General features: G+C 69.5%; 42 protein-coding genes and 1 pseudogene. 28 read left to right on the top strand and 15 right to left on the bottom strand.

What is annotated here, in order from left to right:
- Positions 1-144: 144 nt before the first annotated feature.
- A pseudogene (locus ACIQMR_RS36210) lies at positions 145-1,071 on the top strand (hypothetical protein); the annotation flags it as partial.
- On the opposite strand, the gene ACIQMR_RS36205 reads toward ACIQMR_RS36210, so the two are convergent.
- Complete coding sequence (locus ACIQMR_RS36205) at positions 1,049-1,582, bottom strand: NUDIX hydrolase (RefSeq protein WP_401396847.1); 534 nt, start codon at positions 1,580-1,582, stop codon at positions 1,049-1,051. The pseudogene ACIQMR_RS36210 and the gene ACIQMR_RS36205 sit on opposite strands and share 23 nt — an antisense overlap.
- 400 nt (positions 1,583-1,982) lie before the next feature.
- Here ACIQMR_RS36205 and ACIQMR_RS36200 point away from each other — a divergent pair, with 400 nt between their 5' ends.
- The 4 genes from ACIQMR_RS36200 (at position 1,983) to ACIQMR_RS36185 (ending at position 5,146) form a co-directional block, all read left to right on the top strand.
- Entirely contained in the window at positions 1,983-2,498 is a 516-nt protein-coding gene (locus ACIQMR_RS36200) for a hypothetical protein (RefSeq protein ID WP_401396844.1), read from the top strand.
- A 47-nt stretch (positions 2,499-2,545) separates the two neighbouring features.
- Complete coding sequence (locus ACIQMR_RS36195; RefSeq protein WP_401396841.1) at positions 2,546-2,887, top strand: hypothetical protein; 342 nt, start codon at positions 2,546-2,548, stop codon at positions 2,885-2,887.
- 123 nt (positions 2,888-3,010) lie between these two features.
- On the top strand, positions 3,011-3,718 hold the full coding sequence (locus tag ACIQMR_RS36190; protein WP_401396838.1) for a hypothetical protein: 708 nt from the start codon (positions 3,011-3,013) through the stop codon (positions 3,716-3,718).
- 513 nt (positions 3,719-4,231) lie between these two features.
- Positions 4,232-5,146, top strand: a complete 915-nt coding sequence (locus ACIQMR_RS36185) for a replication-relaxation family protein (protein ID WP_401396835.1) — start codon at positions 4,232-4,234, stop codon at positions 5,144-5,146.
- A 120-nt stretch (positions 5,147-5,266) separates the two neighbouring features.
- Here the strand turns inward: ACIQMR_RS36185 and ACIQMR_RS36180 are convergent, their stop codons facing one another.
- The 3 genes from ACIQMR_RS36180 to ACIQMR_RS36170 form a co-directional block, all read right to left on the bottom strand.
- Complete coding sequence (locus ACIQMR_RS36180; protein WP_401396832.1) at positions 5,267-5,824, bottom strand: hypothetical protein; 558 nt, start codon at positions 5,822-5,824, stop codon at positions 5,267-5,269.
- Positions 5,821-6,573, bottom strand: a complete 753-nt coding sequence (locus ACIQMR_RS36175; RefSeq protein ID WP_401396829.1) for a hypothetical protein — start codon at positions 6,571-6,573, stop codon at positions 5,821-5,823. Before ACIQMR_RS36175 ends, ACIQMR_RS36180 begins: the two co-directional genes overlap by 4 nt.
- Positions 6,574-6,725: 152 nt before the next feature.
- Positions 6,726-8,159: a hypothetical protein gene (locus ACIQMR_RS36170; RefSeq protein ID WP_401396850.1), complete on the bottom strand. Its 1,434-nt coding sequence runs from the start codon at positions 8,157-8,159 to the stop codon at positions 6,726-6,728.
- Positions 8,160-8,825: 666 nt separating this feature from the next.
- Here ACIQMR_RS36170 and ACIQMR_RS36165 point away from each other — a divergent pair.
- Genes ACIQMR_RS36165 through ACIQMR_RS36135 form a run of 7 tightly spaced genes read left to right on the top strand, consistent with a single transcriptional unit; the run spans position 8,826 to position 17,656 of the window.
- Complete coding sequence (locus ACIQMR_RS36165) at positions 8,826-9,758, top strand: conjugal transfer protein (RefSeq protein WP_401396826.1); 933 nt, start codon at positions 8,826-8,828, stop codon at positions 9,756-9,758.
- Positions 9,755-10,096, top strand: coding sequence for a hypothetical protein (locus ACIQMR_RS36160; RefSeq protein ID WP_401396823.1), 342 nt, complete (start codon positions 9,755-9,757; stop codon positions 10,094-10,096). Before ACIQMR_RS36165 ends, ACIQMR_RS36160 begins: the two co-directional genes overlap by 4 nt.
- Positions 10,093-10,671: a hypothetical protein gene (locus tag ACIQMR_RS36155; protein ID WP_401396820.1), complete on the top strand. Its 579-nt coding sequence runs from the start codon at positions 10,093-10,095 to the stop codon at positions 10,669-10,671. The genes ACIQMR_RS36160 and ACIQMR_RS36155 overlap by 4 nt, the downstream gene beginning before the upstream one ends.
- Positions 10,668-13,358 (top strand): ATP-binding protein, encoded by a 2,691-nt coding sequence (locus ACIQMR_RS36150; RefSeq protein ID WP_401396817.1) that lies wholly within the window; start codon positions 10,668-10,670, stop codon positions 13,356-13,358. Before ACIQMR_RS36155 ends, ACIQMR_RS36150 begins: the two co-directional genes overlap by 4 nt.
- On the top strand, positions 13,358-13,714 hold the full coding sequence (locus tag ACIQMR_RS36145; RefSeq protein WP_401396814.1) for a hypothetical protein: 357 nt from the start codon (positions 13,358-13,360) through the stop codon (positions 13,712-13,714). Before ACIQMR_RS36150 ends, ACIQMR_RS36145 begins: the two co-directional genes overlap by 1 nt.
- 1 nt (position 13,715) lies before the next feature.
- A complete protein-coding gene (locus ACIQMR_RS36140; protein ID WP_401396811.1) occupies positions 13,716-16,508 on the top strand; it encodes a hypothetical protein in 2,793 nt (930 codons plus the stop codon).
- A 35-nt stretch (positions 16,509-16,543) separates the two neighbouring features.
- Entirely contained in the window at positions 16,544-17,656 is a 1,113-nt protein-coding gene (locus ACIQMR_RS36135) for an NlpC/P60 family protein (protein WP_401396808.1), read from the top strand.
- 96 nt (positions 17,657-17,752) lie between these two features.
- Here ACIQMR_RS36135 and ACIQMR_RS36130 read toward each other — a convergent pair whose 3' ends face one another.
- Positions 17,753-18,112 carry a hypothetical protein gene (locus ACIQMR_RS36130; protein ID WP_401396805.1) on the bottom strand — a complete coding sequence of 120 codons (360 nt, stop codon included), beginning with the start codon at positions 18,110-18,112 and terminating at the stop codon, positions 17,753-17,755.
- Between the two features lie 502 nt (positions 18,113-18,614).
- Here ACIQMR_RS36130 and ACIQMR_RS36125 point away from each other — a divergent pair.
- The 14 genes from ACIQMR_RS36125 to ACIQMR_RS36060 all read left to right on the top strand — a co-directional run bounded on the left by ACIQMR_RS36125 (position 18,615) and on the right by ACIQMR_RS36060 (position 33,080).
- On the top strand, positions 18,615-19,034 hold the full coding sequence (locus tag ACIQMR_RS36125) for a hypothetical protein (protein WP_401396802.1): 420 nt from the start codon (positions 18,615-18,617) through the stop codon (positions 19,032-19,034).
- Positions 19,010-21,637 carry an ATP/GTP-binding protein gene (locus ACIQMR_RS36120; protein ID WP_401396799.1) on the top strand — a complete coding sequence of 876 codons (2,628 nt, stop codon included), beginning with the start codon at positions 19,010-19,012 and terminating at the stop codon, positions 21,635-21,637. The genes ACIQMR_RS36125 and ACIQMR_RS36120 overlap by 25 nt, the downstream gene beginning before the upstream one ends.
- Positions 21,638-21,804: 167 nt before the next feature.
- Positions 21,805-22,413, top strand: a complete 609-nt coding sequence (locus tag ACIQMR_RS36115) for a hypothetical protein (protein WP_401396796.1) — start codon at positions 21,805-21,807, stop codon at positions 22,411-22,413.
- Complete coding sequence (locus ACIQMR_RS36110; protein WP_401396793.1) at positions 22,407-23,261, top strand: ATP/GTP-binding protein; 855 nt, start codon at positions 22,407-22,409, stop codon at positions 23,259-23,261. Before ACIQMR_RS36115 ends, ACIQMR_RS36110 begins: the two co-directional genes overlap by 7 nt.
- A gap of 217 nt (positions 23,262-23,478) precedes the next feature.
- Entirely contained in the window at positions 23,479-23,979 is a 501-nt protein-coding gene (locus ACIQMR_RS36105; protein WP_401396791.1) for an SAF domain-containing protein, read from the top strand.
- A complete protein-coding gene (locus ACIQMR_RS36100) occupies positions 23,979-24,812 on the top strand; it encodes a MinD/ParA family protein (RefSeq protein ID WP_401396788.1) in 834 nt (277 codons plus the stop codon). The genes ACIQMR_RS36105 and ACIQMR_RS36100 overlap by 1 nt, the downstream gene beginning before the upstream one ends.
- 106 nt (positions 24,813-24,918) lie before the next feature.
- Complete coding sequence (locus ACIQMR_RS36095; protein ID WP_401396785.1) at positions 24,919-26,310, top strand: CpaF family protein; 1,392 nt, start codon at positions 24,919-24,921, stop codon at positions 26,308-26,310.
- Positions 26,307-27,251: a type II secretion system F family protein gene (locus ACIQMR_RS36090; protein ID WP_401396782.1), complete on the top strand. Its 945-nt coding sequence runs from the start codon at positions 26,307-26,309 to the stop codon at positions 27,249-27,251. Before ACIQMR_RS36095 ends, ACIQMR_RS36090 begins: the two co-directional genes overlap by 4 nt.
- The gene (locus ACIQMR_RS36085) at positions 27,248-28,138 is read left to right on the top strand and encodes a type II secretion system F family protein (protein WP_401396779.1); all 891 of its coding nucleotides are present in this window, start codon (positions 27,248-27,250) and stop codon (positions 28,136-28,138) included. Before ACIQMR_RS36090 ends, ACIQMR_RS36085 begins: the two co-directional genes overlap by 4 nt.
- A 25-nt stretch (positions 28,139-28,163) precedes the next feature.
- On the top strand, positions 28,164-28,379 hold the full coding sequence (locus ACIQMR_RS36080) for a hypothetical protein (protein ID WP_401396776.1): 216 nt from the start codon (positions 28,164-28,166) through the stop codon (positions 28,377-28,379).
- Positions 28,379-28,807, top strand: coding sequence for a TadE family protein (locus ACIQMR_RS36075; protein WP_401396773.1), 429 nt, complete (start codon positions 28,379-28,381; stop codon positions 28,805-28,807). Before ACIQMR_RS36080 ends, ACIQMR_RS36075 begins: the two co-directional genes overlap by 1 nt.
- A gap of 15 nt (positions 28,808-28,822) precedes the next feature.
- The gene (locus ACIQMR_RS36070) at positions 28,823-29,257 is read left to right on the top strand and encodes a TadE/TadG family type IV pilus assembly protein (RefSeq protein ID WP_401396770.1); all 435 of its coding nucleotides are present in this window, start codon (positions 28,823-28,825) and stop codon (positions 29,255-29,257) included.
- Positions 29,257-29,709: a pilus assembly protein TadG-related protein gene (locus ACIQMR_RS36065; RefSeq protein ID WP_401396767.1), complete on the top strand. Its 453-nt coding sequence runs from the start codon at positions 29,257-29,259 to the stop codon at positions 29,707-29,709. The genes ACIQMR_RS36070 and ACIQMR_RS36065 overlap by 1 nt, the downstream gene beginning before the upstream one ends.
- Positions 29,709-33,080, top strand: a complete 3,372-nt coding sequence (locus tag ACIQMR_RS36060) for a hypothetical protein (RefSeq protein WP_401396764.1) — start codon at positions 29,709-29,711, stop codon at positions 33,078-33,080. The genes ACIQMR_RS36065 and ACIQMR_RS36060 overlap by 1 nt, the downstream gene beginning before the upstream one ends.
- Before the next feature lie 458 nt (positions 33,081-33,538).
- Here the strand turns inward: ACIQMR_RS36060 and ACIQMR_RS36055 are convergent, their stop codons facing one another.
- The 6 genes from ACIQMR_RS36055 to ACIQMR_RS36030 form a co-directional block, all read right to left on the bottom strand.
- Positions 33,539-34,624 carry a methyltransferase domain-containing protein gene (locus ACIQMR_RS36055; protein WP_401396761.1) on the bottom strand — a complete coding sequence of 362 codons (1,086 nt, stop codon included), beginning with the start codon at positions 34,622-34,624 and terminating at the stop codon, positions 33,539-33,541.
- On the bottom strand, positions 34,621-35,601 hold the full coding sequence (gene tgmB / locus ACIQMR_RS36050; protein WP_401396758.1) for an ATP-grasp ribosomal peptide maturase: 981 nt from the start codon (positions 35,599-35,601) through the stop codon (positions 34,621-34,623). The genes ACIQMR_RS36055 and tgmB overlap by 4 nt, the downstream gene beginning before the upstream one ends.
- A complete protein-coding gene (locus tag ACIQMR_RS36045) occupies positions 35,598-35,822 on the bottom strand; it encodes a hypothetical protein (RefSeq protein ID WP_401396756.1) in 225 nt (74 codons plus the stop codon). Before ACIQMR_RS36045 ends, tgmB begins: the two co-directional genes overlap by 4 nt.
- 91 nt (positions 35,823-35,913) lie before the next feature.
- On the bottom strand, positions 35,914-36,318 hold the full coding sequence (locus tag ACIQMR_RS36040; RefSeq protein ID WP_401396753.1) for a hypothetical protein: 405 nt from the start codon (positions 36,316-36,318) through the stop codon (positions 35,914-35,916).
- Positions 36,319-36,606: 288 nt separating this feature from the next.
- A complete protein-coding gene (locus ACIQMR_RS36035; RefSeq protein ID WP_401396750.1) occupies positions 36,607-37,041 on the bottom strand; it encodes a DUF6415 family natural product biosynthesis protein in 435 nt (144 codons plus the stop codon).
- Entirely contained in the window at positions 37,038-37,523 is a 486-nt protein-coding gene (locus ACIQMR_RS36030; protein WP_401396747.1) for an ATP-binding protein, read from the bottom strand. The genes ACIQMR_RS36035 and ACIQMR_RS36030 overlap by 4 nt, the downstream gene beginning before the upstream one ends.
- Before the next feature lie 145 nt (positions 37,524-37,668).
- Between ACIQMR_RS36030 and ACIQMR_RS36025 the strand changes: the two genes are divergently transcribed.
- Entirely contained in the window at positions 37,669-39,018 is a 1,350-nt protein-coding gene (locus tag ACIQMR_RS36025; protein ID WP_401396744.1) for a hypothetical protein, read from the top strand.
- 236 nt (positions 39,019-39,254) lie between these two features.
- Here ACIQMR_RS36025 and ACIQMR_RS36020 read toward each other — a convergent pair whose 3' ends face one another.
- The 4 genes from ACIQMR_RS36020 to ACIQMR_RS36005 form a co-directional block, all read right to left on the bottom strand.
- Complete coding sequence (locus tag ACIQMR_RS36020) at positions 39,255-39,578, bottom strand: hypothetical protein (protein WP_401396741.1); 324 nt, start codon at positions 39,576-39,578, stop codon at positions 39,255-39,257.
- The gene (locus tag ACIQMR_RS36015; RefSeq protein WP_401396738.1) at positions 39,575-39,943 is read right to left on the bottom strand and encodes a DUF6247 family protein; all 369 of its coding nucleotides are present in this window, start codon (positions 39,941-39,943) and stop codon (positions 39,575-39,577) included. Before ACIQMR_RS36015 ends, ACIQMR_RS36020 begins: the two co-directional genes overlap by 4 nt.
- Positions 39,944-40,115: 172 nt before the next feature.
- Complete coding sequence (locus ACIQMR_RS36010) at positions 40,116-40,697, bottom strand: Uma2 family endonuclease (protein ID WP_401396735.1); 582 nt, start codon at positions 40,695-40,697, stop codon at positions 40,116-40,118.
- A 36-nt stretch (positions 40,698-40,733) separates the two neighbouring features.
- A complete protein-coding gene (locus tag ACIQMR_RS36005) occupies positions 40,734-41,009 on the bottom strand; it encodes a hypothetical protein (protein ID WP_401396732.1) in 276 nt (91 codons plus the stop codon).
- On the opposite strand from ACIQMR_RS36005, the gene ACIQMR_RS36000 reads away from it, so the two are divergent.
- Positions 40,992-41,522 (top strand): bacterial transcriptional activator domain-containing protein, encoded by a 531-nt coding sequence (locus ACIQMR_RS36000; RefSeq protein WP_401396729.1) that lies wholly within the window; start codon positions 40,992-40,994, stop codon positions 41,520-41,522. The two genes, ACIQMR_RS36005 and ACIQMR_RS36000, sit on opposite strands and share 18 nt — an antisense overlap.
- Positions 41,523-41,595: the final 73 nt, after the last annotated feature.

Raw genomic sequence — 41,595 nt, 5'->3', positions numbered from 1 at the left:
CCGCTTCGCTCTGCCTCCGGCAGCCGAATACTCGCTTCGCTCGTTTCGCGCGTCCCCGCGCGAATTGCCCGCCTCCGGCGGGGAGTTATGAAATGCGGCCTCCGGCCTTTTTCATAACTTGCGTGCCTCCGGCACGAAAAGTGCCTAAGTGCGGCGACACTTGAAGCTTTCCGCTCTTCCATCGAGGACTACTGGCGACGGGACGACCAGCACGGCGGTGAGGCGCTGAGGCCGGCCATCGTCGGCCAGCTCCGGTATGTCGTTGGACTCCTGAAGGAGAACCGGCCACCGTCCATCCAGACCGGCTTGTACAGCATCGCAGCCGAGCTGGCACGCCTCACCGGCTGGACCTACTTCGACGCCCGCCAGTACAACCAGGCCCGCGCGTACTTCACCGAGGCCCTGCAATTGGCCAAGGGAATCGACGACCGCCAGTTCATGGCCAACGTCCTTGCGTGCATGAGCTTGCAAGCCACCTACCAGGACAAGCCCGCAGACTCTCTCGCACTCGTGACAGCCGCCCAAGACCAGGCCCGCTCGGCCCTCGGCAGCACTCCACGTGTCCTGTCGATGCTGTCCATGCGTGAAGCCTTCGCCCATGCCACCCTCGGCAACCGGGACGCCACTCACCGGGCGATCGGAGAAGCGAACCGCCATTTCGAGCAGATCCAGGCGGGTGACCCGGACCCGTCATGGGTGGCCTACTTCGACGAGCCGAAGCTCATCGTGGACACGGGCATTGCGCACGGCCGACTGGGCGAAGCAGCGACTGCCGAGCCCTTGATCGCGGATGCTCTGCGGCGGGAGGACCGCACCAACCAGCGAGGCCGCGCATTTCACTCATTCTGGTTGGCTCGTACGCAGCTGGACCAGGGCAAGCTTGATCAGGCGTGCCACACCGCCACGCAAGCCCTGGAGCCCGCGTCAGCGGTGGCGTCCGAGCGCGTGTCAGGCCATCTCAGGGAGTTCTACGATCAGTTGGCCCCGCACAGGCAGGAACCCGTAGCCCTGGCCTTCGAGGCACGGCTACGGGAACTCCTCCCACCGGTCAGCGGACCGCTTCATCCATGAGCAAATACAGCAGCCCGACGAGAGATCCACTGCTCACGATCTCCCGGCGGTCAATCATTCCCCGCACCTCCGAGATGGGCACCCACTCGATACGGTCGGACTCGTTCTTCTCCGTGGGCGGTCCGGCGTACGTGGCACCATCGATGCGGAAGACATGGTGCTGCGAGTCGGTGATCCCGTTGGCCGGCTCGGCGTAGATCAGCGCCTTGATGGGGCCAGGGCTCCAGCCCGTCTCTTCCAGGACCTCGCGGGCCGCAGCCTCCTCCGGGGTCTCACCCTCTTCGACCAGGCCCATGGGCAACTCCCAAGCCCACGAGTCCGTGATGAAGCGATGCCGCCACATCATCAGGACCTCCTGGCGATCATTGACCACGACGGCCACGGCCAAGTGCCGGAGGCGAACGACGTGATACTCCCACCTGCGCCCGTCAGGCTGCTGGACATCGACCAGACACAGATTCACCCAGGGGTTCGTGTAGATCTGACGCTCACCGTGGGTCTTCCACTCCATACCTGCGGCCCCTCTCGATCGGCCTCCAGGGTCTCAGACCGACACAGGCTGTCGCGCGGTTTCGACACCATTCACGTCAGAGTGACGAAATTCCAGTGACACCAAGGGTGGTGAAGAACCAGTGGTCATCCGGGGCGCACGTCGGATGGCGGGCGGCCGGCGCCCGCCCCGTCTGGCCGATGCAGAGCTACCGGCTCGTTCCCCGCCAGGACGCGCCCAGCGACCCTGCCGGCATCGATCTGAAGGTGCCCACCCTGCGCAAGCGCGCACTGCGTGAGGCCGTTCTGCCCCGCAGAACACACGGCCCTCCTAGACCTGCTGCGCACCGCCTTGGACCTGGAGCCCTGACCAGCCCCGTCCGGGCACACACCGCTTCGCCCCTTCCTGATGAGGAGCTGCCATGCCCACCAAGAAGCATGCGGCCTTCCGTACGGTGCAGGCGAACACTGCGCGAGTCGTGGACGAGTGGCTGCCGGTCAAGGACTGGTCGACCGACGCGGTCAAGGAGTGGCACGCCGGCGCGCCGGTGCCGTACTGCTGGACGTACGACTCCGTGCCTGGGGTCGGCGACTGGGCCGGGACCTCCCGCTGCTCGTGTTCGCTGTGCGTCTTCGCCTCCCGCGCGGACGTGCTGCTCTCCCTGGGTCGACGGCCGCGGCTGGCTGCCTTGTACGCCGAAGTCGAGCAGGTGAGGGGCGACAGCTTCCGAGCCGACTGGCGCATCACCGACCTGATCCGGCACGCCGAGGACTGCGGGGCTCCCGATCCGGGCGTCGTCTGTCCGGACGACGGGCCGGAGTTCACCGCCCTCCAGCACCAGGTGCGGGCAGCCCTGAAGAAGGAGCCCCGCAAAAGGCCCGACCTGGCTCGCCGCAACCGGCGCGCGCTGTGCGACGGCTATGCCGTTCCCCGCTGACGTTCTGGGCGGGCCTTCTATTCCTCTTGAAAGGCATACTTGTCATGATGACGACGACCACCCAGCGCATCCTCGGCCTCGCTGCGGCCGCGCCGGCCAGCCACGATGAGGACCTTGTGGTGCTCCTGCGTGAAGCGAACGAGCTGTACCAGCAGGGCCTTGAAGGCCTGCGCCACACTGTGGCGACCCGTTTCGCCGGGTTGTCGCATGGGGATCTGGTGGCAGCCGCGACCGCGGCAGGCATGCCGTGCGACGCATGCCAGGACCGCGGCGAGCTGGTGCTGCTGCTCGCCCTGGTCGAATGGGAGATGACCCCAGCGGCCCTGGCCTACTCGGAGATGGCCGAAGATGCAGCCCGCCGCGGCGTGTGTCTGATCCCAGAGGAGTGAAGCTTCCAGTGCCGCCCGGAAGAGTCCGGGCGGCGGGCTGGACCTCCAACCCACACTCCTGCCATTATGTGAGTTGCGACCGGGCAGGCCGGCTCGCGTTCTGACCGGACGGACCCTTCTGCCATGACCTCGCACCGTAAGCCTCGCCTGGCCGACGCTGCCGAGATCGCGGCTGAGCAGGGCCTGACACCCGCGCGGATCAGCGGTCTCTACAACGAGCGGGCCGCGAACGCGGCTGGTGTGCCGTTCCCTGAGATCGCCGACATGCGGGGCCGTGCCCGCCTGTGGGACCACGCTGCGGTCACCGAGTGGTTCGCCCACCGGCCGCCGGCGAGGCTTCGCGGTCACACACCGCCCGCCCGCGCCCCGCAGGACCTGCTGAACGCCGCAGAGGCCTCGAGGTTCCTGGGCTACAAGAACCCCAACCAGGTCACCACCTACGTCCGCGACCACCCTGGCTACTTCCCCGACCCCGACGAGGTCGAAGAACTGGGCAGTGCGGAACACCCCTACCGCCGGCAGATGTGGCGCGTTCAGACCCTGCTGGACTGGATGGGCACCCGGCCCGGCCGCGGGAAGCATGCCGGGACGAAGCGCACCGCCCCCGCACTGCCCGACGTCCCCGTCGACGGCGACCCGGACGAGCTCCTGGGAGCGTCACAGGCGGCCGCGTTGTTGGGGTTCAAGAGCGTCAACTCCTTCTCCAGCAGCCTGTCCCAGGGCAACCTGCCCCTGCTGGAAACCACCGACGCACTCACGGAAGGCGGGCGCCGACGATGGACGCGCCGGCGGCTCCTCGAGCAGGCTGCTGAGCGCAGCTCCAGAAAGTAGCGAACCGGCGGAGAGCGCATCCACTCACCGCCCCACATACGCGGCATCCGGTTACGGGTCGTTGGTCCCTTGCGGGCCGGGTGTCGCACGATGGCCGGCACGGCGCGGTTCGCCACCGCGCCCCGCAGCAGCCACGGCTGCTGCGGACCGGCCATCGCCGACCTTCCCGTGGCACAGCCCTCCACGCACTGCGCCAGCAGCCCTGCCGAGGCTGGTCACAATCTGCACAGCGAACTGCCCTTTCATGTCGGCGCAGCCTCGTGGTCGGGGCCACGGATGCCGACCACGGTCCGGCCGCGAGGCTGTTTCGAGTTCGTGACCGCGGTCGGGGCTTCGTGGTCGGGGGTTCGGTCAGGTCCCACGGGTTTCCTCATCAGCAGCCGAAGGTTCTGACGGAGACCGTCGCGGCGCCTCGGCATCGCGTGACCCTGCGCGTCGAGGACCCCGCTCTCGTGTGCGCAGCCGCCCAGTGCTCAGCGCCCAGGCCGCCGGCGCGCGTCGAAAGGACTCTGCATGACCAGCCCCGCGTTGAGCACTCCGGCCCCCGACGTGGCCCCCAGCCCCGCTGAACCCCTGCGTCACCAGGTGCTTGCCGCGCTCGCCCAGCACCGCATCGCCACCACCAGCCAGCTCCGCCGGATGCTGCGGCCGGAAGGCACACGGCAGCTACTGTCCCGCGTTCTCAACAAACTGCGCTCCCACGGCTACGTCGACTGCACAACCCTGCCGGATGACAACCTCGACCGTACCCACGCGTGGTACCTCACGCAGGACGGTACGCGTCTCATCCGTGACCTGCCTGTGCTGCGTGGGCGGCAGCCCTACCCCATCACCTCGACGACGGCGGCGTCACTGAAGACTCCGCACACGCTCGCCGTCGTGCGTGCCCATCTGGCCTTTGCCGCAGACGCCCGTCGGCTCGGGCACGAGCACGGCCCCTGGGACTGGACCCCTGAGGTATCTCACTCCATCGGCGAGGGCGAGCGGGTTGTTGCCGACGCTGTCATGTACTACACCGTCGTCGACGGCGAGCAACGGCGAAAGCTGCGCGCGTTCGTGGAAGTCGATCGCAGCACCATGAGCAGCGAGCGGCTGGCCGTGAAGTTGATCGAGTACGCCCGTCTGTTCCAGTACGAGGCCCAGCCGGTCGGCCGCCGCAGGACGGCTGCCGCAGGTCCTGCCTGGCTCCGCTGGTATCCGGTCTTTCCCCGCCTGCTGTTCGTGCTCACCGGCGCCTCCCCATTCAGGCTGGGAAACCGGATGGCCGATCTGCAGGCCATGGTTGCTCAGCACCCGCTCGTGGCGGGCCTCGCTCGTGAAGTCCGGCTCGGTGCCGCGGTGCTGGAAGACATCGAGGAGCACGGCCCCGCTGCAGCCGTGTGGGTGCCTCTGGCCGGCGGCCAGCCTCGCCCATGGACGGAACTGTGAGTGCCGTGTGCGAGCGTTAGGCGGAGACCGCTGCGGCGCCAGGATCAGAATCCTGGCGCCGCAGCGGTCTCCGTATCCGTACCGCCATGGGTGGCGGCGCGGACTGCTCCCGGCGGTCGGCTACGTCGCCGGCCGCGCTGATGCAGCGGGCGGCAGAAGCCCCTCGCCCGGCCACAAGGGCTGCTGCGTCGCGATGCTGGTGAGGAGCCGGTTCACCTCGTCCAGGACACGGGCACGATCATCCGGCCCGTAGATGATGGGCTCCCCCAGCGCGGCGTGGAACGTCCGCACCTGGTTGTGCGGGCCAGTGCAGATCAGGGCCCGGGCGATCTTGGGGAGTCCGAGGCTGAGGGCATCACACATCTGGGTTTGCACGAGCTGCACCAGGTCGGTGGTGACGCGTTCCCAGTCGCCGACCGTGGGCCAGTCGGCGCCACCGTTCAGTTCATGGGTGAGGGTGGCCAGCGGGATGATCTCGCCTGGCCGCCGCCCCTGGGTGAGCAGCTCGTGGATCCGTATGCCGTCGGGCTGTTCCACGTGCGGGTGGAGCAGGGTATCTGCGGCCACCACGGTGGTGTTGATCTCCCCGGTTCCGGTGCCGGGGTAGTACGGCTCGTGCGCGAAGAGCAGGTACACGTCCGGGGTACGGGCCGCGGGGCAGGGCTCGGGATGGCTCATGAGCGCAGTTCCTTTCGCTGGTGCCGTTGGGGGCGGATGGTGAGGGGTTGACCGTGTCGCCGGCCGGGTGCCAGGCGGGTTAGGGCCGAGCGCTTGGTCGTGGCGGCGAGGCTGGTTCGCGGCGATCGGCGCGGTACGCGCTGGAGGGCCCGGGCGACCTGATCAGCGAGCTCGACCAACATGCGCTCGCGGGCGACGAGCTGGGCCGAGGCTGAGAGGGTGTCCTGGGTCTGGAGCAGACCGGCGGTGTCCCACAGCAGGATCTGTCCGATCTCGGCGGCGCGGCACAGCTCATCGCGGTCGCTGTCGCTGTCGCAGTCGGCGGCCTGGCCGAGGTAGGTGTGCAGGGCGGCGAGACGCTGCAGGTAGCGGCAGGCGTTGCCGTCTTCGACGCTGCGGACGTGTTCGCGGGCCCGGGTGTCCAGCCGATCCGGCAGGTGTTCAGCAAGCAGCGGTGCGAGCGCCATCGCCGGGAGCGCGACGTCGGCAGGTACTCCTTGGGCCAGGGCGAACAGGCTGGCCAGCAGGCTGAAGAGTGCCGCTGCAGCGGTGCAGAGTCGCAGGGATCCAGGGATCCTGGCGGCCAGGGCGATGCGCTGGGCGGGGCGCCTGGTCAGCCAGCGAAGGGCCAGGCGCTGCATGCGGGTCGCGTCGGGGGTGAGTACCCCGACCTGCTGGGGGATCTCCGGCAGCGTGCCGTCGCCGGGAACGGGCCAGGCGAGCCAGCCCCATCGGGTGCGTTCGTACACGATGACGGGCTCGCACGCGGCCGGGCAGGAGGCGCCGCAGGTGTGGCCCGTCCGCAGAGCGCGGGATCGCGCTCTCTCCCACCGGCTCGGATCGTGGGTGAAAGGGCGCAGGTGCTGCCGGGGCGCTGGTGGTGGTGTCTTGAGCCTTTCGGTCATGAGCTGCTTCCTCCGCGTTGGTCGGTGAAGGCGGTGGTGCAGGCCGCGCAGCGGCCATCGCCATCGGGATGGGCGCGCCGGGGAACCGGCCCCGTGCAGGAGCGGCATGGCGGCCACCCGAGGCAGGCCGGGCAGAGGTCTTCGCCGGGGGCGGTTCCGGGCAGGCCGCAGTCGGCGCATTCGACGAAGGCCCGGTAGGTCAGGGCTTCGCTCACCGTGCGGGCGGCGGTCGCTGTCGAGGATCGTTCGGCCGTCGCCGGCGCGATGGCATTGCCCTGCCCGGGCACGTGGTGGTCTGCGGCGGTGGCGGGCGGTGGGTGGGCCTGGGCGGCCCGCAGGCGGGCGGCGATGATCGCGCCGACCGTGGTGCGCACCGGGTGCGGCAGGGGCCGGTCGGTGATGACGTGGCGCAGCTGCGCGGGGCTCCAGCCGGCGTCCATCATCACGGTGGCGATGCGGCCCTGATCGGTCAGGGGCTTCCCGGTCAGAAGGAGTTCGGGATGGGTTGCGCCGATGTCGAGCAGCAACCGGATACCCGCATGCATCTCATCGGCCGGATGCGCCTCAAGGCGGTCTGTCCGTCCGGACGTCCGCGGTGCTGTGCAGCCAGGCCGGGGAGGGAGGGGTCTGGTGTTCTGCTTGTTGGTCTTCTTTCTGTTGGTGTTCTTAGTGCTGGGATCAGCCAACGTTGGATCAGCCAGTCCTGGATATCCCGACTCTGGCTGTGACCTGGTGCTTTGGAGGCTTGGCAGGTCGGTGATGCAGTAGAGGGCCTGGCCGAGCGTGCCGTCGGGGTTGCGGTCGCGGTCTCGACGCAGGAATCCGTGCTTCTCCAGTTCCTCCAGCCCGGTGGTCACTGCGTGGACGCTCTCGCGGCCGTGGTGGGCCAGGTTGGCGATGGTGATCTGCCAGCCTTCCCGGTGCGTGCTGATGTGGCCGAAGAGCCCTTTGGCCTTGAAGGAGAGCCGGCTGTCGCGGAACAGAGCGTTGGCGATCTGCGTGAACTGATCGCCCGCCATCTCGCCGCGGCGGATCCCGGCCCCGTACGCAGCCGCGTGCTTGCGGTCGGCGTGCGGGAGCGGTGCAGGGGCTGAGTTGCGTGGCGCGACGTCCAGGGCGGCGGGGCGGTCGGTGATGGAGTAGACGATCTTTCCGAGCGTGCCGTTCGGGCGGCGCAGCCGATCGCGGTTCAGATAGCCCTGCTTCTCCAGTTCACTCAGTCCGGCGCGCACCGCGTCTCGTCCGTCGGGGCCCAGAGCGGTCAGGGCGGCGATGTTCACCAGCCATCCGTCCCGGTGGGTGCTGATGTAGCCGAAGAGTCCCTTCGCCCGGTACGAGATCCGGCGGTCACGGAACAGAGCGTTGGCGATCTGCGTGAACTGATCCGCGGCCATGGCTCCGCGGCGGATCCCGGCCCCGAAGCCGCTCATCGCGACCGGGCCGAGCAAGACAGCGCGTAGCAGCCGTGGGAGCTCGTCGACCCCAGGGCGGGGTGGGCGAGCGGCTCGGGTGCCGGGGCGTGCTGGTGTGCCATGCCCTCAGCTGATCCGCCGGGCCCGACCATGCTGACGGCCACCAGCCCCGACCAACGGACACGATCCGGCAACATGCCCGTCTGACTTGCGTGGACGGGTGCGCATCGGCACTTCGCGACCCTCGTTGCGCAGTTCAGTCCGCCAACCGTCGAGCGTGGACGCGTTGCGGACAGGGCGGGGCTCGTGCGCAGTCGGCGCGGGGCGCAGCCCTGCGCAACCGGGGTGTGGCTTCGCCTTGGCCAGTTGCGCAGCCCTGGCGCCGCGTTGCAGACCGCATGCGCCCCAGTTGCTGCGCGTCTGCGCAGCGGGCCGGAAGCAGCCGCCGCCTGGCCACCCCGCGCGGTCCGTCACCGGCTGGGGCTCTGGCCCGGTCATTGGGCGAGAGGCGTGGTTGGTGCTGGCGAGCTGTGGTCGGGGTCGTGGTCGGGCCGACCATGGCCCCGACCACGGGTCTTGTGTCGCCATCGTGACCGTGGTCGGGGTCTCGTGGTCGGTGCTCGGGTGGGGGTCGGCGGGTTTCCTCAAGGTCAGCAACAGTCGTTCTGACCTGGGAGTTTGAACATGCCTCCTGGCAAGCAGGCCTCGCAGAGCGAGGCCACCGCGGCGCTGGCTGCGGGCGTCACGCTGGAAGCGATGCGGCGCCGCGTGCGCCTTTCGCGTCTGGCGGCTTGGCTGGCCATCGGGGCCGGCCCGGTCGCCCTGGGTGTCGCCATCACCTCTACCGCCCCCGTCGTCGAGGCGGCCGCCCCGGTCAAGCCGACCGTCGTGCGCACCGCGGCGGCTACCGCCGACCCGGCGGGCTATGCGCAGCTGTTCGTCAGTGCGTGGTTGCGCAGCAGCGCGGATGACGTGACGAGTGCGCATGCTCGTCTTGCGCGGTCGATGGCGCCGGACGTCGCTCTGCCTGATCCGGCTGCTGGTGCGCAGCCGGTGCCGGCGTCCGTGATGGCGGTGCGCAGTGCGCACCGCGAGGGTGGCGCGTGGTTGGTGACGGTGGCTGCGCAGTACGCCGACGGCCGGGTGCGCAACTTCGCCGTCCCGGTCCTCGCCGAGGGCGCGGGCGGCTCGTTCACGGTGACCGGCGCGCCTGGTGTGGTGAGCGGACTGGTACCGGCTCAGGCGCCGAAGTCGCCGTACGGGGTCGCCGTCTCTGAAGGGGATCTGTCGTCCGCGGTGGGGGAGTTCCTGTCCGCGTACCTGACCGGTGCCGGCGAGGTGAGCCGCTACCTCGCACCGGGCATGAAGTTGTCGGCCGTTGCCCCGGCCCCGTACACGGCAGTCACCGTGCAGCGGGTCTTCGCTGTCGAAGCGGCAGCGGCCGCCGAGCAGGTGCCGGCCGACGGCACAACCGTGCAGATCCTCGCCCAGGTCGAGGCCCGGGATGTGGGCGGGCGCTGGCCGCTGGGGTACGAGCTCGTTCTCAAGACTCGCTCAAGCCGGTGGGAAGTGGCCGCGCTTCAGTCTGGTGGCGCCCCGGACGGGGGTGCCCGGTGAACCCCGTGCAGAGCGTGCTGCTCGCCGGGCAGTTGGACAGCCTCGGCGACTCGTGGATCACCATGCTCCAGGACTGGGCGACGAAGGGGCTGCAGGCCGGTCTCGTCTGCCTCGTCGTCGTGATCATGGTCCAGAGGTTCAGCCTGAAAGCGGGCATCGGCGCACTCCTGCTGATGATCATCGCGCTGGGTCTGTACAACTCACGCAATGACCTGGCGGACATGTTCGAGGACGAGGTGAAGAACCCGGCCAAGGGCGCACCCGCCGTCCCCGGCATCGAGCACGGTTCCGCCCCGGCCTCGAGGTCACACTCCGCCGGTGCGGGAGGCCTGCTGTGAGCGCCGCGGCCACAGGAAGGGTGGGGCGTTTCTACACCGCCGCCCGTCGGCATCCCTGGGTGCTGGGAAAGGTGGCGGACTGGCGCGTGCCGCTCGGCCCGTACACGCCTGCGCAGATCGCGGTCGCCGTCGGCGGCGGGTTCCTTCTCATCAAGACGATTTCGTGGTGGTCGTGGATGGGGCCGGTCCCGATCGCGGCCTGGGTGCTGGCGATCTGGGCGGTACGGCGCCCGAAGATCCAGGGCCGCGCCCCGATGCAGGCGGCGCTCGGCTGGATGATGCTGGCCTGGCAGCCGCGTGGGGGGCGGATCGGCGGCTTGGCCGCTCGTGACCGCGCTCCCCGCGCGCTGTTCGGCGGCTTCACCGTCGAGGAGGCGTTCGCCCCTGAGTCAGGGGCCGCACCGCTGAGTGCGGCTCGGCCCTCGGCCAAGAGCACGCCGCGCCGCACTGCGGTCGCGCCGCGCGCTTTGGCGCGCCGGCGCCCGGCGACGGCTGCTCCCACGGCGTTGGTGCGTCCGGTGTCGGGTGTGCAGCAGCTGCTCGCGCTCACCGAGCAGGGCGGGGGTGCGCGGTGAGGGTTCCGATTCGTCATATCGCCGGGCACCTGCTCTGGTCGACGCACGGCAGCGTGTGGGGCATCTACCGACTGCACCCCGGGCCTAACGCGCAGGGCCGGGCGGAGGAGACCGTCCAGGGCACGTACGTACCGGCGGCAGTCCGCGACGAACAGCTCGCCAAGATCACCCACTTGATCCGTTCCCTGTCGGGGGCGCCGCGGTTGTTCGGGCTGTGCGCGCAGGTCGATCCGGGTGAGATCGCCCTGCGGATGATCGAAGGGATCGAGCCGACCGAGACAGGCCAGGGCGACGGCGGCCGGCATCCGTGGGTGGAGAACGTCGACGCGACGCTGGATCTTCTGGACGGCCAGGAGATGCACCAACGCACTCTGTGGCTGGCTGTGCCGCTGCAGACCGAGACAGGCGGCCTGCAGGTGTCGGCGTCGCTCGGCGCGGCGTGGGCGGAGCTGTCCCCGATGCTGGGCATACAGCCGGCGCCCGTGGCACGACGTGAGGTGACCGCGTACCGCGAGCAGGCCTCCCGGGTGGAGGCCGCGCTCGCCGGCGGCATCGCCTTTCGTCCCGCCCGCCCGGCGGAGATCGTGTGGATGATCCAGCACGCTCTGAACCGCGGGCTGCCAGAGCCGCTGCTGACGGAGGCCGAAACCAGCGAGCTGTTCGGCGGGCGGGTCCGTGATGGCGTGCTGCGCTCTCCCAGCTACGCCGAGCTCGGTCAAGTGCGCCTGCAGGAAGGCGGCATCGACCCCGCCCTCGATGACGTCGAGGAGCTCAAGAGCGCGGGCCGGATGACGCGGTCGGGACGCAAGGCCTGGTGGCGGCTGAACACCGCCTCCCCGCTGCGCAGGCGCTGGCTGCAGGTCGAGTCCGACACCGGAGTGGGCTACCAGGCACAGCTCGCGCTGGCTGAGTGCCCGCCTGTCGTCAGCCAGGACGCGGCCGACCTGTTCGCCCAGCTGGAAACCCTCGACTTCCCCGTCGACTACACCGTCGACCTCACGCTGGTCCCGGCGGAGAAGGCCCGCGACCAGGTCCGGCGCAAGAAGAACGAGCTCATCGACCAGGCTGACCAGTACGACGCACGGCCCACCGGCATGCCGGCCTCGCTGACCGAGGCCGCACGCGACCTGGGCGAGCTGGACGCCCGCCTGTCGCGGACGTCGGTCGAGGTCGAGGTGCAGTCCGTCACCGTGCTGACGGTATGGGGCCCGACCGCCGCAGTGTGCGACGCGCGGGCGCAGGCTCTGGCGGCTCTCCTCGGCGGCGCGGACTACCGGGCCGTGCGCCCGGCGGGCCTTCAGGAGGCCTTGTTCACCCTGGGGCTGCCCGGCACCGTCCGGCCCGGGGTGGTGCGGGAGTTCACCCAGCATCAGATCTCCGAGGACTGGGCGCTGGGCGGCGCCTTCACCGTGAGCGAGGTCGGCGACCCCAACGGCATGTTCCTCGGAATCGACCTGGACTGCGGCACCACCCGCCCTGCGATGATCAACGTGGCGGATGCTCCCAAGGTGGACGCGTCGGCCTCGATGGGCATCGTCGGGGATCTCGGGGCGGGCAAGAGCGTCCTGCAGAAGCTCATCGCGGAAGCGGTGTGGGCGCGCGGCGGCTGCGCGATCTGCATCGACCGCACCCCCGTACGCGAGTGGGCCACCTTCGCCCGCTCCGCGGCGAAGGGCCGCGTCCAGATCATCGACGCCGCGCAGGCCGAAGTGTCCATCGACCCGCTGCGGATGTTCGCCGGCCCCGAAGGCCGGCACTACGCCCTGTCCTACCTCACCCTGCAGCTCGGCATCGGTCCCATGAGCACCAACGGCGAGGTCCTGCACCACGCCGTCGAGCAGGCCGCCGCCGGAGAACGGCCGTCCATGCACCGCGTGCTGGAGGTCCTCGAGGCCATGGCCACGAGAGAGGTGGGCAAGCGGCAGGACGCGGCCGCCACCCTCGCCGGGCTCCTCCGCGTCGTCGCGACCAACCCCCTGGCGCGGATGGTCTTCGATCCGACGCTGCCGCCGGTACGGCTGGACGCCTCCAGCGCCTCCGACATGATCGTGATCACCACCACGGGGCTGAAGCTGCCCCCGCAGGCTGCGTTCGACAAGCCGGAGGTCCTGCACCAGCAGCCCCTGGAAGCGCTGATCGGCCGCGCGGTGCTCTACCTGATCGCCGCGATCGCCCGGCAGACCGCATTCGAGAACCCCGAGAGGTTCACCGCGGTCGTCTTGGACGAGCTGTACTGGCTGACGTCCTCCGCCGAGGGCACCGCCCTGGTCCACGAGATCCTCCACGACGGCCGCAAGCACGGCGCCGGCTTGCTGGCCGGCTCCCACGACGCCGAGGAACTCGGTCCCGACCGCGGACTGATGGCCTACCGCGCGCTCGCCCGGACCGTCGACCGGGAGCGAGCCCGTCGCGGGCTGGAGTTCGTCGGACTCGACCCGAACGACCCGGAGCTGCTGCGCCTGGTGACCACCGGGCTGTCCCCCGTCGGGCAACGCGGCCGCGAGGGCGAGTTCCTGCTGACCGGCCCCAGGCAGAACACCGGCCGGGTCAAGGTCGGCATCCCCCACATCGCGCGCATCAAGGCGTCCATCACCACCACACCAGGCCGCCGCACGAACGCTGCCTCCCCTGCAGCGGCTGAGCCGCTCGCCACTGAGGCCATGGGCTCCCGTAAGGAGGACGCCTGATGACCACTTCATCCTGGGACCGGACCCGGCGCATCGCCGCAGCCGCATGTGTCCTCACGGTGATCGCCGGCACGGTCGGCATGCTCGTCCTGGCCGCCGGATCGAGCGTGCCAGCAGCATGGTGGCCGCACACCGGGCAGGCGTTCACCGCCGACGCCCGCCCCGCACACCAGGACCCGTGCGACCTGATCGCGGGACCGGCCAAGGAGTACTGCGAGCGCGGCACTCCCGAGACCACGTCTGCCGAACATCAGGGCACGGCCGGTGCAGCGTGGACGCTGGTGCCGGCCGGCGCGGGAACGGCCGCTCTCCTCGTGTGGCGGCTCCGCCGTACCTCTGGGCAGAGGCGGCGCTGACATGCTCCGTCCAGACCGCGCAACCCTTCGCTCGGCCGGCTTCGTCGTCCTGCTCACCGGCGTCTTCGTCCTGGTGAACAGCCAGGTCGTGTACGCGGCAAGCAGCAACAGCGAGACCGGAGACCTGCTCGCCCCGCTGAACATCACCTCCTCCGAGGGGGTGCCGATCAACGGGTACGAGCTGAACGCCGAAGGCGGCTCCATCGTCAGCTTCGAGACCCAGTCCCTGGCCTTCGCCCTGTCCGGCTTGTTCACCCTGATCCGGATGCTGGTCGGCCTGGCGGGGTGGGCGATCGAGGTGGCCTTCCGGTTCCCGCTGCTGAAGATCCTCACGCGCCCGTCGCAGAAGGTTGCCGACGCCTACAACAACGTGGTCGTCGACACGCTCGGGCTGAAGGGTCTGCTGCTGGCATGGGCGTTCGTGTTCGCCGGGTTCATGATCGTGCGCGGCCGCGTGGGCCGCGGTCTGGGCGAAATCTTCCTCACCCTGCTCATCGCCGCGTTCGCCGCCTCGGCATTCGTCCGCCCCGACATGCTGCTCTCCCAGGACGGACCGCTGGGACAGGCCCAGCAACTGGGCTCCGAGGTCGCCAAGCACAGCGTCGACTCCTACGACTGGGGCGGCAAGGTCGCCAGCAACGGCCCGTGCTTCAACATGACGGGCGGGGCAGAAAGGGCGTGTCTGGAGCGCGAGGCAGACAAGCCGGCCGACGCCGCCGATGTTGCCCGTCCTATCCAGGACTCCATCACCAACGCGCTCGTGGTCAAGCCGTTCATGCTGCTGCAATACGGCCGCATCCTCGACCCGGCAAAGGCTTCCGACCGCGAGGCCTACGCCGTGCACCTGAAGTGGGTCTCCGGCGGATACAAGCCCTCCGCTCCGAAGAGCGGTGACGAAAACGGTGACGGGGACGCGTGCGACCTCATCAAGGGGCCCGCCAGGGACTACTGCGTCGAGGCCCCGAAGAAGAAGGATGAGGACAAGGAGGATTCCTGCAGGCTCCTCTCGGAGCATGCGCAGAGGTACTGCCGTGACAACGCCGGCAACGGCGGTGGCCCGCCCGAGTTCACTCCGGGCGGCGAGCTGCTGGACACCGTCAACCCCGTGGTCACAGAGGAGGACAAGGAGTTCGCCGCGTTCCTGGCGGATCTCAAGAAGGCTGGGAAGGTAGGCGAAGCCAGCGCCGAGTACGCCAAAAAGCCCACGTGGTGGCGGGTGGGCGGGGCGGCTCTCCTGCTGATCGCCGCGCTGTTCATCTGCGGCATGCTGCTGAGCAGCGCCATCGTCCTGCTCGGCACCCAGGGGATCTGCGCCGCCGCCGCGGCCGCCGGTGGCGTCACCCTCATCGCGGGAATGCTGCCCGGGCCCGCGCGCCAGTCGGTGTGGAAGTGGCTGTCCCTGTGGGGTATCGCCTTCTTGGCCGTGGTCGGCATCTGCGCCTTCGTGCCGTTCTTCGGCATCGCTGTCGACGCCACCATCACCAACGGGCCCGACCTGGTGGTGGAGCGGATCCTGCTGATCGACGTCCTCGCCATCGCCGGCGCGGCCGCGCACCGCAGGCTCCTGACCGGCATCACCTCCTTCGGCCGGCGCATGGCCATGCGGATGCGATACGCCAAGGTCGGCGGCACGCACATGCCCGGAGACACCTCCGAGCTCGGCGCCGCGCTCGCCATGAACACCCCCGCAGCAATGGGCGGATACGGCGGCGGACTGCGCGTCTTCACCGGCGGCGGCCGGTTCGGCACGCTGGGCACCCGCCAGCGGCTGATGGGCGCGCTCACATCGCTGGTCGACGGCGCAGGCATGCCGGTGGACACCGGCCGCCTCCTCGCCGACGCCACCGCCGAAAGCGGACGCGGTCTGGCCCCACTCACCGCGGCCGCCGCCGTGGGCGGGCTGGGAGCACGCCTCGGCGCCAAGGGCGCGAACTGGCTGCTGATCGGCCGTCGGCCGGACAAGGAACAGCTGGCCAAGTGGTCGAAGCCCACAGCCGGCGGGGACCCGGACAGCGGCGGCCCGTCGGGCGGCGGCACCGGCACCTCCGGCGGCCCCGGGCCGCTTCAGCCTGGGGGCCCGCTCGACCGGTACCGCAACGAGGAAGGGCAGGTCGTCGACCGCAACTCCGGCCAGGTGCTGCACGACCAGAACACCGACCGCACGCTGCTGTCGACCCGCGCTCACAACCAGCTGGTCCGCTTCCGCGGGTACCGCATCCTGAACCGCGGTGGCAGGACCGCATACGGGGCGACGGTCGGCTTGCCGGCCAACGCCCGCCGGGCCCGGGCCGCTGGCTCTCGCTACTCCCAGGACGCCCGCCAGCAGGTGCGGGTGTGGGGCAACACCCTCCGCGAGGACGGCCGGGCCTGGACTGACGCGGCGCGGCACCTGTCCCAGGCCACGCGGGAGAACACCGATACCGGCGGCAGGCCTGCTGCTGTCGTCGGCCGTCGCCTGCCGACTGGGCCGGCACCGGCTCCGCGGTCGACCGGATCCCCCACCTCTGCGGTCCGTGCGCGGCCGGCTGCCGAACGGCCCAGCGCGCCGTCTCCGGCCGCAGACAGCGGCCCGCCGGCGTCCCCGGCGCGGTACGGAAGCCGTGACCTGTCGCGTCCGGTCGGCCCGGCCCCCGCCGAACCGCGGCCGGCCATGCCCGGCGGTCGTGGCGCGAGCAGCAGTACCCGTGACGAGGCACGAGCCCGGTTCCAGGAGCTGATGCGTCGCACCGCTGCCGAAGCCGAGCGGCTGCGCCGGGAGCGGAACCGGCGGCCGCGGGGCGGTGGAGAGGAGTGAAGCCGGCCAGGCGCCGCATGGCGCGGTGGGGGTGTGTGGTGGTGCTCTTGCTGTTCGCCGCCGTGTGCTGTGCCGCGCCCGTGGGAAGCGCTATCGGCGCGTATGTCGCGATGAAGACCGGTGCTCAGGACGACGGAGGGATCGCCGAGGGTGGCACGGCGGCCGACATCCCGCCCCGGATGCTGACCGCGTACAAGAACGCCGCCGGGCAGGTCGGGAAGCATGTGCCGAAGTGCCGGGGCATGCGCTGGCCGGTCCTCGCGGGGATCGCCAAGGTCGAGTCCAATCACGCCATCGGCCGCAGCATCGCCGTAGGCGGGGACATCCGGCCACGCATCTACGGGGTGCTCCTCAACGGCTCCGGTGCCGGGGGCAACACCACCGTCTTCCCGGACACCGACAACGGCCGGTGGGACGGCACCGCGAACGGGGAACGTGCCGTCGGCCCCTTCCAGTTCCTTCCCTCTACCTGGGAGGGCGCCGGGAAGGACGCGAGCGGCGACAAGAGGGCCGACCCGCACAACGCCGACGACGCAGCGCTCGGCGCGGCGATCTACCTGTGCGGAGGCGGTCGTGACCTGGCCAAGCGCCCTCAGCTCAAGGCCGCGATCCTGCAGTACAACCGCTCCAACGAGTACGTCGCCAACGTGCTCGGCTGGATCGACCAGTACACGGCGGCCGCCAAGGACCCGGGCCTGAAGAACGTCCCCGGGAAGGTCCGCACGGTGATCGAGGCCGCGCTCTCCCAGCGAGGGGTGCCGTACTCCTGGGGCGGTGGCAACGCGAAGGGCAAGTCGTACGGCATCTGCTGCTCGCCGGGCGGGAAGAGCGGCACCAGCATCAAGGGCTTCGACTGCTCGGGGCTGACCGTGTACGCCTACGCGCAAGTCGGCGTCCAACTGCCGCGCACTGCGGCCGCGCAGGCCGGGGTGGGCAAGCGGATCCCCGCCGGCCTGGGCAAGAGCGCCCTCAGGCCGGGGGACCTCATCTTCTACGCCTACGCTCCAGGCCGCGACTCGACGATCCACCACGTCGGGATCTACGTCGGTGGCGGTCAGATGATCAACGCGCCTCGGCCTGGAACCGTCCTTCGCCTGGACGCGGTCGACGCCATGTCCGGCTTCGCGGGAGGAGCCCGAGTGCTATGACCCCGTCCCTGTGTAGGGCCGCATCTGAGTTGGCCGTTTCTCATCGCTCTGTCTGTGGCTTGTCCGGTTGGACAGGGCGATGAGACGTCCAAAGGATCACGGGCGCTTGACTCGGCTCATCCACCATGGCGCATCCGGTGGCGCAAACGGATCCTTCACGGTTCGCCTCAGAAACCGCTCGTCGAGCGGCTCGATGAGCGCCCGCAGGTTCCGAGCCGCTCTCGGAGAAAGAGCATGGAGGAGAGTTTCCAGGACATCGCGGCACCGCTCCGGGCCAATGTCCTCGCCTGTCTCGTGGTCGTACCAGTTGTCATACTGCGTCGCCCTCGTATACATCACGCCGTGTCCAGGGCGACGACAGATCTTCAGCCAATGCTCCAGCGCTTCGTGGGTGGCGCCAATCCACAAGCGCTGCCGCTCAACGCGGGCAATCTCCGCCAGTACGCGGGACGACAAGCCAGGCACCGTGGCTCGGCGTTCCCAGTGTCGCAAGGGTCGTGGCAGGTCACGACGAACCTGCACAGGGCGCCTACGAGGCATGGACCTTTCGTATGTCGGACATGGCACCCATCATGCCCTCCCCCACGACACCCGTCACTCCTTCGCGGCGGTGACCTGTGCTCTCCGGCCCTAGGAAACGGACAGATCGATGAGAAGAAACCCCGGACAGAACGCTGAGAAGGCACCAGGTCAGCCCAGGACAGCAGGCACCCATCGGGCAAGAAGAACGAGAACCTACACCCTGCCGCGCCCGCCGCGTCTCCTGCTGGTCACCACCGTCGTCCTGGCTGTGACCGGGATGGTCCTGCTGTCGCTGCCCCTCGACAGCCCGAAGTCCTCCGCTCCCCAGTCCGGGCCGGCCGCTAACGCCCCACCGGCGCGCTCAGCGCACCCGGCGGACACGCACCCCGCAGAGCCCAGCCCTCCCCCGCCCGCCGGCGGCGCCTCGCAGGCTGGGTTGGCCAGCGCGTCAGCGCTGCCACCACACGGAGAGGGCATCGCCGGTGACCCGGAGATTCAGCGAGCGCTGGAGTCGGCATGGCCCGCCGACCTCGCGCCTGAAGACGCCCGGCACCTGCTTCGAGCCGGCCGTGACCTGCTGCGGGCTGACGCCACCGGGCTGGGCCGAGCGAAATGGCCAGCGTACTTCGGCGACCCGAACCATGCCGTCGCGCCGGCGTTCACCTCCGCGCGCTTTCGCATCCAAGCCGTCATCGCACGCCGCGATGGCGCTGCTGACAGGGCGGTGGTGCACCTGGTGTGGGCGGGCGAAGACCGCGGCGGCACCTACACCGACGCCCGTATCACCGACCTCCACTTCACCCACACGACCTCGACGAAGGGAGCCTCCGCATGGACTCCGCAGCCCCAGGCCTAACCGATCGCACTGATGAGACAGTGACCAGTCAGATTCTCGACCTGTTCACCAGCCTGGCCGGCGCCGTCGACTGGTCTTTCGACCACTGGTATCTGCTCGCCCTGGCCGTCGCCGTGACCTGGTGCGTGGGCGAAGCAGTCCTCCGCCGGCTCGCGGAGCGCGCCTCAGCGGAGCGGATGGCCCTTGAGCTCGTCCCCGTGCGGCACTTCGACCCAGGCGTTGAAGAGATCTTCCGACGCGGTGTACAGCTCGCCCGCGCGTCCACGTCCATGCCCTGGTGGGCACCACGCAGGGCGAAGACGGTCCAGGTACGGCTGCGCGCTGACGGCTCCAGTCCGCTGCGATACCGCATCGAGGGCCCGGCGGGCGGCGAACGGCTGCTGTCGATCACCCCGTTCGGGCCGGACGTCACCGTGAAACGCGCCCGGCCGATCGTCGACAAGCCGCGTCAGCACACCGTGAGGGCCGAGTTCATCCTGCGAGGCAAGCTCACCTCACCCCTGCGCGACGTGCCTCTTGCCCCCGACCCACTCCAGCCGCTGATCGACGCTGTGTCCGACCTCCGCACGGAACTGGGTGACCTCGCCGAGATCCGCCTCGACATCCAGCGCGCCCCCAAGTGGGCCCTGCGGGCGCGCCGCCTGCAGCTGATGAGCGCTGCACGTCGCAAAGAGCGGCGGGAAGCCCAGCGTGCCGCCCGCTGGCTGCGGCAGGACGCCGGCGGCATTGAGGACTCGATGGGCTGGCAACTGCAGCAGCTGATGCTCAAGGACAAGCCAGGCGGAGCAGCTGCCGGCCGGCGCCTCGTCATGCCTCCGGTGCCGCGCCGGGTGGAGCCGGCTGAGGTGCTCGGCAAGCTGACTGACGACGATCACCTCGTGCGGGTGCAGCTGCTCGTGATGTGCGCGTCGAACACCGAGGGCCGTGCGCAGGCGCGTCTGGCCCAACTCCAGGCAGCGTTCGACGTGTTCGGTGGGCGCTCCCGGTGGGCCATGCGAGGGTGGCGCCTGGGTCCCTGGCGGGTGGGCGCCGACCAGTGGCCCTCTCGCCGCGGCTTTGAGCGCCGCTGGAACCTCGGGCACTGCCATCCGCCGCGCGCGAACTGGGTCCGGCTGGAGGAGCTGACCGGCCTGCTCAAGCCTCCGACCGTGCACTGCCGGATGCCGCTGCTCGCCGGTGATCTGCCGAACTTCGTCCACGGGGACCCGGAGCTGCTGCTGCAGGGCATCTACCGCGGTCCGGACGGCCGGGAGCGCCTGGTCGCCACCTACGCCGAGGAGACGCTGTTCGAGGTCGGCGTCGGCAAGGCAGGCGGTGGCAAGACGGAGCGGGCCCTGGCGCAGGCGATCGGCTGGGCACATGCCGGCGGGGGGCTGATGTTCGTCGACCCGCACCGTGACTCCTGGCCGCGCGCCACCACGTTCCTGGCGCACGAGACCCTCATGCCGCGGATCGCTCTGATCGACCTCAACGGCCTCGGCACCTCCCCAAGGGTGAGTTCGTGGAACCCCCTCGGCATGCACCACGGCCAGGCGGCGCACGAGGTCGTCGAAGCGATCGCCGACGCCTACAGCTCCGCGCTGGGGTGGGACGATGCGACCGCCCCGCGGGCGATCACCATCCTGACCGCCGCTCTAGCCGTCCTGGTGGCGGTGAACGAGACCGCCTGCCAGGCCGGCCGGCCCAAGGACCAGGCCACGATCTTCCATGTGCGGGCCCTGCTCACCGATGCCGTCTTCCGCAAAGCAGCCCTCGCGGCGGTGTCGGGCCGGCTCGATGACGAGACCCGTTCCTGGTGGCAGGTGGTGTTCCCCACCCTGCCGCCCGACGCATTCGCCGTGGTCCTCAACCCCATCTCCCGCCTCGCAGCCAACCCCGTCACCCGCGCCTTCCTCGGCCAGCCGGTCGGGGTCTACAACATCCGCGCAGCGATGGACTCCCGGATGATCGTGTGGGTGTGCCCGGGCGGGAACGGGCCCACCGACCGGCTGCTGACCGCGCTGCTCGCTCGCGATCTGCTGCGTGCGGTGCGTTCACGCCGCGACACCCGCGAGGAGGAGCGGGTGCCGTTCCGCCCGTACTTCGACGAGCTGATCACGCTGACCGGGGCCAGTCCTGAGACCATCGCCGCCATGTTCGAGGACTTCCGCAAGTACAAGTGCCAGGTCCACGGTATGACGCAGCTGCTGGCTCGCCTGCCCACGCCGGTGCGGCTGTCCCTTGTGCAGAACGCCTCCACCCTCGCCACCACCGCAGGGTCGAGGTCCGCGATCGCGCCCATCACCGCCGAGTGGGGCGACAGCCCCAGCCCCGACCGGGTCGCCACCATGGAGCGTTTCGAGCACTACGTCTCCATGAACGTGCATGGTCGCCGTGTCGGGCCTGTTCAGCTGCGCGGGCCGCATCTCGACAAGGTCTTCGCTGCCCAAGCCCGGCCGCAGAAGGTCCGCGCGCTGGAGCAGGCCGCACTCGCGAACGCCGGTGCGCTTCCCCTGAGGCAGGTGACCGAGCTCGTCGGGGGGCAACTCGAACGCGTCACTGCTTTCGTTTGCGAACTCGCCCCCGCCAGCGCTGACTCCGTCTCGGCCAGGGAGTACGAATGACCGCCCCTGCTGGTGCGCTCATACGAGGTTTGAGACGAACAACTGCTCGAACACAGTGGGATCTTGACAGGTAGTCGCGTAGCGTAAACGCAAGCGCTTAACGGAGTTGCACCGCAGGTGGCGCGACGGGGAGTTCGGCGTCATCGGTGCCACACGGGGAGGATGCATTGACCATCGCACCGTTCCACATCCGACGTCACCCCTCGCGCCTGGCGGCTGGCATCGCCGCTGTCACGCTCGGGTCGCTGGCGGTCCTGACCGGTTGCAGCAACAACGATGGCCCCGGCCAAAGCGGTAAGCCGGCGGCCGGTTCCTCGCCGACGAGTTCGTCATCGCCGTCGCCTTCGCCGAGCCAGACCGCCGATCCGGATGCCCAAGCCGTACTGGCTGCCTACAACCACTACTGGGATGCCAAGGCTGCGGCCTATGCCAAGGCTTCAGTGGCCGGCACCGACCTTGAGAAGTACGCGGTGGGTGAAGCCCGTACCGCAACGGAGTATGAGGTCAAGGCGCTGGCGGCGAAAGGTTTCATCACGACAGGTCGCCCCAGCCGCTTGCCCGAAGTCACCAAGGTCGACTTGTCGAGGAAGGTTCCCTCCGCCACGGTGCGGGACTGCGTCGATGTGTCCTCCTGGAAGGTGGTGGACCGCCAGACCGGAAGCCCCGTGCAGCTGCCCAAGGAGCGGCGCACCAAGTACATCAGCGCCGTGACCGCGGAGAAGTGGAACGGGCAGTGGGTGATCCTGCGAGCCAAGCAGGAGGACCAGGGATGCTGAGCCATAAGGCAGTCGCCTTTGCGCTGCCGCTGGTCCTGGCTGTGAGCCCGATGGCTGGGGATCCGGAAGTTGACGTCGGCGGGTGCGACCTCGAGTCCTTCTGCGTCGGCGTCGGTGTCGGCGGCAGCGGCGGTGGCAGTGGCAGTGGCAGTGCAGGCAGCGACGACAAGCCCGCGGCATCACAGGGCGACAAGCCGGTGTGCACCGTGAGGAAGCTGGACCCCCAGCCGCCGGCCGGAGGGGCTCTGTGGGGAAACCAGTCCCCAGGTGGTGACAACGCCGTGTACGAACGTGTCTGCCTGACAGGGCCCGGTGGCACACCCGTGATCACGACGTTCGTCGCTGACGGTGCCGCCGGCGTACCCGCTGTCGACCCGGCTGTGGTCGCACAGCAGGCCGTGGACAAGATGCGGCTGTCGGGCCCTGACATCGCCAGTCCGCGTCCCGCCGGCAAGTACATCGTCGGGGTCCCGGTGTGGATGTGGGTGCAGCAGAGCCCCAGCACGTTCGGGCCCAATACCGCCAGCGCGACGGCCGGCGGGGTCACCGTCACGGCAACGGCCAAGGTGTCCAAGATCGTCTGGAAGATGGGCGACGGCTCAACGGTGACCTGCAACGGCCCCGGTACGCCGTACAAGGCGACCTACGGGAAGCAGGAATCCCCGACCTGCGGCCACACCTACGCGCGCACGTCGGCCTCGCACAGTGGCAACACGTACGCCCTGACCGCGACGTCGACGTGGACGGTGGACTGGCAGGTGACCGGGAGCGGCGAGGCCGGACAGCTGACGGAGATCAGGCAGTCCCAGGAACAAGTGGCGATCGGCGAGCTGCAGGTCGTCGGATAGAGACTCGGGGGAAAAGTTGAGCAAGGCCAAGGAAGCCACGCACACGGATGCCGCGAACGGACTGCCGTCTCAGGGGCGGGGTACGGGCCCGGTGACGCCACCGCGAGTCTCGGCACGCAGGCGTCGCCCGGGGGTAATCGCCCTGTCGCTGGCCCTCATCGCGGCTGGCGGTGCCGGAGTGACAGTTCTCCTTCTTCAGGCAGGCCACCGTACTCAGGTGGTGACCGTCGTCCGCGACGTACAGGTCGGTCAAGTCCTCACCGAGCAGGATCTGGGGAAGGCGTCGGTCGCCCTGGACCCGGCAGTCAAAGCGGTGCGCGCCGACCAACTGGCGACGGTGGTGGGCAAACGAGCGGCGGTCGAGCTCAGGCCCGGCTCGCTTCTGTCCCCGTCGCAGGTGACGAAGGATTCGCTGGTCAGGCCAGGCGAGCAGCTGGTCCCGATCGGGCTCAAGGCCGAGCAGGTCCCGGCGACCGCGTTGGTCCCCGGACAGCGAGTGCGGCTGGTGCGCGTCCCCGCGCAGGGCGAGGAGATCGGCAAGGATCCGGCGACGACGCCGCCGATCGCCGGCCGGGTGGTCAAGGCCTCCAAGGCGGCGCCGGGCACCGGGATCGTGGTCGTGGACGTGGCTACCTCAGCCGACGACGGCCCGACCGTGGCGGCATGGGTGGCCACCGGCACCTTCCGGCTCATCCTCGATGCGCAGGACGGTAGCTGATGGCTGTCATCGCCCTGGCGGGGTGCAGCGGCGCGCCGGGCGTGACCACCACCGCCCTGGCTCTGCTGCTGACGTGGCCGATCGAGCCGGGTAGACGGATGATCCTGGCCGAATGCGACCCGGACGGCGGCGCGGTGTTGCACGGCTTGCTGCAGGGCACCCTCGGTGACCGGTACGGCCTGCGGAACCTATCGGTGGCTGCCCGGAAAGGGGAGTTGAAGGACGCCTTCTGGCGGCAGCTGGTGGATCTCAGCAGCGAGGACGGGAAGCAGGAGGCTCCACGTGACCGGCTCCTGCTGCCTGGGCTTACTGACCCGGCGCAGGCGGCTGGACTCGGTCCGGTGTGGGAGCCGCTGGCCGACATGGTCCTCGGCATCGACGCACTGTCCACGGACGGCCACGATGTCCTGATCGACCTGGGACGCAGTGGTGCGTTCGGGCCGTCGGCGGTTCTCGCGCAGCGTGCAGACGCGCTGATCGTTGTCGTACGCAACACGCTGCGCTGTCTGCAGGCCGCTCAGGCACGCATCGAAGCGCTTGAGGAACGGATCGGCCACATCGGGCTGGTCGTGATCGACGAAGGGCCCTACCCAGCCGGGGAAGTTCAGCGAGTACTGCGTGTGCCGGTGGTGGCGACGCTGCCGTATGCGCCGAAGGAGGCGCGAGTGCTCTCCGACGGTGCCGAGCAGCCCCGGAACTTCGCCAGGTCGGCGTTGATGAAGGCGGCACGCACGGCGAGCACGGTGTTGGTGCAGCGGGCCGTGCTGCGCAAGGCTCGTCTGGCCCCGCGCACGGCTGGTCCCGACGGGGGGCAGGTGGCGTATGCGCGGTAGGCCTCTTCACCCTGACCCGACGGTCCGTCCGCCCGTGAACGGCCGCCCTGTGTACACGGCGCCTTCTCAGGCCACTGTTGCGGAAGGCACGGCAGCGGATCCGCGCATGGTGGGCAAGCCGGTTCCGCACGTCAAGCTCGACTACAAGATCGCCCGCCACGTTGCGACACAAGTATCCAAACAGCGCGAGGAGTTGCTGAAGACCGACCCTTCGCTGGACCGTGCCACTGAAGCGCAGCACTGCCTGCGCTGGATCAACGACGCCGTCGCCCTGTGGTCCCACGCCCAAGCCGTCGAGCGGGGCGTGGAGACCACTGCGCAGGAGGACGACGCGCTGAGGCGCGCGGTCTATGACCTGCTGTACCGGGCAGGCCGGCTCCAGCCCTACCTGGATGACCCGCAAGTTGAGGACATCATCATCCAGGGCCACGACGAGGTGTGGCTGGACTACGGCGACGGACAGCGGCGCCTGGTCGGTCCGGTGGCCGACTCGGAAGAGGAGCTGCTGGAACTGCTGCGCGAGCTGGCGCGGGACTCCGGGCACAGCGAGCGGACGATCTCCACGGCGAACCCGATGCTGGCCCTGGCGTTGAAGGACGGATCTCGGCTCCAGGCCATCACCGCGGTCGGCCCGAAGACGTATGCGGTGATCCGCCGCCACCGGGTCAAGCACGCCGACCTGGACGACATGGTCGCGTTGGGCACGATCGACCCGGTCATCAAGGAGTTCCTGGCGGCCTGTGTGCGTGCCGAGAAGAACGTCATGATCGCCGGGAAGCAGAAGGTCGGCAAGACCAGCCTGATGCGCGCGATGCTCAAAGAGGTGGATCCGGAGACCAGGTTCGCCACGATCCAGACCGAGGACGAGCTCCACGCGGACACCAACGGCTACCACCGCCAGGTCGTCTCCCTCATGGGACGTGAATCCAACGGCGAGAGGGACTCCGCCGGCCGCAGCGCCGGCGAGATCACGCTGCTCGACCTGATTCCCCCCTCGCTTCGGATGTCGCTGGACCGGATCATCGTCGGCGAGGTTCGCGGTCCCGAGATCATCGCCATGATGCAAGCCCTGACCAACGGCGCGGGCGGCACCCTGTGCACCATCCACGCCCGGCGACCCGACATCGTCTTCGACCGGATCGCCGAGCTGTACGCGCTGGCACGGAGCAACCTCTCCGAGCAGCTCGCCTACCGGCAGATCGCCAACGGCCTCGACTTCATCGTCTACGTCTCCATGATCGATGAGACACAGATCGGCGGCCGTCGGCACCGGTTCGTCTCCCACATCACGGAGGTCACCGGCATGGGCGAGTCCGGGCGCCCCGCGTCAAACGAGATCTTCTCCCCCGGCGTCGAGTTCGGCGAGCTGCGAGGCGTGCCACGGATGAACCCGGCGTGCATTGATGACCTGCGGCGCGTCGGGTTCGACGCGGCACAGTTGCAGGATCCGTACGGCGCCTGGCAGGCCCCGTTGCCGCTGAAGGTCGTGGTCCAGTGATGTTGCTGTGGGCGCTGCTGAGCGGCATGGCCGTGATGGCCGGACTGATCGGTGTGGTGGTGGGCATCATCGGCACCGACGCACCGCGCAGGGCGCGGCTGGCGCAGCGGTGGCGAGCGGCGAGGACGGGACCCGTGTCCCAGCACGCCCTGCTGCGTCGCCGGATGCTCACCATTGGGTCGGTGCTGCTGGGCATGGGTGTGTGGCTGTTCTCCGGGAACTTCGTGGCCGGCGTGCTGCTCGGTTCCGCCGTGGTCGGTGTGCCCTGGCTGATTTCCCCGGCTCAGGTGGCACAAGGCCGCATCGGTCAGCTGGAGGGTCTGAGTGAGTGGACTCAGCGGCTCGCCGGTCTGCTCCGGCTCGGAATGGGCCTGGAGCAGGCGATGATCACCAGCCGCAAGGGGGCTCCGGAGGAGCTCACCGAACAGATCGTCAACCTGTCGGAGCGGCTTCGCCTGGGATGGCGCCCTGAGGAGGCCTTGCGTGCCTTCGCCGACGAACTGAACGATGTCACGGCCGACAAGGTGGTCGCCGCGCTCATCCTGTCCGTCAATGACCGTGGTCCGGGTCTGGCCCAGGCCCTGGAGGACCTGGCCGCCACGGTCCGTGAGGAGGTCGGCAAGAAGCGCGGTATCGAAGCCGACCGCGCCAAGCCCCGCACCACGGTGCGGTGGATGACGTTCATCACCGTGGGGATCGTCGTCGCGGGATTCATGGTGCCGTCGTACGCCGCCCCGTACTCGACTCTGCTCGGACAGCTCGTGCTGGCCTTCTTGACAGTCGGGTTCGTCGGGACGCTCGCCCTGATGCGCCAGCTGGGCGACTTCCGCCGCATCCCGCGGTTCCTGGTGCCCGACGCGCGCAGCACCGTCCGACTGCCCGCTGCTGTTGCCAAGCCCTCTGCCCAGCCAGGGCGCGAGCTGGAGGAGGTACACGCGTGAACCTGTTCCCCATGGTGCTCACTGGCGGCACCATCGGTGCCGGAGTTGCTCTCCTGGTCCGCGAACTGCTCCGGCCTCAGCCCGCCTTGGCCGTCGCGCTGGAGCGCACCGCGCCTGGCCGGCTGACCCTGCCCGGGGCTGAACTGGAGCTGAACCGGGACGAGGTGTGGGGCAGGTGGCTGCTGGCCCGTCTCGGGCGCCTGCCGGGCGTGCGTATCCCGACGACGAACCTGGCCCTGCTCGGGCAGGGCCCCGGGCAGTTCATGCTGAAGAAGACCGCGCTCGCCGGCGTTGGCCTGCTGTGTCCGGTGCTGGTGACGATCCCGTGGATCGTCACGGGCGTCTCTGTCCCGTTCTACGTGCCCGCCATCGTCGGACTCGCCATCGCCGGGCTGCTGTTCATCACCCCGGACCTGGCGGTACGCGACCAGGCAAAACGGGCGCGGGAGGAGTTCGCGCACGCGCTGGCCGCCTACCTCGACCTGGTGGCGCTGAAACGAGCTGCGGACGCCGGCCCTGCCGAGGCCCTGGAGAAGGCAGCTGCGGTAGGCCGCGGCTGGCCCTTCCTCTACCTGCAGGGGGCGCTGCGACGCGCACGGCTGGAGAAGATCCCGCCGTGGCAGGCCCTGGAAGAGCTCAAGCACCAGTACGACCTGCCCGTCCTGGACGACGTCGCGGACATCATGCGCGGCTCGGCCACCGACGGCGCCGCCGTCTACAAGGCCCTGCGGGCGCGCACCGCGGCGCTGAACACCGAACTGCTCGCCGTGCAAGCCGCCGAGGCGAACGCTGCCAGCGAAAAGATGACCGCCCCGGGCGCCCTGCTCGCGGTGCTCGTGATGCTCCTGATGGCGTTCCCCGCGGTGATCCGCATGCTCACCGTCTAAGAGTCGATAAGTGGAGAGTGACCCGATGAAGTACACGGCTGCCCGTACCTTCCGTGCTGTGCGTTGGCTGTCCATGAGAGTGGAGGAACGCCTCACGGAGGCGAGCAGGCGCCCGGACCGCGGAGACGTCAGCATCACCACGGTGATCATCTGGGTCGCGGCCGTCACCGGCGCCCTGGTGATCGCCGGAACCATCGCCGCCGTCATCGCCAAGTACAACGGCAGTCTGAACGGCATCTGATGTCCCACCTGGTGCGTCTTCGAACCTGGTGGCAGAGGCGAAGATCAAGTGCGGACCGGGGGGACACCTCGATCCAGATGGCGATCGTCTTCCCGTTCGTTCTGCTCGCCACCCTCGCCGTCGTCCAGGCCTCCATGTGGGTCTACGCGCGGCAGATCGCGCTGACCGCCGCGCGCGAGGGCCTTTCCGCGGCCCGCACGTACCAGGCCGATCCAGGCGATGGCGCGGCCAGGGCGCGTGAGGTGCTGGGGCGAACGGCGGGCGACAGCCTCCAGAGCGCCAGCGTGTCCACGGCCGGCAGCAACGCCGAGCGTGTGCGGATCGAGGTGTCGGGAACGGCGCTGTCGATGATCCCGGGCGTTTCCGGTCTTCGGATCACGCAGTCGGCCTCGGGCGCCGTGGAGCGCTTCACTGTCCCGGGAGAGTAGATCGTGCTGAGAAGGATGCGGCGTTGTGCCGGCGGGGACGAGGGCAGTGCTGCGATCGAGGCTGCCATCATCATCCCGTCGCTGATCATGTTCGTGTGTCTGGCGATCGCCGGCGGCCGGCTGGTCATGTCGGGATCGAAGATCGACGCCGCGGCTGAGGACGCAGCCCGGGAGGCGTCCATCCATCGCACCGCCGCCTCGGCGTCGGATGCGGCCTACGCAGCTGCCTCCGAATCGCTGCAGGACCAGGGCATCAGGTGCGCTTCCAGCACGGTGAACGTGAACGCGAGCGGGCTGAACGTGCCCGTCGGGCAGGTGGCGACCGTGACCGTGAGCGTGCACTGCACCGTGAACCTGTCGGATCTCCTCCTTCCTGGTGTCCCGGGCGCCCGCACGCTGGAATCAACCGCGACGTCGGTCGTGGACCAGTACCGGCAGCGGGAGGACTGATGTGCTCTCACCAGCTGCTCCGTGGCCGGGGCGGCGTCAATGACCGTGGCGGAGTGACGGTGTTCGTCGCCGTGTGCGTCGTCGCGCTGATCGGCATCATTGGCCTGGCCGTCGACGGCGGCGGGAAGCTGCGCGCCGTCGAGCGTGCCGACTTCATCGCGACCGAGGCCGCCAGGGCGGGCGGGCAGGCCATCGACCCGGCCCAGGCCATCTCCGGTGAGGCCATCACTGTCGACCCGCAAGCCGCCCAGGCGGCGGCCCAGGGCTACCTGCGCTCCGCCGGCGTCGCGGGCACGGTCGCGGTGTCCGGTGACAGCAAGACGCTCACGGTCACCACAACCGGCTCCTACGCCACCAAGTTCCTGTCCGTGGCCGGCATCGGATCCCTGTCGGTGTCGGGCCATGGCAAGGCAACTCTCCTCCACGGTGTCACTGCTCCCGAAGGACCCTGATGCGCACCAGCAACCATCCCGCCGCCACGGCCGGCCGCACCGTGATGAAGGTGCTCAAGGCCCTCGTCAGCCTGCTCGCCCTGGTCGCCGCGGTCGCCGGGCTGCCCTTGCTGCTGGCCTGGGCCACCCCTGTCGTCTGGGAGACCAGCCGCGACGACCTCATGCATCTGCTGGACCGGCAGGACACCGGTGCGGCGTTCCTGGCGCTGCTCATCGTCGTGGGCTGGGCCGGCTGGGCCCAGTTCGCGTTCTGTGCCGTACGTGAGCTGATCGCGCAGTTGCGTGGCCGGACCTGGCATGCCCCGCGAGGCATGGGAGCCTCGCAGCGCGCCGCAGCTCTACTTGTCGGCAGCATCCTGGTGCTGCTACCCACGAACTCAGCCCTTGCCTCTGACGCCCAGGCCGCCCCGGCCACCACGGCGGTCCACGCCCCCGGGCAGGCTCAGGCCGCTCTACCCGAGGCCGCGGCTCCGTCGGCGAGCACAGCAGCCCCGACGTACACGGTGCGCGAGGTACGGCCCGCGGAGAGCCTGTGGGGCATCGCCGAGCGGGAGCTGGGTGACGGCGAGCGGTGGCGGGAGATCGCTGCCCTGAACGAGGGCCGGACCATGGCCGACGGCCAGGTCTTCAAGGCCAGCACCTTCCTGCAGCCCTGGTGGCAGTTGACGATGCCCGATGCCCTGGATGCAGCGGACGGTGTGCGTGCGCAGGGTGACCGTGCTGCGGCTGCCCACGAGGGCAACGAGCACGTCATCACGGTCGACTCGGGCGACTATCTGTCGAAGATCGCGGAGGAGGAGCTCGGCGACGGCACCGCGTGGCCGGCGTTGTTCGAGGCCAGCCGGGGCACGGCGCAGCCGAATGGCCTGCCCGCGATCTCCGACCCAGATGTGATCTACCCGGGCCAGCAGGTCACAGTGCCCGGCGCCGAACCCGAACGGGACGACCGACAGGAGGCCACTCCCCCAGCGGCGCAGACGCCCGACAGTGAGCAGAAGCCGGGCGATGCCACGGCTGATGGGCAGGAACCCGCCCCGAGCCGGACCACATCGCCCGCAGCAGAGTCGGCTCCCAGTACACCGGCCAGTCGACCCGCTCAGCAGCACGGAAAGGAGCAGGCTTCCCCTTCCGCAACGGCCCCGGCGGTCCCCGGGCCCAGCGCCAGCGAATCCCCCTCTGCCGCCTCCCCGTCAGCGTCGGCCGAGTCCTCCGGCTCCGCCGCCCCTGCGGCGTCCGAGACGCCGCCGGCATCTGCGGCCAGCAGCTCGACGAACCTGCGCACCGTCCTCGGTGCCGGTGCGTTGCTGGCTGCTGCCGTCACTGGTGCTCTCGCCCTGCGCAGGACGCTCCAGCGCCGCCGCCGCATGCCCGGCGAGAAGATCGCCATCGCGTCGGAGACGTCCATGGCAGAGGCCCAGTTGGCGGCTGCCGCCGAGCCAGGCGGCGCTGTCCGCTTGGACAGGGCCCTTCGGACACTCGCCCACCACGTGGCGCAGGAGGAGGACGCCGACGTGCTCCTGCCGTTGCTGCGGGCGGCCCGGATCGGGGCCCGCTCGGTGGAGGTGCTGCCCGAGGACCTCGCCCAGGAGCCGCATGCACCCTTCGCCTCCGGGCAGGGCGGATGGTGGATCCTGCCCACCGATGCCGACCTCCTGGACCAGGAGAGGGCCAGCGAGGTGCCGGCCCCGTATCCGGGGCTGGTCACGGTCGGCAGCACCGAGGCGGGTGACCTTCTGCTGCTCAACCTCGCGCAACTCCCCTCCCTGCTCCTGGACGGCAACCCGGTCCACATCACCGAGGTCTGCACCTCGCTCGCGCTGGAACTCGGCATGAGCCCATGGGCAAGTGAAGTCGAGGTCGTCACCGTGGGATTCGGCGAGGACCTCCCCCAACTGCTGCCCACCGCGCGGATCGCCCACATGCGCCAAGCCGCGCACGCACTGCGTGATCTGAGCGAACGGCTGCTGGAAGCCCACCAAATGCCCGAGACCAGCCATCAGCCCTACCTGCTGCTGTGCGCATCCTCACTGGACGCCGACACGGCCTGGGAGTTCGCCGACGTCATCGACAAGGCCACCACGGTCCCCGTCACCCTGATCGCCCCAGCCACCGCAGCGGCCGCGCACTTTCCCGAGGCGGAGATCCTCAACGCCTCACTCAGCGAGCCGCAGCACCTCGACTACGTCGGCGCCGACATCACGGTGCAGCGCCTGGAGCACGCCGCCTACCTGCAGATCACCACAGCGCTGAAGGTGTCCGGACAGCCACCCCACCCCGCAGAGGGACCGTGGCAGGACGTCCCGGAAGAGCCCGACAGCATGCAACAGCCCCAACCGACCACGCCGCAGGAGTCCCTCGCGATCGTCACCGAGACCACGGGTCCCTCGCCGTCGGCGGCAGCTGACGATGGCGGCGAGATCTTCCCAGCCCTCCTCGCCGCCACCACCGACCCATCCGGACTGCGTCTCCTGTCCGCCGCCGAGCCGTCGCCTCGAGCCGAGGAACAGCACGGCCCGGTTAGCGAACCGACAACGCCGCCGGCAACACAGGCTGACGAGCACCAGGGTGCCGTCGAGAAAACCGCCGTGCCGGAATCGGAGGACTGCGAGGCTCACGACCTGAACGCACCAGAGATCCGGGTCCTGGGCCCGGTCGACGTGACCGGCGTGGCAAACACCGGTCACGGCCCGCGGATGGCACAGCTCGCCGCCCTGCTGTTCTTCCGGCCCGGACGCAACGCGGACGTGCTGTGCTCCGACATGGACCCCGTCAGCCCCTGGTCGTCGAGCACCCTCAACGCCCGGATGCAGGGCCTGCGCCGCTCCCTGATGAACGACCCCGCCGGCAACCCCTACGTGCCTCGCCGCAGCTCCGGCGACGACCCCTACCGCCTCTCCCTGGGCGTGCGCTGCGACTGGACCCGCTTCCTCCAACTCGTCGAACGGGCCCTCCCGCTGGGACCTGCCGGCCTGACCGACCTGGAACGGGCGCTCACCCTGGTACGCGGCCGCCCCTTCGGAGGCAAGCCCCTGCCCTGGGCCGAGCCCTACCAGCAGGAAATGGTCACGCGCATCATCGACGTAGCCCACACCATCGCTACCTACCGAACCCCTGCCGGCCCGCACAACGACCTCAGCGCAGCCCGCAAGGCCATCGCGACCGGTCTCGATGTCGACGACACGGCGGAGCTGTTGTACCGGGACTGGCTCCGGATCGAGCACGCGGCCGGGAACCGGCAAGGGCTGCACACCGCCATCACCCGCGTGCAACAGGTCAACCGGGCACTGGACTGCTCACTGGAGATGGAGACCGAACAGCTCATCAACGAACTACTCAACGATTCAAGTACCACGGTGCGCAAGGCCCTCTAACCCGAGGGGCTTAACGCGGTTCAGTTGCTGGCTCTTTGATGGCTGCCTCATTGCAGACGGGAGGCCTCAACCGCGCTCCCTCAGCAGGTCCCCTACAGCGTACGCATGGTTGGGGCGGCAAGCATCTGATCAGCGTTGCCAAGGTTGCCATTTTTCTGCCTACCCGTGGGCGACTGGCCCCTGACCAGCAGGGTGCCGCGAAGCGGGCGGCCCGCGAGGGCCAGGGCCCACTGCTTCTGCACGGCAGCCGACAGCCATTCCGGCAAGTTCCTGCCGTGCGCGCTGAGGTGCTGCTGCCGCTCCCGGGCCGAAGCACGAGCCGGTCGTTCAGGAAGGCCGCTGCGATCAAGCGTGACATGCACGTCTCCAACAACAGGGGGAGGGAGGGCCCCGCCCATCCGCCACGGGGGAAGCAGACGAGCGGGGCCGGTCTTGGGGTGTCGGCCGCGAGCGTGGTGTCAGGGTGTGGCGGGGAGGTCCCAGCTGGGTCCGTCGGTGTCTGCGTAGAAGACGGTCTGCCTGGCCGGTGTGACGGTCAGGAGGAAGGTGTCCCGCTCGGGCTCGTCTCCGAAGATCTTCGCCAGGTCCTCGATCGTGTCCCACAGCCTCCGGGGGCCGATCTGCCGCACCGTGCCCGAGGTATGGGCGATGGCGGTGGAGCCGTCCGGAGTCCAGAGTCCGACGGCGTCGACATCTCCTTGATCGTTACGCCATGTGCAGGAGGTGTAGCCGGGCAGCGCCAGAGAGGCGGGGAACTTGAGCCGCCCCAGCAGGTCCGCCGGCGGGACGCTGCTGTCGGTGGGGCTCTGCTCGAGCGCGGCGTCGAACCGCGGCGCCATGCCGTCCGTGCGCCGGGTCATGAAGTGCGCTGGCGTGGCCAGGAAGCGGCCGGTGGCATGGCCAGGGCTGGTCACGGTGAGGCGGACGACGCCATAGCCGAGCGGGGGGACGAGGACGGCGCCGGGGGTCGTCTGTTGTAGGAGGGGCTTCGGGATGGCGTGGAGCCCGACAGTGGAAATGACCCGGTCGTACGGGCCGCGGTCGGGATAGCCCTCGGCGCCGTCGCGGACCGCCACTGTCGGGTTGGCGCCCGCCAACAGCAGGCGTCCAGTCGCGGCGTCGACGAGTCCCGGGTCGATGTCGATGCTGGTCACGTTGGCATCGCCGAGCCGATGGCAGAGCAGCGCGGCGTTGTATCCGGTGCCGGTCCCCAGCTCGAGGACGCGGTGCCCTTCGGCCGCGTCCAGTGCCTTGAGCATGGCCAGCATGATCGACGGTTGGCTGGACGAGCTGTTCGGAACACCGTGCTCGTCGAGCTGCGTGGTCAGGGCCGCGTCACTGTAGACCGTCTCCAGGTATCCCGGAGTTCCCCAGCTCAGCGGCTGCCAGGCTCCAGTGGTGTCCTGCTGGTAGAAGCGGGGCACGAACAGGTGGCGGGGGACCGAGGTGAACGCGTCTGCCCACTCGCTGGGCCGCCCCGCGACGAGGTCGGCGGCCATTCGCTGGCGCGCGGCCGCGCAGGCGCCGTTGTCGGGCTGGGTCATGCGGTGGCTCCCATCAGGTACTCGGCGTGCGCGGCGGCGATCGGCAGGCCCGTGCGATTCTCGACCCATCCCCAGGTGCCGGCGGGGTTGTTCTCGAAGAACACCCACTGGCCTTCCGGGGTCACGGCGAAGTCGAAGGCCCCGAACGCGATGCCGTAGTAGGCGAGGAACCGGCGTACCGCGGTCGCGATCGTGTCGGGGACGTCCACAGTGTCGTACTCGATGTGGTCGTAGTCGGTGCGCCAGTCGGTGCCGGCGGCCTCGCTGGTGGTGGTCAGCTTGCCGCCGAAGACCTGCCCGCCGACGGCGATCAGCCGGACCTCGTACGCCTTGGGGATGTCCTCTTGGAAGTAGTGGGCGGTGGTGCGGATGCTGTCGTCGAAGTCGGCCGGGTCGACTCGGTGGGTGGCCACCATCAGGCGGCGCTCCCCGCCGACGTCGAGGCGGCCGCCAAGGATGGGCTTGCAGATCAGCGGGCCGTCCACGTCCTTGGCGAAGGCCCGCGCCGCGTCCGGGCTGTTGGTGATGATGCTGCGCGGCACCGTCATTCCGCAGCGGGTCGCGACGACGAGCTGCTGCGGCTTATGGGCGGCGACGCGGTCGGCGTGCGGGTTGTTCAGCCACGGCACGCCCGGGAGGGCGGCGAGCAGGTTGAGGATCGCGGCGTCGGCCTGGTTCTGTGCCCAGGTGGCGTAGGGCTCGGGGACGGTGTCGGCAATGAGGGGACGTGCGGGCCGCCTCCAGTAGACGGCCCGCACCTCCTTGAGCCGCGCCGTCCGGCGCCCGTCGTCGATGATCCCTTCCCAGCTCGGTTCCTGCGGCATGTGCGTGCCGGTCAGCGTGAGCTGCTGCGGGAACTGTGCGACGTCGAACCGCATGACGGGCACGTCGCGCTGGTTGAGCTGGTCGACGACCATGTCGGCCGCCGCGTCCAGCTGCTCAGCGACGACGAGCACAGGGCGGGCGGCGGTGCTCATGACGCCGACGCGTAGTACGGGTCGGAGACATCGTCGCCCTGGCCGTCCAGGTTGGTGTCGGTGGTGGAGGCGGCCTGCGGCATGGTGTGCCAGGGCTTGCCGTCGGCAGCCACGTTCATCTGGCGCTCCTCGTCCCAGCGGAGGCCGTCGATCGAGGTCGTGGCCAGGCAGGGCGGGGCCGCGGCGCGCACGGCGAACGGGATGGCTACTGCTGTGGTCATGCTGATTCTCCTGTTCAGAAGGGTTGATGTGCTCTTGCTGACCTGCCCGGTGGCCTGGGCCCCGATGGCAACCGGGCCACCGGACAGGGGTCTATGTGGCGGTCATGGCCGATCCGTCGGCGGTTTCGTGCCGGAGGTCTTCCTTCGCCATGACGACCAGGTCCGGCAGGGACACCGCGGTCACGCCGTCGAGGCTGTGCACGGTGAAGTTGGCGAGCGTCCACCGAATCTGCGGATCGGCGACATGCACGCGGACCAGGTCGTACGGATGACCGCCTGGGGCTGGCAGGGGCACGAGCGTGACGGGGGCATGGAGGATCCCGGCCACGCCCCACAGCGCGCTGCGCTCGACGAGCGCGGCCGCATGGTGCCGCCGTAGGTGCGGACAGTGCTCGATCGCCTCGAGCGCGCAGCTCGGGTGCACCGGCGGGGCGGCCGTCGTCTCCCCTTCGCCGACGGGCGTAGCCGCCCCCCAGCAGGTGAAGCGGCCGCCCATCGGTAGGTGTTGCTTCCTGGCCGCGCACCTGGCAGAGGCCAAAGCGCAGCGCTCGCTTCTGGCGCAGGCTGTTCATCCGGGCGGAGTCCGGCCGGGCGCGGCCCGGGGCGAGACCGGTCCGCACCCGCAGTGCTTGGTGCGGGCGGTCGATCAGCGGTTCCTCGTCCGCGTAGCCGATGCCCTCCCTGCCGCGCCCGATGTGGCGGACGATGGTCGGGACCGGAACGGACTCTGCGGTCCAGGCGGTGACGTAGGGCACGCGCCGGCCGTTCCAGTAGGACTGCTGCGTCATGATGCTCGGCCTCCGCCCACAGTCGGATCGGGCGACTTCACGCACCTGCGCTCGACCAACCGCTCCAGCAGTTCACTCGCGATCCAGCCCATTCGCCGCAGGTGGCCGACGGCGTTCCAGTGACCGCCGGGCAGTTCCTCGACGCGCAGTACGCGGGCCCGCTCGATGAGCCGTGCAGCCGCCTCGTCTCGCTGCTCTGCTTCGTTGGCGACCGCGATGTTCACCAGGCGCATCAGGTGCCCGCGAAGCCGCTCGGCGAGGTCATCGACGTCCGCCTCGGCGGGCACGACGTCATCCAGGGCGTCGGCGACGTCGTCGAGGAGCGCCTCGCCGTCGAACGCCTGCCAGCCGCGAAGGCACGCGATGACGTGTGCCAGGCCTTCCGCGTCCAGCGGCGGTGTCCATGCCCCTGCGGGCGCGGCGGCGATCACCGCAGCTCCCCCGTGACCGCGAGGGTGCACCACGTCGTGGCGCCGGCATCGCGGATCCCCCAGTTGCCACCGTGGGCTCTTGCAAGGCACTGGACGAGGAACAGGCCGCGGCCCATCTCGGCGTCATCGTCAACGGCGCGGGGTTCAGGGACGCCTGCCATCTCGTCGTGGACACAGATGTGCAGGTAGCCGTCTCGGACGGTCATCGTGAAGGTGACCTGTGTGCCGCCACTGTGCACGATGGCGTTTGTGACCAGTTCAGAGACGACGAGGATCGCATCGTCCACCAGCCCGTCCAGGAAATAGGACCGCAAGCGCGCGGCAGTCAGACGACGTGCCATCTGCACTCGGCGAGCGTCGCGTTCGCAGACCGTCTGCCGGTTACTGCCGGCTGAAATCTCGAAGCTGACGCTCATCAGGTCGCGGTCCTGGTGCCGGCGCACGGGTGCGGTGAGGGTGCCTCTCGGTACCGAAACGTCCATGTAAAAGTCACCTCTGCTCCCAGGGCCGAGATCATTCGTTCTTCTCGTAAGAGGTAATCGCCATGTCACTGTCTGCGGGTACCGTTGATGACAGATGCGACCGTGAACACCGTGAACGCCATGGAAGCTGTCGGGAGTTGAGGACGTGGCCACGAGAAATCGCACACCCAACCCAGCACTGGACAGGCTGCTTGAGCAGGCGCGATGGACGCGCACCCAACTGGCGCAGCAGGTGAACCGGCTCGGCCCACAGACCGGATTAGCACTGACGTACGACCGCACCGCCGTCGCGCACTGGATTGCCGGCACACCGCCGAAGCCCGAGGTCAGGCCCTTGATCCTTGAGGCGCTGTCCGCGCGGCTGGGGCGGCCGGTTACTCACGAGGAAGCGGGACTTGAGCCCGGCCCGTCCGCCGATGGATCCGTTCCGGTCGACACTGTGGAGGAATTGATCGACCTAGGAAGGGCGGATATGGACCCATCACGGCGGGGTGTCCTGGCCGCGACTTTGTTCTCGGCAGCGCTCTCGGTGCCTGCATTCCAGCAGTACGCGCGGGCCGCTGACGACTCGGTTTCCCCGGGCAAGGCCACCACTCGGATCGGCGCCTCCCAAGTGGCCTCAGTCCGTTCCATGACCGAGCGGATCGCGGACATCCTCGACGAGTTCGGCGCAGGTCACGCCCGGCCGATGGCCGCAGCTTTCCTCGTGAACACCGTTGGCCCGTGGCTCAGGGCGCAGGCCTCCGAGCCGGTGAAATTGGCCATGCTCGCCGCAGCGTCGGATCTCACGTACCTGACGGGCTGGATGGCCATGTACGAGAAGGCCCACGGCCTCGGACAGACGTACTACACCAAGGCTCTCAAGCTCGCCGACGAGGCGAACGACCACGTCACCTACTGCCGCACCCTGCGCGGCATGTCGCTTCAGGCGTCAAACCTTGGACATGGGCGCATGGCACTTGAGTTTGCGGACTCCGCAGCCGAAGCAGCGCCGTCGGCCGGCCCCCGCCTCGTAGCGTTCCTGCGCGGGCAGCAGGCTCACGCGGCCTCGATGGTCGGCGACCGGCATCAAGCGCACACGCGACTCCGCGAGGCCGAGCGTGCCCTGGCCAAGGCCGACAACCGGCGCGACGCCATTGGCGGGTACGACCAGACCGCCTACCTCTTCCACGTCTCCCACGTGCTGATGGAGGAGGGAGACCTGCCGGGCAGCATCAAGGCCATGCAGCACTCCATCCGGGTACAGCCCGCTAAGGAACGGCAAGGACGTGTCCACGCGTACGCGGTTCTCGCCCAGCGGCAACTGCGGCACGGCCACCTGGACGCATCGTGCGACTCCTGGGGCAGATTCCTCGACGAATACGAACACGTGTCGTCGGTTCGCGGCGACGACCACTTCGCGACAATGCGGAAGGACCTTGTCCCGTACGCCAAGTCGCGGTCGGTAAAGGACCTGGTCGGGCGAGTACGCGAAGTTGCCGCCGCCAAGGCTTGAACTTAAAGGAGGCCTCCGGTGCATCGCTCGGAGGTCAACCGGGCGTTGGACTGCTCACGGGGGATGGAGACCGAGCAGTTCATCAGCGAACTACTCAACAGCTCCGGGACCACTGTGCGCAGGGCCCTCTAGCCCACGGGGCGTCGATACAGCAAGGAGCCGACAGTGAGTGAACCCGATGGACGGCAACCCCGCGTCATCGACCTCGGCCGGCGGCCGAGGGTGGCTGCACACGATCAGGCCCAGAAGGCGTCGGTGACGGTGATCTGAGGGTCGGCGTGGCGGCGGATGAAGGTGAAGATGAGCCATCCGCGACCGCCGGCGAGGTCGGCGATGTGCGGACCGCCTGGGCTGGTGGAGGCAAGCGGGCGCACGGTGATCCAGTGCGGCAGACCGGCATCTGTGTCAATGCCGCGGTAGTAGGGGTCCACAGAGGTGACCGGTTCCGCGCGGGCGGCCAGGATGAACTGCTTGCCGTCGGCGGGCATGCTCTCGAACTCATGACGTGCCTCGGCGGTCCAGTCCATCTGCCAGGGCGGCCCCGGGAGATCGTCCGTCACTGGCCGGGCTCCACGGCGGCCGCCTTGCTACGCAGTCGGCTGTACTCCGCCAAGAGCCTGGTGGAGTCGTCGGAGTCTTCGGACTTTGCGGCGCGGGCTTGGAGGTCGTGCAGGTGTGCTTCCAGGCTTGGGTCGCGGGCGATGGCGTACTGGGTCCACCACAGGTGCATGAACGCAGGTACCGGGGTGAGGTTGAAGGCCTCCCCGATCGCGCGGCGCCAGTGCGTCTCGAAGTCGGGCAGTAGGTGCGGGGCGTGTTCCTGGATGGCCAGGCGCAGAGCCTGGGGGGTGCGTTCGGGCATCGGCGGCACCCGACGTGGGTTCTCGCCGCCGGGTCCGTCGAAGTAGACGGGCTGCGCAGTCATGGCGAAATAGGTTCCTGTGTCTTAGGGTCAGGTCAACCTGTCACCCAAACCTGCAGCAGACCCTTCCTATAGCGGGCCCTTACGGCTTCGGGCTTCACACCCAGCACAGGAGCTCCAGCCATAGGGTTCCGGTGAACGGTACGCAGCGCCATCACCAACAGCGCCACGGTTCTCAGCGGACGAGATGGGACAGGTCGATGTCGATGCCGAAAGGGACCGCGGTCTTGATGCGCTCGCGGTGAATACCGGTGGCGACGTAGGCGCGGGTGGTGCTGTCCAGCTCGTACGTGTGGATGACGGGGAGGCCGCTTTCCTCCTCGATACGCCAGTAATGCGCGATACCCGCCTGCGCGTACTTGAACGGCTTCAGCGACCGGTCCCTGTCGGCGGACTCCTCCGAAACGACTTCGATGGCGAGAGCGACCTGGTCGGGAAGGTAGCGCGTACGGTCCGGGTCGTATGGAACCGTGACAGCAACGACGTCAGGCTCCGGTCGGTTCTTCTCGTTCAGCTTGACCGTCATTTCCCGGTCGATCACGAACCCCACGGGAGCCTGATTGTCGAGGGCGGTCGTCAGCCGAGTGACGACGCGAGCATGCCAGGAACGCTGCGGGGACATCATGAAGATCAGCGCTCCATCGATCAGCTCGGTGTGCCGGGGAAGGTTGGGTGCGTTGTCCAGGTCATCGGCCTCCCACCCACTCGGCCGGGGCGGCAGCATCCAGGGCGGGAGCGCGTCCCATGCGGTCGTCATCGTGTCCTCCTTCGGGCGCCCCGGCCAGCCTATCCGTCAGCACCAGGTGGCGGCGGTGACGGCCGTGAGCAAGAGCGGCGAAGGCACGGTGGCAGCCCCGCGTACGTACCTCAAGCTGAGGAAGACCGCGGTTCCGGCGACGGACCGGCAACGCCCCCAGCGGCGGTAGAGGCGACCGCTGACGAGCGCGAAGGTGCCGTCGACGAAGGCACCGCGCCGGAAGCGGAGGAGCACGAGGCTCACGACCTGCACGCGCCTGAGGTCCGGGTGCTCGGGCCGGTCGAGGTGACCGGCGTGGAGAACACCGGTCACGGGCCGCGGATGCAGCTCGCCGCGCTGCTGTTCTTCCGGCCCGGACGGAACGCGGACATGCTGTGCTCCGACATGGATCCCGTCAGCCCCTGGTCCTCGAGTACCCTCAACGCCCGGCGCCAAGGCCTGCGCCGCTCCCTGAAGAACGATCCCGCCGGCAATCCCTACGTAGCCCGCCGCAGCTCCGGCGACGACCCCTACCGCCTCTCCCTGGGCGTGCGCTGCGACTGGACCCGCTTCCTCCAGCTCGTCGAACGCGCTCTCCCGCTGGGACCTGTCGGCCTGACCGACCTGGAACGGGCGCTCACCCTGGTACGCGGCCGCCCCTTCGGAAGCAGGCCCCTGCCCTGGGCCGAGCCCTACCAGCAGGAAATGGTCACGCGCATCATCGACGTAGCCCACACCATCGCCACCTACCGAACCCCCGCCGGCCCGCACCACGACCTCAGCGCAGCCCGCAGAGCCGTCGCGACCGGTCTCGATGTCGACGACACTGAGCATTTTCAGCGGTGAGTCTCCGGGGTGAGGAGGGCTTTGGCGATTGACGTGAGGCGGTTGGGACTGATCCGTGCCTTCCGGAGGATTC

The sequence above is a fragment of the Streptomyces sp. NPDC091376 genome (assembly GCF_044757085.1).
Classification (GTDB): Bacteria; Actinomycetota; Actinomycetes; order Streptomycetales; family Streptomycetaceae; genus Streptomyces; species Streptomyces pratisoli.
The sequence above is the reverse complement of the archived record's forward strand: the minus strand, read 5'-3'. Positions and strand labels throughout refer to the sequence as shown.

What these genes read in the sequence shown, in the direction of transcription:
- ACIQMR_RS36010 (WP_401396735.1), bottom strand. Translation starts at nt 40,697, where the DNA reads ATGACGACCGCATGGGACGCGCTCCCGCCCTGGATGCTGCCGCCCCGG.
- ACIQMR_RS36120 (WP_401396799.1), top strand. Translation starts at nt 19,010, where the DNA reads ATGGACTCCGCAGCCCCAGGCCTAACCGATCGCACTGATGAGACAGTG.
- ACIQMR_RS36060 (WP_401396764.1), top strand. Translation starts at nt 29,709, where the DNA reads ATGCGCACCAGCAACCATCCCGCCGCCACGGCCGGCCGCACCGTGATG.
- ACIQMR_RS36170 (WP_401396850.1), bottom strand. Translation starts at nt 8,159, where the DNA reads ATGAGCGGCTTCGGGGCCGGGATCCGCCGCGGAGCCATGGCCGCGGAT.
- ACIQMR_RS36100 (WP_401396788.1), top strand. Translation starts at nt 23,979, where the DNA reads ATGGCTGTCATCGCCCTGGCGGGGTGCAGCGGCGCGCCGGGCGTGACC.
- ACIQMR_RS36205 (WP_401396847.1), bottom strand. Translation starts at nt 1,582, where the DNA reads ATGGAGTGGAAGACCCACGGTGAGCGTCAGATCTACACGAACCCCTGG.
- ACIQMR_RS36140 (WP_401396811.1), top strand. Translation starts at nt 13,716, where the DNA reads ATGCTCCGTCCAGACCGCGCAACCCTTCGCTCGGCCGGCTTCGTCGTC.
- ACIQMR_RS36095 (WP_401396785.1), top strand. Translation starts at nt 24,919, where the DNA reads ATGGTGGGCAAGCCGGTTCCGCACGTCAAGCTCGACTACAAGATCGCC.
- ACIQMR_RS36055 (WP_401396761.1), bottom strand. Translation starts at nt 34,624, where the DNA reads ATGACCCAGCCCGACAACGGCGCCTGCGCGGCCGCGCGCCAGCGAATG.
- ACIQMR_RS36190 (WP_401396838.1), top strand. Translation starts at nt 3,011, where the DNA reads ATGACCTCGCACCGTAAGCCTCGCCTGGCCGACGCTGCCGAGATCGCG.
- ACIQMR_RS36180 (WP_401396832.1), bottom strand. Translation starts at nt 5,824, where the DNA reads ATGAGCCATCCCGAGCCCTGCCCCGCGGCCCGTACCCCGGACGTGTAC.
- ACIQMR_RS36165 (WP_401396826.1), top strand. Translation starts at nt 8,826, where the DNA reads ATGCCTCCTGGCAAGCAGGCCTCGCAGAGCGAGGCCACCGCGGCGCTG.
- ACIQMR_RS36045 (WP_401396756.1), bottom strand. Translation starts at nt 35,822, where the DNA reads ATGACCACAGCAGTAGCCATCCCGTTCGCCGTGCGCGCCGCGGCCCCG.
- ACIQMR_RS36110 (WP_401396793.1), top strand. Translation starts at nt 22,407, where the DNA reads ATGCTGAGCCATAAGGCAGTCGCCTTTGCGCTGCCGCTGGTCCTGGCT.
- ACIQMR_RS36200 (WP_401396844.1), top strand. Translation starts at nt 1,983, where the DNA reads ATGCCCACCAAGAAGCATGCGGCCTTCCGTACGGTGCAGGCGAACACT.
- ACIQMR_RS36145 (WP_401396814.1), top strand. Translation starts at nt 13,358, where the DNA reads ATGACCACTTCATCCTGGGACCGGACCCGGCGCATCGCCGCAGCCGCA.
- ACIQMR_RS36070 (WP_401396770.1), top strand. Translation starts at nt 28,823, where the DNA reads ATGCGGCGTTGTGCCGGCGGGGACGAGGGCAGTGCTGCGATCGAGGCT.
- ACIQMR_RS36185 (WP_401396835.1), top strand. Translation starts at nt 4,232, where the DNA reads ATGACCAGCCCCGCGTTGAGCACTCCGGCCCCCGACGTGGCCCCCAGC.
- ACIQMR_RS36065 (WP_401396767.1), top strand. Translation starts at nt 29,257, where the DNA reads ATGTGCTCTCACCAGCTGCTCCGTGGCCGGGGCGGCGTCAATGACCGT.
- ACIQMR_RS36040 (WP_401396753.1), bottom strand. Translation starts at nt 36,318, where the DNA reads ATGGGCGGCCGCTTCACCTGCTGGGGGGCGGCTACGCCCGTCGGCGAA.
- ACIQMR_RS36075 (WP_401396773.1), top strand. Translation starts at nt 28,379, where the DNA reads ATGTCCCACCTGGTGCGTCTTCGAACCTGGTGGCAGAGGCGAAGATCA.
- tgmB (WP_401396758.1), bottom strand. Translation starts at nt 35,601, where the DNA reads ATGAGCACCGCCGCCCGCCCTGTGCTCGTCGTCGCTGAGCAGCTGGAC.
- ACIQMR_RS36195 (WP_401396841.1), top strand. Translation starts at nt 2,546, where the DNA reads ATGACGACGACCACCCAGCGCATCCTCGGCCTCGCTGCGGCCGCGCCG.
- ACIQMR_RS36015 (WP_401396738.1), bottom strand. Translation starts at nt 39,943, where the DNA reads ATGACTGCGCAGCCCGTCTACTTCGACGGACCCGGCGGCGAGAACCCA.
- ACIQMR_RS36030 (WP_401396747.1), bottom strand. Translation starts at nt 37,523, where the DNA reads ATGGACGTTTCGGTACCGAGAGGCACCCTCACCGCACCCGTGCGCCGG.
- ACIQMR_RS36080 (WP_401396776.1), top strand. Translation starts at nt 28,164, where the DNA reads ATGAAGTACACGGCTGCCCGTACCTTCCGTGCTGTGCGTTGGCTGTCC.